This is a genomic window from Corynebacterium sp. HMSC30G07 (assembly GCF_001806945.1).
GTDB classification, from domain to species: domain Bacteria; phylum Actinomycetota; class Actinomycetes; order Mycobacteriales; family Mycobacteriaceae; genus Corynebacterium; species Corynebacterium riegelii.
Genome location: NZ_KV786454.1, coordinates 1 through 55,023, shown reverse-complemented (window position 1 = coordinate 55,023; position 55,023 = coordinate 1). Strand labels below are relative to the sequence as shown.

Below are 55,023 nucleotides of genomic sequence, written 5' to 3'. Positions count from 1 at the left end.
TTTCCGGGCGCACGTCGAACTCAGCGGTGAACTCGACAACGTCGTTGTCTTCGATCTTGGTGATCTCGATGTCCGGCTGGCCGAGCGGGTTCAGCTCGTTCTCGGACAGCGCACGGTCGTAGCGGGACGGCAGCATGTCGTTGACAACCTGCTCCAGGATTGGGCCGCGGCCAAATCGAGCGTCGATAAGCTGGCGAGGAGCCTTGCCACGACGGAAGCCCGGGATGTTGACCTGCTGTGCAATTGCCTTGTACGCCTGGTCAATCTCGCGACCCAGTTCGTCGAAGGGGACGGAGACGTCCAGCTTGACTCGGGTGTCGCTGAGCTTCTCGACGTTTGTCTTCACGAATAACTCCTGTACTAAATCGATTGAACGGTTATAAAAACCTTGTCGGGGCGACAGGATTTGAACCTGCGACCCCCTGCTCCCAAAGCAGGTGCGCTACCAAACTGCGCCACGCCCCGTGAGTCGTGAAAAACTCACGTCGGGTCATTGTAATACCCGTGCTTATAAGAGATAGCAACGGGTGGCGAAAAAACAAAAAAGCCCCGTTCAGAGGGGCTTTTTCTTGGAGGGAATGACGGGAATCGAACCCGCGTCTTCAGCTTGGAAGGCTGAGGTATTAGCCACTATACGACATTCCCATGCGCCAAAACGCTGCTCAGACGAGCTGCTCGGAACTTTAGCGCAGGTTCCCCCGTTGAACCAAACAACAACGAAGTTTAGGAGGATCCTTGCTCACCCTTTTGCTCATTGTTCTCATCATCGGCGCGCTTGTGTGGCTGCTTCCTGCAGGTGGCGGCAAGCAGTTGCAGTCGCGGCAGCAGGAGCAGATTTCGCTTGACGACGCATTGGCGGACGCCAAACGCTGGACCGACCGTTTGGGATCCCAAGTGCTCAACATTTCCGGCACTGACGCAGCATCAACGCAGGCGATGGCGGACGCATCCGAGCGTTTTAACGCAGCATCTGCTGGTCTTGCAGATGCCCGCACGCCGAAGCAGGCCATGCTCGCCCGCGAGTCTGCGCTTGAGGGCTTGCATTACGTCAACGCCGCCCGCGAAATCATGGGCATGCCTGCAGGGCCCGCATTGCCGGAGCTGGAGGGCCAACGCCAGGCAGGTCGCGTGACTGAGGAGCGCACCGTGCGCCAGGAGGACGGCACTGTGGTTACCGCTTCCCCGGTGGCTACCGCGGCTACTCCGCACTACTACCCTGGCGGCGCTGTCGCAGGTCGCCCCGTTCCTGCCGGCTGGTACTCCACCGCGTGGTGGGCGCCGGCGATGATGACGGGTATGTGGGCTGCGTCCTCAATGATGTTCTACTCCGCGATGTTTGCCGGCATGGCTGGCACCCCGTCGCCGGAGGCTTTTGAAGCTGGCGATTTCGGCGGCGATATGGCCGGTGACATGGGTGGCATGGATGGTATGTCCGACGTCGGTGGCGCGGAAGGTATGGGCGACATGGGCGGTTTCGAAGGCGGCGGCTTCGATGGCGGCGGTTTTGACTTCGGCTTCGACTTCTAAAACCATTATTTTCACTTAGGCTAGAGCGCGTGAGCACAGCTAACGAACCCCGCAAACGTCTCTCCAGTGCCGCCCGCCAGGCAGCGACCGATGCCTTGGCGGCGGCGTATGCCGACGGTCAGCTCACTACTGAGGAGTTTGACCTGCGTACTAAGCAAGCGTGGGGTGCAACCTATGCCGACGAGGTTGAACACCTCACTGCAGACTTGGATGTTCCCAGCAACGACGACTTGCTTCCCCAGAACATGCCTTACGCACCGTTGGCTCCGAAGGCGAACACCAGCCGTGCGTTGTCCATGGTCACGGGTGAGCCCGGGGGTAGTGCCATCTCTGTTTCCGTAATGAGTGGTGTTGGACGCTCCGGCGACTGGCTTGTTGCGCCAAGTCACTTCTCTCTTGCGTTGATGGGTGGAACGGATCTGAACCTGCTCAAAGCTCGTTTCACCGAGGCACATACCAGGATCAACACCCTTGCTTTGATGGGCGGGATTCGCATCATTGTTCCCGAGGATGTCCGCGTGCTCAGCGAGGGTTTCGCCCTCATGGGTGGCTTCGAGATTCACGACGACAAAAGCGTCACCATCTCCCAACACGATCTGCCTGCGAACGCCCCCACACTCACCATTGGCGGCCTTGCCTTGATGGGTGGCGTGGAGGTTGTCCGCATGGCGCGTAATGCCGACCCCAAATAACCGCTGCTACCCCCCTCATTCACGCACGTTGTTGCCGATAACGCTCGGCAGCACCAACGGTGCCTCCCCTAGCAGTGCCTTGAGGTTGCCATCGCGCTCTACTGCGCTGGTCACTGCTTGTACCTTCGCAGCCTTACGCTGCTTACCTTGCTGGCTTTGACCTGCACCAGCTATGCCCATGGGTCCACCGGCAAACGCTGTTGCACGTCCCTGTGTTCCCTGTGTTCCCTGTGTTCCTGGTGCTGCTCCTGCACCAGCGCCCATTCCCGGACCAGCAAGTGGCGCGCCGCTAGCAAAGCCACCCATGCCCAGGCCACCAGCACCGATGCCGCCGGCTAGCCCGCCAGCTATTCCACCGGCGCCGATGCCTGCAGCAAGGCCACTAGCGGCACCGCCTGCCCGGCCAGCGCTCAACGCTCCACGGTTGCTTTGTTGCCCGCGGCTGCTGCCCCCGCCGAATGACCCCGCCCCTCCCGCGACGCCACCCGCCGGAGCACCTCCGCCAGCTACGGAGGCCGAAGCAGCAGCACTACCGACGCTGCCGGGCGCCATGGTGCTCAGGCCAGCACCTGAACCAACACCACCCGATGCAAGGTTGCCCGGCGTGCCACCAGCCATCCCTGCTCCCGGGGTTAACGACGGGGGTATCGACGGCGCCGCCAACGACGCCGCCTGCGTCTGCGTCGCACCCGCTTTAATCGCCTCAACAACATCTGGGTTGACCTTGCCGTATGCGTTGATGACGTCGTTAGGCGTGGTCGCCCTGGCGAGGTCCGCATGGCCGAGCGCCCTGAATGATTCTTGGATGATCTTTGGCAGCGGGGAGCGCTCGAATGATGGGGCGTCCGGCGCGTTGACCTCCCGGATGTCGAAGGGGTTGCCCGAAAGCTGATCTAAGTCTGGCAACAGCTGGGCGAACGACGGCACCGTTGCCGCTAGCTGCGAGGTTGCCCTAGGTGCGAAGACGGCGAGGTATTGCGCCTCATACGCCGGGCGCATCGCGGGAGGAAGCGCCATGGCTGCCGTGGCGGCCACCGCCGCCATGACGGTCTCTGCCGATGCCAGACTCCCCAACGCCGTGGTGTGCGCGGACATCGCGTCTGCACGGCGAGCGTAGACGTTGCCGGCGCGTTGGATTTTGTTCACGTGCGCGTCGCCACGCTGGACCCATGCTGTCTCCATCGAGGTGGAAAACGAGTTCTTCACCTCGAACAGTGCCATCACGGACTCATCCAACGCGCGGGCTGCCATTGTCCAGTTCGCTGCCTCAGCCTCCGCGGCTGCCACGTTCGACGCCGCGAGGAGCCGCTCCAACACGCGCAGGCTCATGGGCGGCACGACCACAGGCGCCGTAGGCGCGAAACTTGGCGCCTTCGCGTTCGCCAGGCCCAGCGAGGCCTCCATCTGCCCTAACCCCGCCACCAGCGAATCAAGATTTCCAAACCTAATCGCGGAAAAGGCTCCCGAAAACGAGTCATCGGCACGCTGCATGTTCTTCAGATTCACCTCGGAAACACGCGCGGCGTCCATTAAGTGCGAGGCCAGGGCCCGAAAAGATCCCGGCGCGTTGACAGCTGAAATAGTCCCCAAGGAATGTCCAGCTTCTCGGAACCCCGACAGTTGAGAAAAGGTGGCAAGCGCGTTTCTAATAGTGCTTTTCCCAGACACTTCAGCAGTTCTCGCTTCATTCCGCAGAAGAGAAATCCCCCGCATCAGACCGTCTGTATCTAAACGAATTACTTGGCTCATTAAAATTCCCCCGAAAAATCAGTGTTTTGTTATGTTTCGCAAGACACCATCTTAGAGCCAAAAACGTCTTTTGCCAGCAGGAACCGTGTACACTTTAGTGGACATTCGGACTTCCAAACGTGCTGAATAATTGTTCCATCGCCTCGATTGCGAGGGTGCACATCTCTTCGGTAGTTACATGCAATTCGTGGCCCCCTGCTGAAGCACCGAATCCTCCACGAGCAGTATCGATCTGGACATAGCAATAGCCTGGGTAAAGATCATTCGCCGCGAAAGCAAAGAGTTCTGGGATGAGCTCTGAACGGTGCTCAGGATACAGAAGGCCTTGGGCTTCGATCATCTCCCGGTTTGTGTTTCCATTTTCAAAGGACACGGTTACTAGCTTCCTGGTCTGTTCCTCCGTGCTCGGCAGGTGGCAGGTGTTCAGCCCGTGGAATGTCCGACCCTCGTCTTTCACGATGATCTCCGGGAACCCGGCCGCTGCGAACTCGTCCGGGGTGATTTCGGTGCAGGGGTTAAAGAGGGAGTTACCAAGCGAATAGGGGTCGAAGTCACCGAACTCCAGCACACCCGATTCGAAGTAGAACGCACGCGGACTCTCCTCCGCGGCTGATTGCGAGGCAGCAACGCTGCCGATCTTCTCTGACGGCACGCATCCGCCCATCAACAACACAACCCCCGCCAACGCCATGCTGACCACGGTCATCTTTATCTGCATCGTGGATCCCCCCTCGATCGCTCTTTGATAACGCCGGAGCACCCCGCGTGAGGGATGCCCCAGCAAAGATTGCAGCTACTTACTTGCAGCTACCAGCGATAAAAACGGCAGGTAGCCGGGTGTAGGTAGCTACAAACGTGGTTTCGGGCGCCCGAGCGGCGGTGCAACACGGCCGAACCACCGCAAGGCGCCAAACGCCGCAGCGCTTAGGCGCCCGGGACATCCGGCGCTACGCCGGTCTTCTCGTACTCGGCAAGGATGTCAATGCGGCGCTGGTGGCGCTCCTCTTCGCTCCACGGCTGGGACACGAAGGCCTCCACAATAGCCAGCGCCTCTTCCTCGGTGTGCATGCGGCCGCCGATGCCGATGAGCTGGGCGTTGTTGTGCTCGCGGGCCAGCTTGGCGGTCTCCACGCTCCACGCCAGAGCGCATCGTGCGCCCTTGACCTTGTTCGCGGCGATCTGCTCGCCGTTGCCGGAACCACCAAGCACGATGCCCAAGGAACCCGGGTCAGCCACCACGGCTTCAGCCGCGGCGATGCAAAACGCCGGGTAGTCATCAGCGGCGTCGTATTCGTGTGCGCCGCAGTCGGTTACCTCGTGGCCCTGGGCCTCAAGGTGGGCTTTGATCTGGTTCTTTCGCTCGAATCCGGCGTGGTCTGCTCCAAGGTAAATACGCATGCCCACAAGCGTACCCCGGACACCCGCCGGACAAGCGCCGATCCAGCGCAAACCAAGCACAAACCTAGCGCTAGCCAGGCCAAAAACTAGCGCACCTGTGGGTTCTCCGTGCGGGAGCGCTTCATTTCAAAGAAGTACGGGAACTTCGCCAGGCCGACGGCGTGGTCGAACATTTCGCCTGCGCCTTCGCCGGTGGGTACGCGGGTGATGACGGGGCCGAAGAAGGCGGTGTCGCCAAGCTTGAGCACCGGAGTGCCCACGTCGTCCCCAACGGCGTCCATCGCTTGCTGGTGGTAGCCGCGCAGCAGGGCGTCGTCTCCGTCAACGTTGGCTGCCTCCGCAAAGTCTTCCGGCAGGCCAACCTCCGCAAGGGCTGCGCGGATGATCTCGTCATAGGCGCCGAAGCCCTGCTTGTGGTCTTGGCCTTCCACGTGAATCTTGGTACCCATCGCCGTGTACAGCGCGTCAACCATCTCGGGTTTTTCGTTCTTCACCTTGGCAAAGACACGCGCGGGACCCCAGTTCGCTTTCATCGCTTCTTTGTAGGCTTCGGGGAGGTGGTCGCGACCGTCGTTAAGAACTGCGAGCGACATGGGCACCCACTCCACCTCAACATCGCGGACCTTTTCCACTTCCTTCATCCAGCGGGAGGTCAGCCAGGCAAAAGGGCAAGAAACATCGAAATAAAAGGTAACTTTTGTAAGGCTCATGCGGCCCACTGTAGCGATGTTCAGTAGCGTGGCGCCTATGAAAACAAATCTCACGCGCGATGATGCGCAGACACGTAAGGCACTGATTGATAACGTCCACTACAACATCCACGTGGATGTGACCGGCAAGGAGCAGTTCACCTCCCGCACGGTGGTCACGTTTGACTCCAAGGCAGGTCAGACCCACTTTGACCTGGTGGCGGATGAGTTTGAGGCAACCCTTGACGGCACCCCTACCAACGGCAATGAGCTTATGCTTGTCAGCGGCGCGCACGAGCTCACCGTCAACGCCACCATCACCTACAACCGCACCGGTGAGGGCCTGCACAAGTTCACCGACCCGGTGGATGGCAAAGACTACCTGTACACCCAGTTCGAGCCGGCGATGGCGATGAAGGTGTTCGCCGGTTTTGACCAGCCGGATCTGAAGGCCACCTACGACATTGCGGTGACCGCACCTGAGGCGTACACCGTGGTGCTCAACGAGGCAGTGGAGGTCACCGACAACGGCGACGGCACCAAGACGTGGACCACCGCAATTGATTACCCGCTGTCCACCTACCTGATTGCGATTGTGGCTGGCGAGTACGAGCGCGTCACGGACACCTACACGTGCACCGGTGACAACGGTGAGGAGCGCACGATCGAGCTTGGGCTGTACGCGCGCGCCAGCCTGATCCCGCACATGGATTCGGAGCGCCTGTTCCGTCAGACGAAGGACGGCTTCGATTTCTACCACGCCAACTTCGGCCGCACCTACCCGTTTGGGGATAAGTACGACCAGATTTTCTGCCCGGAGTACAACATGGGCGCGATGGAGCACGTGGGTGCTGTGACGTACCGCGATGAGTACATCTTCACCTCGGAGCCGACGCCGTACCGCCTTGAGCGTCGTAACGACACGATCCTGCACGAGATGGCGCACATGTGGTTCGGCGATCTGGTGACCATGCAGTGGTGGGATGACCTGTGGCTCAACGAGTCTTTCGCAACCTGGTCCGCCGCCACCGCTCAGGTGGGCATCGGCGAGTACTCGGATGCGTGGACCACGTTTGCCGCTGTGGAGAAGGCATGGGCGTACCAGCAGGATCAGCTGCCCACTACCCACCCGATCGCCGCAGATGCCCCGGATATTGAGACCGCGGAGCAGAACTTCGACGGCATCACCTACGCCAAGGGCGCTTCCGTGCTGAAACAGCTGCAGGCATACGTGGGCTACGAGGAATTCTTCGCAGGTGTGCGTACGCACTTTGACAACCACGCGTTTGCTAACGCCACCTTTGATGATCTGCTTGGCGCGCTTGAGCAGGCCTCGGGCCGCGACCTGTCCGACTGGGCTGACGCGTGGCTGCGCACCACGGGTGTATCCACCCTGCGTGCGGATACGTCCGATGGGTTTGCGGTGGTGCAGGAGTCTGATGTGTTGCGCCCGCACCGCGTTCGCGTGGGGCTTTACTCGCTTGTCGACGGCACCGTGCGCCGCACCCACCAAGTAGAAACCGACATCCACGGTGAGCGCACCGAGATCCCAGAGCTGGCTGGCGTGGAGCACGACCTGGCACTGGTGAATGATGAGGATCTGACCTACTGCAAGATGCGCTTGAGCGAAGAGCACACCCGCTTCGCGCTTGAGCACCTGGGCGACATCGAGGACTCGCTGGCGCGCACCCTGGTGTGGTCGTCCCTGTGGGAGGCCACCCGCGACGGTGTCCTGCCGGCTCGTGAGTTTGTGCGCCTGGTGGCGCGCTTTGCGCCTGCGGAGACGCACCCGAGTGTGCAGGAGCGCCTGTTTGCACAGGGCACCGCTGCGGTGCGCGGGTTTGTGGACCCGTCCTGGCAGACCGAGGGCTTCGACCTGCTCAACAACGCTTTCCGTGGTGCTGAGCCGCGTGCAATTTCTGATCGTGCGCTGGCGCGCCTGCAGCCCAACGATGAGACGGTGGCCTACTTCAAGCAGTTGCTGGAAACCTCTGAGAACCAGGAGGTACGTTGGCTGGCCATCACCAACCTGGTTGCGGCTGGCCAGCTGCCGGCGTCTGCTGCTGACGAGGAGCGCGATGACTCTTCCGAGGGCGCTATCTCTCGCCTGCGCGTGCGCGCGGTCGCGGACAAGGCGTGGGCGTGGAAGAAGCTTGTTGAAGAGGACCTGACCAACCTTGAGGCGCGCTACCTCATGGATGGCCTCACCTTCACCGATGCCGGACTAGATGGCCTTGCGGATGATTACTTCCGCATCGCACCTGGCCTGTGGGACCGCCTGACCAATGAGATGGCGCAGCGCACCCTTGAGGGTATGTACCCGGGTTGGGCTGTGGATCAGGCAAGCGTGGAAAAGGCGGATGCCCTGCTCAATGATCCGCAGGTGCCTTCTGGCCTGAAGCGTGTTGTGGCCGAAGGCCAGGACCGCACGGCACGTAAGCTGCGCAACCGCACGGTAGATGCTGAAGCTAACTAACAGTTAGCCGGTGGTTACGGCGCGGAGCTTCGCGGCGTCGGGCCGGATGGCGATGAGACTGAATTCCGTCAGATCATCGCCAACAAACATGCTGCGAGTGACGCGTTGCACCACCGCGTTGGTGCCAAGGCCAAGCGCCTCGCACTCGCGGTCCGAGGCGCGCGTTGCCGTCAAAATATCCTCCCGCCACTCAGGCCCGGGCGACATATCCTCACGGGCTCGCCCCGGCAGTGTGTAGCACGTGGCAAACATCAAGGGCTGGCCTTCGGAGGAAAACACCACCTGGCGTTCAGTGACCTCAGAACCAGGTTCGACCTTGAACGCGTTGGCCACAGAATGCGGCGCCGGCACCTGGCCCAAGCTGCGGGTTGCGCTTGTTACCCCGCTGTCTTCAGCGGCAAAGTACTCTTCAAATCCCACGCCGGAGTTCAACTCCAACACTGGCGGGGTGGCGCGGATAAACGTGCCACCGTTGCGTCCGCGACGGCGCTCAATCAGCCCTTCCGCCTGAACCATGTCCAATGCGTGGCGGATTGTCATGCGCGCCACGCCAAAACGCTCTACGAGCTCGCGTTCCGACGGCAACCTGTCACCGGGGGCAAGCTCATGCGACTCGATTCTGGCCCGCAACGCATCGGCGATAACCATGTACGCGGGTTTCTTGACCACCGTCAAGCCTCCTGGGATATAAGTATTTCTGCATGCTTAAACGTAGCTACAGAATCCCCAGCAAGCAACTTAGAAGACACCCACCCAGGGGTGTCGCCTAAAGCTGAGAGAACGCCTGCTCCAGGTCCGCGATTAGGTCAGCTTCATCCTCAATGCCGACGGAGATACGCACCAGCTCACCAGGCACCTCAAGGGCGGAACCAGCCACGGATACATGCGTCATGGTCGCCGGGTGCTCAAGCAAACTCTCCACACCGCCGAGGGACTCCGCGAGACAAAAGAGCTGTGTAGACAAACAGAACTTTTTGGCCTGCTCTTCAGTTTGGAACAGCACGGAAACCATGCCACCAAAGCGACGCATCTGCCTCTTCGCCACCTCGTGGCCAGGGTGCGACTCCAGTCCCGGGTAGCACACACGGGCGACTTCCTTGCGCCCCTCAAGGTACTTGGCCACAGCCTCGGCGTTGTCGCAGTGGCGTTCCATGCGCACCGGCAACGTCTTCAAGCCACGGCCCGTGAGGTACGTATCAAACGGCGATGGGATCGCACCAACCCAGCCGAAGAAGAAGCGCAGCTGCTCCTCAAAGCCTTCGATCAGATCATCCTTGCCGCAAACCACGCCGCCGATCACGTCGGAGTGCCCACCGATGTATTTGGTAGTGGAGTGCAAAACCACGTCCGCACCGAACTCGAACGGGCGCTGCAGGTACGGCGAAGCAAACGTGTTATCCACCACCAACGCAGCGCCCCCCTTCACCTTGGCCACCGCCTCAATGTCCACGATGGACAGCAGCGGGTTCGTCGGGGTCTCCACCCAGATCACCTTGGTGTTGTCCTGAACCGCCGCACCAACCTCTTCGGCATTGGTCATGTCCACCACGGTGTTTTCCACGCCCCAGAGGGAAAACACCTGCTGGATCAGGCGGTAGGTGCCGCCGTAAGCATCGTTGGAGACCACGATGTGGTCGCCGGGTTTCAGCAGGGTACGCAAGACCACATCCACCGTGGCCATGCCGGATGCAAACGCAACGGCAAAGTCAGCACCCTCAAGTGCCGCAACGGACTTCTCCAGCGCGGTGATCGTTGGGTTTCCAACGCGGGTGTATTCATAGCCGCCGCGCAGTTCCGCTAGACCGTTCTGTGCAAATGTGGTGGAAGCGTAGATGGGCGTATTGATCGGCCCGTAGAGGCTATCGGGTTCGTAGCCTGCGTGGATCGCTGCGGTCGACGGGCCTGGATTGCTCGTGTTGGTAGACATGCCAAGCATCGTAGCCACAAACTAGACCAAGCTGTTCATTATCGACGATTTATATGCACGCCCACCTCCCCCACTCGCGTAGACTATGGGCCTGATGAACACCACCTACATATCAGCAGCCGCAGAAAACCTCGAAGAAGCAGTAGAAGGGGTCTCCACGTGGTGGAACGACCCCGCCACGCGCGAGCTAGTGCTCGAACGGCCCCTGAAAATCGCGCTCATCCTCGTCGTCGCGTTCATCCTTGACCGGGTTGCAGCGCACCTGATCCGCCGCGCCACGAACGCCAGGATGAACAACCCCGGCCTTTTGCGCACACGCGAAATTCCCGACACCCCGCAGGGCCGTGCGCAGGAAAGCCGACGCCGACAGCGCCTGAAAACCCTATCCAACGTGGCCCGTTCAGTGGCCGCCATTATTGTGTGGACGTGGGCGCTGCTGGCCGTGCTTGATCAGCTTGGCGTGAACGTAGCGCCACTGATCGCCTCTGCCGGCATCGTGGGCGTGGCCATTGGTTTCGGCGCGCAATCCCTGGTGAAGGATTTCTTCTCCGGCATGTTCATCCTGCTGGAGAACCAGTACGGGGTTGGAGACACCATCCAGGTTGATGACATTGTGGGTGATGTTGAGGAGATGACCCTTCGCGTGACCACCATCCGCGATATGGACGGCGCACTGTGGCACGTGCGCAACGGTGACATTGACCGTGTGGGCAACCACTCCATCCACTACTCCGTGGCGCGCCTGCAGATCCCGGTTTCCGTCATGGCGGACCCGGATGAGGCCTCCGCAATCATTGAACGCTCAGCACAGGCGGCCATCCAGGAACCGGAGATCCGCAACCAGGTGATGAGCCCGCCAGCCATGCTCGGCCCTTCAGAATTCAACCCCACCTATGCATCCTTCCGCGTTACGTTAAAGACGATGCCGGGACAGCAGTGGTCCGTCGCCCGCTTTATCAACCACCGCATTTTGAAAGACCTGCACGATGCTGGCGTTGTGCTGGCACCTATGGATTCTGTGCTTGTGGGTTTTGGAAAAGAAGAGAAAGGAGCTTGAGGTGGAAATCACCCCAACACCACCGCGCGATGACCAGGAGCGCACACTGTACGAGGACGTCGGCGGCACCGAATTTTTCAGCCGCCTAGTCAAAGGCTTCTACGATCAGGTCAAAACCGATGACCTGATCGGACCCATGTACCCGGAGGATGATTTCGACGGCGCCGAGGACCGCCTTCGCTGGTTCCTCGAACAGTACTGGGGCGGGCCCCGCACGTTTCAGGAAAAGCGCGGCAACCCAATGCTTCGCCGCCGCCACTTCCCCTTCAAAATCGGCATGGCTGAGGCGGAGCGCTGGCTAGCACTCATGGGGCGTTCGTTGGAGCAATTTACTGACGACGAACTGTCGCCCCACCACCGCCACCAACTCTGGAACCACATGCAACGCGTGGCGTACATGATGATCAACCAAGAGCCGGGCAACCCTGCCTAACTGCTAAAAGAGCAGGCTCAGGCCAGCGTTTTTAAACACGGAGCCGTACGGTGCGTCCAGGCGCACCCACCTGCCGGCGCTGGCGACACGCAGGTGGCGTGGGATGTGCGCTGGCGCCTCAAACCCCGGAATCAGGCCCATGGACGTGCACGTAAAAATCATGCGCATGGGTACTTCAACAGGGGTGTCGGAGGTGGCGTTGGCGGTGATCACCGTGGCGTCGAGAAGCGAGCGCGGTGGCCCTGCCGGTCCGGAGAATTGTTTGGCAAGGCGTTTGCCTTCGTCCGCGAGTTGGCGTGCGGTGCTGACCGGTACTTCGTCGCAAAGCTGAAAGCCCTCGACCGGCGGCAGCGCGCCCGGCCAGGAGGCATCCTGCGGGCGGCCGATAGTAACCGTCTGCCCGGTTTGCTTGCTGAGCGTCTCCAAGAATTCCGCCGCCGAAACGGCCGCACCGTCGCGGGAGATCTCCCCCGCCACGCGCCTGGCCACAATGCAATCAAACGGCGTGGTCACAAACACGTTGAGCGCGGCGCCCACCGTTTGGAAACGGGCAAGCGCATGCGGATCTAGGGCCACCGCGCGCTGCAGCAACGCGCGAAGGCCCCCAAGCCCTTGCTCGCCTTGCGGCGTAAAGGAAATAGGTGACACTGGTACTACGCCTGTTTCTACTCCAACTCCCCCGCACCCGGTGCCGCCGTCAGCGACAAAATGCCGATCTCCTGCTTCGTAATCGCACGCGGAGTAGCAGTCGCGTCATCCACCGTCACCTGCACACACTCCACGACACAGCAGACCCTGCCCTGCGAGTCCTTGATCTCCTGGTGGGTAGTAAATGACGTATTGCCCAAACGCGAAACGTGCGTTTCAATCACCGCGGTTGCCGTGTTCGGCAGGATCGGGCGCATGTAGTCCGCCTCCACGCGACGCACAAACACCGCAAAATCGTGGCCTTGCGAGTAGAAGTACTCACGAGCAAACGCAAGGCGCGCCTCCTGAGCAATCTCTAGGTAGGCGGAGTTAGTGACGTGCCCGTAGCGGTCAAAATCCCCCCAGCGCAGCGGCACTTCGTACACGTGGACGTTGTTTTCTTCACCCTGTTTTGCCATGCGCTAAACCCTACATGCCAAACACAACCCCGCGCCGAATTCAATCCAGCGCGGGGTAAAAAGCTGCCTAACGTGAGGCTTAGCGGGTAGGCGTTAGCGGGTGAGTTTGCGGTGCGTCACGCGGGACGGCTTCGCAGCTTCCTCACCAAGGCGCTCAACCTTGTTCTTCTCGTAGTCGCCGAAGTTGCCCTCGAACCAGAACCACTTGCCCTCTTCAATGTTGCCCTCCCAGGCAAGGATGTGGGTACAGGTGCGGTCCAGGAACCAACGGTCGTGAGAAATCACCACAGCACAGCCCGGGAACTTCTGCAGCGCGTTCTCCAGGGAACCAAGGGTTTCAACGTCCAGGTCGTTCGTCGGCTCATCGAGCAGGATCAAGTTGCCGCCCTGCTTCAGCGTCAGCGCCAGGTTCAGGCGGTTGCGCTCACCACCAGAAAGCACCTTGGACGGCTTCTGCTGGTCCGCGCCCTTGAAACCGAATGCGGACAGGTACGCGCGCGAAGGCATCTCGTTCTGGCCAACCACGATGTAGTCCAGGCCATCAGAGACCACTTCCCACACCGTCTTTTCCGGATCGATGTTCTCGCGGTTCTGGTCAACGTAGGACAGCTTCACCGTGTCACCAACGGTGACGGTGCCTGCGTCCGGCTCCTCCAGGCCCACGATGGTCTTGAACAGGGTGGACTTACCCACACCGTTCGGGCCAATCACGCCCACGATGCCGTTACGCGGCAAGGTGAACGACAGGTCCTTGATCAGGATGCGGCCGTCAAAGCCCTTGTCTAGGTGCTCAACCTCAACAACCTTGTTGCCCAGGCGCGGCGGGGTTGGAATCTGGATCTCTTCAAAATCCAGCTTCTTGTACTGCTCCGCCTCAGCGGCCATCTCCTCGTAGCGCTCCAGACGCGCCTTGTTCTTCGCTTGGCGTGCCTTCGGGGAGGAACGCACCCACTCAAGCTCATTCTTCAGGCGCTTCTGCAGCTTCTGGTCCTTCTTGCCAGCAACCTCCAGACGCTCAGCCTTCTTCTCCAGGTAGGTGGAGTAGTTGCCCTCGTACGGGTAGAGCTGGCCGCGGTCAACCTCACAGATCCACTCGGCGACGTTGTCCAGGAAGTAACGGTCGTGAGTAATGGCAAGCACGGCACCCGGGTAGGACTGCAGGTGCTTCTCCAGCCACAGCACGCTCTCGGCGTCCAGGTGGTTCGTCGGCTCATCAAGAAGCAAAAGATCCGGCTCGCTCAGCAGCAGCTTCGCAAGCGCCACGCGGCGGCGCTCACCACCAGACAGGTTGGTCACCGGCGCATCAGACGGCGGGCAGCGCAGAGCTTCCATTGCCTGCTCAATCTTGGAGTCAACCTCCCAAGCGTCAGCGGCATCCAGCTCCTCCTGGAGCTTGCCCATCTCCTCCATCAGCTCATCGGAGTAGTTGGTGGCCATCTCCTCGGCGATCTGCTCGAAGCGCTGCTTCTTCTCAAAGATCTCGCCCAAACCCTCTTCGACGTTCTCACGAACCGTCTTCTCCTCATTCAACGGCGGCTCCTGCAGCAAGATGCCAACCGTGGCACCCGGCTGCAGGAAAGCTTCACCGTTATTCGGCTGATCAATGCCAGCCATGATCTTGAGCAAGGACGACTTACCGGCGCCGTTGGGGCCGACGACGCCAATCTTGGCGCCGGGGTAGAAAGCCATGGTGACGTTGTCCAAAATGACCTTGTCACCGATGGCCCTGCGAACATTTTTCATCGTGTAGATGAACTCAGCCACGTGGTATCCCCTTGTGTTAAACAGTGCTTGAAATGCTTTCCACAGGGTACATCACGCACGCCCTTGCTAGAGCGGCAGCAACGTCAGGTTTCTAAAACGGCCTCCCGTCCTCATCAACCCCTGCCGCGGCACCGACGAGATCACCGCTTGATTCGGCGTTGGGGTCGGAGTTGGACCCAGCGCTAGATGCCGCACCAAAGCTCGATGCCATGGGTTTGCGCGGTGGCAGCTGGTCCTCCGCACTTTCACGAGGTTGACTGTTGCGTTCCAGCAGGTCTTCCAGGGACTTCACCTGCACCTCTTCAGTGCCCTCTACCGTGTGGGAGACGCTGGTGGTCTTGCGCGAGTTGATCTGGAAGTTACTCAAGTCAAACGCCACGCGGGATGCGCGCATAGTAATCCTTGAGCGATTGACGGTCTTGCCGTCTTCGCCGGTTTCTTCCCACGACTCTGTAACCAAACGTCCGGTGATAACAACCGGGCTGCCGCGAAACAGCGACGCCTTGACGTTGACAGCAAGGTCGCCCCAACAATTGACGTCAATGTAGAGCTGGTCAAAGTCCAGCCAGACGTCTTTGCCGTGCTCGTCTTTTTCGTCGGTACGGCGGCGTCGTGAAGAAGCAACGCGCAGTTTGGACAGCGCAGTGCCTTTCTCCCCTACGCAGGCGATGGTGGGTTCTGCAACAAGGTTGCCGTGGATGGTGATTTCGGTGCTCATGGAAGAGCCCCCCTTTCCGTGATGTTCCTTCTAAACAGTTGCCGGTAGCTACCGGCGGTTACAGCACGCTGTTTTGCGTACCCACGGGCAGAATGTCACGGCACAGCCTGCTTGCCAACCCCCAAAGAAAAAAGCTGTGGATAACCCGGAAGTTATCCACACTTAATGAAAACGCGCAGGTCAGAGCGTCTTACTGGCGGTTGTATTGCGCCAGCATCTCGTTGTAGCGGCGCCACTCCTCATCGTCGTCTTCCTCCGCGCGGCGATCCACCTCACGGGTTTCCTCACGGTCTTCAGCCAACCAGGCACGGAACAACACGCCGAAGACAATCACAAGCGGGAAGGAGCCAGACGCCCAACCGATGCCGCCGCCGGCCTTCTGGTCTGCCAAGAGGTCCGGCTCCCACGGCAGCGCCAGCGAGCGGTAGAAATCCTCCGCGAGCACGGCGCTCAGCTGCATGAGGTAGATGCCCATAAACAGGTGGATCGGCATAGACACCCACAGCCAGGCAAGGCGGACCTTGGCGCTGGGGCGGCCTGGGATCTCATCAGGGCCGATCAGCTCCCAGAAGTAGAAGTAGCCAGAGACCATAAACACGCCGTTCATAATCACGTGGCCTGCGTGTTCCGAGATCATCAGCTCATACAGCGACGGGAACAGGTACATCACGTAGAAGAAAGTGACAAACTGCCCCAAGCTCAGCGGCGGGAAGGTGACCACCTTCAAGAACTTGGAGTTTTGGAAACTTTCCGCCCACAGTCGCGGGTTGAATTCACCCTCCGGGTAGGCGCGGCGAATCAGGGTCAGCGGCGCGCCAAGCACCATAAATACGGGCACGACCATGGACAGGATCATGTGCACCGTCATGTGCGCGGAGTAGGACGCCGGCATGTGCAGACCCAGGCGCGAGGACAGCGTAATCACGATGGTCACGCAGCCCGCCAGCCACCACAGGGTGCGCGAAAGCTCCCAATTCTTCACGCGTCGCACCAGGTAGAGGTAGTACACCGCCAACAGCAGGGCGATTGCACTGTAGAGCAGCTCTGGGCGCCACAGCGTCAGCCAGTTGCCCACCGTCAGCGGCTCGTAGAGGTCATAGCCCATCTTCACCTGCATCACACTGATATTGAATACCTGCGGCGGAGGCGGTGGGGTGCGCCCAAGCGTTGCCGCCAAGCCCGTAATCAGGGCCATGAGCAGCACTTCCACGGCGGCAAGACGCCCAAACGCGCGCGGGTTGGTAGCAAGCGCCGGGATGGTCTTCTGCCGATGCACAAACCCCATCAGCCCCAGCACGAAAATGCCCACAAACTTGGCAATCAGCACCCACCCGTAGTGGTACTGCGTGAGCTGCTCAGGCGAAATGCGGATCAGCGCGTTGACCACGCCAGAGACCAGCATGACAATGAAGCTCACCAGCGCGATGGTGGAGTACCTGCGCACCGCCTGCTCCATGTTTGGCCCGAGCCTGCGCCCGTGCGCCACCAGCGCCATCAGCGCGCCGACCCACAGCAGCATCCCAACCAGGTGCCAGATAAAGGAGTTAGTGCCAAAGTCATGATTGCCGCCGGAGGCAGAGTGCCCGGTCAGCGCCAGCGGCATGATGGCCAGCACCGAGCCGAGAAAAAGCGCCACCTGCGGCCACCAGGTGCGCGCCATGAACCCGCCGACAGCCACAACAGCGGCGATCGCGGCAACAATGAGCCACACCTTGGCTTCTTTGACCTGGTCAATTGCGGTAGACCACGCGCCGGGGCTAAACAGGACGTCTTTCAGGGGTTGCCCCGAAACGTCGGAAAGCACCAGCGGGATCATGATCAGTCCGAGGGCCATCATGCTTATCGACGCCCACGCTCCCACCCTCGACGCCACCACCCCATCAACCGTCAACGGCGCCCCGTTGAGGTCTTTGCCCACCTGCTTCGGCGGGATCAGAAACGCGGAGAAGAGGAACGAGCCGCTGGCCAGCGCCGACAGCATCCACGCCGCACCGCGTACCGCCGGGAGCCCGAACGTGGTTGGCCAGCCTGGGTCAGGAATACCCAACACGGCAAGCGATTCACCGGAGAACAACTGCCCCAGCGTTCCCGCAAGAATGCCCGCAAGAAGCACTGAGGTGAGGTAGAACGGCCACGCCGCCTGCACAGACCGTTTTTCACGCATGCCAACAACCCTACGTTTCCAACGTTTTCACGGCCTAACCGGCTCTTGGTGTTCTTTGTGTTTTGGCCTGCGTTACAATCCCTCGTGTACTGCCTCCATAGCTCAGTGGATTAGAGCAACCGGCTTCTACCCGGTGTGTCGCGGGTTCGAGTCCTGCTGGGGGCGCTTTTTCGCCGGCCGTTCGCCGGCTGCTCGCCGCCTGTTCGCCGACAGAATCCACGTTTGCAGCTACCTACCTGCAGCTACCAGCAGAAATTTCGCTTGGTAGCCGGGTGTAGGTAGCTGCAAACAGTCCTCACGCTGGTGCGCTGCCCCTCCACGGCATACACTTTCCACCATGGAAAGCATGGAAACCGTACAAGACGCCCGCGAGGCGCTACGTGCCGCCGAAGACGTGGAATCGCGCGCAACCGAAACAACCACATCACGGCCTTGGGCGTACATCATCCCAACTGGCGTGGTCATAGGCCTTGCGTTTGGCGCGGCACTGATGGAGCAAGTGCTCATCACATTCCTCCTCATCGCGGCCACCATCATCCTTGTTTGGGTCACGGAGACGCGTAGGAAACGCACGGTGCGCATTTCCTACAAGCAGGACATACGCCCGGACGAAGACACATGGAACTCGAAAACGTTCCTGACGTATATGGTTAGCTACACCATCATCTACGTCGGCTTCCAGTTCCTGCCGCTCGGAAACCTCGCAGTGGCAGCCGCCGCCGGAATCCTCATCGCGCTCGTCTTCATCGTGGCGGCTGGACTTACCTGGGGGCGAGTTCCTAAGTGAGCCAGCTCGACCCGGCCATCCACCCCATTACGCGCCTGAAGATCTGCGCGGCACTTGCCGCAGCCGGCGCCACTGAGGAAAACATCCGCAAGGAGATGCGCTTTGCGCAGCTGCGCGACATCGTGGACACCACTGACGCAACGCTATCCAAGCAGCTCAGCGCACTTGAAGAGCACGGGTACGTCACCCGTTTCCGCGAGTACGGTTCCAGCCGCGCGAAAGACACCGTGTGGGTCACCCTGACCAACGCGGGTCTTGCCGCGTACCGCGGCCACATGGACGCGTTGCGTTCTATCGCCGGTGAAGATCACGTGAGTGGGTAGGGTTTAGGGTTATGAGTTTCCCGGAGGCGTCGAAAAGCAACTATGCCCTGATCACTGGTGCTAGCCAAGGCATCGGTGAGGCAATGGCCCGCAAGCTGGCCGCGGGTGGTTACAACCTGATTGTCGTGGCGCGGCGCGAAAACGTGCTGATGGCGCTGGCAGAGGAGCTGGCAAGCGCGCACGGCGTGCACGTGGAGGTGTTTGCGGCGGATCTGTCGAAGGAGCGCGACGTGACCGCGCTGATTGAGCACATCCAGAACCGTGAGATCGCCATTTGCGTTAATTCTGCGGGCATTGCCAGCTTCGGCCCGTTCATGCGCCAGGACTGGAACTACGAGGTAGACCAGTTCAACCTGAACGCCACGGCGGTGTTTCGCCTGACCAAGGCGGTGCTGGACCAGATGGTGCCGCGCGGTACGGGTGCTTTGTGCAACGTGGGTTCCGCGGCCGGTAACTCCCCCATTCCGAACAACTCCACCTACGTCTTCACTAAGGCGGGTGTGAATACGTTTACAGAGTCGCTGCACTATGAGCTGAAGCCCACGGGCGTGCACTGCACGTTGCTTGCCCCAGGGCCGGTGCGCGCGGCGGAGATTCCGGAGGAGGAGCAGAGCTTTATTGACAAGCTTGTGCCCGATTTCCTGTGGACCACGTATGAGTCCTGCGCTGATGACACGTTGCGTGCGATGCGTCGCAATAAGCGTCGCGTAGTGCCGGGCCCGCTGTCGAAGGCGATGGATGTTGTGTCAACCTATGCCCCGCGCGGTTCGCTCTCGCCGCTTTTGGGTTCCTTCTACGCAAAGATGGGAGAAGAGCAGGATGCCTGAGCTTTTGCTTCGCGACGATCGCGTGGTCTGGGTCGACCTCGAAATGACCGGCCTTGACCCCTCCCGCCACGTAATTGTGGAGGTTGCCGCCCTGGTCACAGATGCCAACCTGAACATTTTGGATAGCGGCATCGACTTGGTCGTCCACGCCACTGAGGCGCAGCTTTCCCAGATGGATGACTTTGTGCGCAACATGCACTCCGAAAACGGCCTGCTGGATGAGATTCAGCGCTCCACCGTCTCCATCGAGGAAGCCGAAGAGGCGGTGCTGGAGCTGATTGCGAAGCACTGCGACCCGAACCACCCGGCGCCGCTTGCGGGCAACTCCATTGCCACGGACCGCATGTTTATCCGTGAGCAAATGCCGCGGGTAGATGCCGCGTTGCACTACCGCATGATCGACGTTTCCACGATCAAGGAGCTTTCGCGCCGCTGGTACCCGAAGACCTATCAGAACCAGCCAGATAAGGGCATGAGCCACCGTGCGCTGGCGGACATCGTTGAGTCCATCCAGGAGCTTGATTACTACCGACGCTGCGTGTTCGCCCCCACCCCCGGCCCCGACGGCGACGCGGCCAAGGCCGCCGCGAATGACGCGCACGAAGCGTACAAGCCGTACCTATGACGGACTTTTCGGCCAGGGACCTTTCGGCCGCCGAGCAACGCGACCGCGATGCGCTTGACGCTGCGAAACTGTATTACCGCGCTGGCTTAAGCCAGGCGGAGGTGGCGGCGCAGATGGGCCTGTCGCGCCCGACGGTGGCGAAGCTTCTGCAGCACGCGCGTGAGCGCGGCTTTGTGGTCATTGAAATTGTGGACCCACAGGAGGCGGGCGCGCAGGTTGGCGATCGGCTGCGTGCGCTGTTTAATCTTGATGACGTTCGCGTGGTGCATCCTCCGCAGGCGCCGAGTGGGGCGGGCGATCATCCGTCGATAGTCGATGACCTTGGCATTGCCGGCGCCCGCTTCCTGGAAGAAGTGGTGGAAGACGGCATGTCTGTAGGCGTGTCTTGGGGCAAAACCATGCTGCATGTGGCCCGCAACCTGCGCCATACGCATACCCGCGCACGCCAGATTGTGCAGCTCAAAGGCGGGTCATCGCGCTCAAATTTATCTACGAACAACTTTGAGACGATGAATTTGTTCTGCGCCGCCTTCAACGCGCCGGCGCTTGCGCTGCCGCTGCCGGTGATCTTTGACCAGGTGGAAACCAAGCACATTGTGGAGCAAGATTCCCACATTGCTGACGTGCTGAACCAAGGCCGTGAGACGGACCTGGTGGCCTTTACAGTTGGCTCTGCCCGCAAGGAATCCCTGGTGATGAACCTGGGCTATCTTTCGGACGCCATGGTGGAGCAACTCGTCGGCGTGGCCGTTGGTGATGTGTGTTCGCGGTTTTACACCCACGATGGAGCCATCGCCGCACCTGACATTGACGCGCTGACCGTAGGCATCAGCGTGGAGGACCTGCGTGCGCGTCCGCGCCGCGTGCTCATCGCTGGTGGGACGTACAAGGCGGAGGCAATTGAGACTGCGCTGTGGATGGGATTGGCTACTGACCTGGTGATTGATGAGCACACCGCCCGGCGCGTGTTGGCACTGCACGACCGCCGTAAACATTTGCAAAAATGACAATTACCATATGTTCTGAGGGTTTTCTACAATAAGAGACGCAAGAACAGGTTCACTCTCAGGAAGGCGGACATCCGCACCATGGCAAACTCCAGCCAGATTCCAACCACCCAAACCGCTCACATCGTTCCCACCGGCCCGATCGCCGAAACCATCCTGATGCCCGGCGACCCGCTGCGCGCAAAATTCATCGCAGAGACCTATCTTGAGGACGCCGTCCAGTTCAACGCCGTACGCAACATGCTCGGCTACACCGGCACCTACCAGGGCCACGAGGTTTCGGTCATGGGCTCCGGCATGGGCGTGCCGTCCATCAGCCTGTACGCCTACGAACTGATCCACTTCTTCGGCGTGAAGAAGCTGGTACGCGTCGGCTCCTGCGGCGGCTTCCAGCCAGACCTGAAGCTCTTTGACATCATCGTCGCATCGTCTGCATCCACGGATTCGCGCTTCCTGGAGCAGTACAACCTGCCGGGTACCTACGCCCCGACGGCCTCCTGGAAGCTACTTTCTGCCACCGCCGAGGAGGCGAAAAAGCAGAACGTGGACATCCACGTCGGCAACATCTTGTCCTCTGACATTTTCTACAACTTCCAAGATGACGTGAATGACCGCTGGACCCGCATGGGTGTGCTCGGCGTGGAGATGGAATCCGCTGGCCTCTACGCCACTGCTGCTGAAGCCGGCGTGGACGCACTGGGCATCTTCACCGTCTCTGACGTCATCGGCTCCGGCGAGAAGGCCACCGCCGAGCAGCGCGAGAGCGCCTTCACTCAGATGATGGAGCTGGCGCTGCCGCTGGCTGCTGTCTAAGCACGCTGCCTAAGCACGCTGCCTAGCAATCCCCACCAAGAAATTCCTGACACAGAAAGTCCGAAGCGATGACAACACAGGCCGCACAGGCGGGTCCAAACTCAGGCGCTGAAACGAAACTCAGCCCGAAGCACGCCGTGCCCATCATTTTGTTCACGTTCGTTTTCTCACTGATCATTGATAACGGCTTCAAGTTCATGACTGACCCAATGGGTGAGGCGCTTGGCTTGTCGCTCAATGAGGTCAGCCTGCAAGCCTCCCTGGCCGGTGTGATCATCGGCATCGGCGCCGTGGTCTACGCGGCGCTGGCAGACGTAGTCAGCATTCGTAAGCTGCTGCTCGTGGGCATTGTGGTCACCCTGATCGGTTCTTTGATTGGTTACTTTGGCCAGAGCTCCTGGCCGCTGGTCCTAACCGGCCGCATCATCCAGACCACCGGCCTGGCGGCTGCGGAAACGCTCTACGTTATCTACGTAACCAAGCACCTCGCACCGAAGGACCAGAAGACCTACCTGGGCTTTTCCACCGCAGCGTTTCAGGCAGCAACCCTGTTCGGTGCGCTGACCTCCGGCTACATTGCCACCCAGGTGTCCTGGACCGCGATGTTCCTCGTGCCGCTGGTGCTCGTACTCGCTATCCCGGTGATTCTGAAGACCGTGCCGGAGGAGGCATCGCTGGAGTCTGGCCACGTGGACTGGATCGGCCTCGGCCTGATTGCCGTGTTGGCAACGTCTGCCATCATGTTCATGCAGGCGTTTAACTGGTGGTGGCTGCTGCCGTGCATTGCCGCTGTGGTGTTGTTTGTCATGTACGTGAAGAACGGCAAGCGTCCGCTGGTCAACCCGGAGTTCTTCCAGAACCGCCCGTACGTCACCGCCATCATCCTGGTGTTCATTGTCTACTCGGTGCAGCTTGGGTACCTGGTGCTGTTTCCGGCAATGGCAAAGCAGGTCCACGGCCTGACCGCTGATACCGCTTCGTACTTGCTTATCCCGGGCTACACCGCCGCCATTTTGGTTGGTGTGTTCTCTGGCCAGATTGGCAAGTTCCTGCCCACCCGCCCGGCGATCTTCACCGCGCTTTCCTCCATTGTTGTCGCCCTGCTTATTGTGGCGTTCTTCATGCAAGCCGGCCCGTGGGTATTCGTGGTGTCGTCCCTGCTGTTCGCCAGCGGTTTCGCACTGCTCTACGCCCCGCTGGTGGCAACCGCTATTGGCAACATCCCGCCGGCGAAGTCCGGTATCGCCATTGGTTTCTACAACCTGACCATCAACCTGGCCGTACCGCTTGGCATTGCGTACAGCGCAAAGCTGGCGGATCTGGGCCTGCCTACCCCGAGCTTCCTGCCTGATAACGCTGGCACGTACCCCATGGTCATGCTGATCCTGGCCGCCATCGCTGTTGCCGGCACGCTGCTCTACGCCGCAATGACCGCGCGTATGAAGCAGCCCGCCTAACACCCCAAACACCACTCGCACTTTGAAGGAGAACAACTCATGACTTCACTTACTCGCAAAGATGTTGCACAGATGGTGGACCACACGCTGCTGAAGCCCGAGGCCACTCACGCCGACGTGGAGAAGCTGATAGCAGACGCCTCCCGGCTGGGCACCTTCTCCGTCTGCGTGTCGCCATCCATGCTGCCGATTCAGACGCCGGAGAACCTCAAGGTGGCCGTGGTCTGCGGCTTCCCCTCGGGCGCAGTGCCCACGGAGGCCAAGGCTGCTGAGGCCGCGTGGTGTGTGAACAACGGCGCGGATGAGGTGGACATGGTAATCAACATCGGTGCTGCCAAGGAAGGCAACTGGGATGCCGTGCGCGAGGACATCGCCGCGGTGAAGAAGGCCTGCGGTGACGCGCTGCTGAAAGTGATCATTGAGTCCGCGGTGCTTACAGACGAAGAGATCGTCAAAGCCTGCGAAGCCTCCGTTGCTGCTGGCGCGGAGTTTGTGAAGACGTCTACCGGTTTCCACCCGGCGGGTGGCGCTTCGGTGCACGCGGTGGAGTTGATGCGTCGGACCGTCGGCAAGCAACTTGGCGTTAAGGCCTCCGGTGGTATCCGTGATGTCGAAACCGCCCGCGCCATGATCGAGGCCGGCGCGTCACGCCTGGGCCTTTCCGGCACTGAGGCTGTGCTGGACGGTTGGGAGTAGGCCATGCTGCGCGAAGATTTACGCGAGCAAGCACAAACCTGGCTGGCCCACGACCCTGACCCGGAGACCCGCGCGGCACTCCAAGAGGCGCTGGACACAAACGATGAGGAGGCGCTTGCACGCGCGTTCGCCGGACCGCTGGAGTTCGGCACCGCAGGGCTGCGCGGCCCGATCGGGTTCGGCGAGTCCGCCATGAACCAGGCCGTTGTCATGCGCGCCACCGCCGGGCTCATGGCCTGGCTGAACAAGCAGGTGGACACCCCGCGTGTGGTGATTGGTTGCGACGCCCGCCACGGCTCCACCAAGTTCGCCAAAGCCGCAGCCCAGGTTGTCGCCGGCGCCGGCGGCGACGCGATGCTGCTGCCGCTGGGTGAGCCGACCCCGCTGACCTCATTTAGCGTGCGCCACCTCGACGCGGACGCCGGCATCATGGTCACCGCCTCCCACAACCCGAAGTGGGACAACGGCTACAAGGTCTACCTCGGCGGCCGCGTCGCCACAGGTGATGCCGCCGGCGTGCAGATCATCGCCCCCGCGGACAAGGAGATCGCAGCCGAGATCGCGAAAGTTCCCGGGGCCACAGAGCTTTTGCTTGCCGACGCCCACGTCAGCCCCGACCCCCGCCCCACCTACATCGAAACCGCCAAGGCGCTTGGCAAACCCGCCGCGGACATCACCATCGTCGTAACCCCCATGCATGGCGTGGGCGGACAGTTGGCGAAGGACGCACTGGGGGCGGCGGGGTTTGGGGACGTGGTGGGCGTCGATAAGCAATGGGCTCCTGACCCGGAGTTTCCAACGGTGGCCTTCCCCAACCCGGAGGAAGACGGGGCGCTCGACTTGGCCGTGGCGAAGGCGAACGAGGTGGGTGCGGACCTGATCATCGCACTCGACCCGGACGCGGACCGCTGTGCGTTGGCGGTCCCGGCGCGCGACACGGCGTCTGCCGGCACCTCGATCGGCGGCGGCTGGGTGAAGCTTTCCGGCGACGAAACTGGAGCCCTGCTCGGCGAGTACAAGGCCTCGCACGCCTCTGGCGGCGCGACGGCCTGCTCGATCGTATCCGGGCGGATGCTGGGCCAGATTGCCAAAGCGCACGGCCTGAAGCACGCCACCACACTCACCGGGTTCAAGTGGATCGGACGCACGCCTGAGCTGGTCTACGGCTATGAGGAAGCCATCGGCCACTGTGTGGACCCCGCCCACGTGCGCGACAAAGACGGCATTACCGCCGCCATCGTCGCCGCAACCGTGGTTTCTGCACTGAAGGCCCGCGGCGTGAGCGTGCTTGAGCACTTCGACGAGCTCGCCCGCACCTACGGCCTCTACCGCACGCAGCCGTTGACGTTCCGCGTGGAGGACCTGTCCCTGATCAGCGAGGCCATGCAGCGACTGCGCGCTTCGCAGCCGAGCGAACTCGCCGGTGCGGCGGTGACGGAGTACGTCGATTTGCGTGACGGCTACGGCACCACCCCCGGCACCGACGGCATCCTGATCCGCACCGAGGCCGACGACCGCGTGATCATCCGCCCAAGCGGCACCGAACCGAAGCTGAAGTGCTACCTGGAGGTGGTCATGGACGTTGATGGTGCTGGTTCTGGTTCTGGCGCTGGTACCGGTGCTGGTTCTGGTGCCGGTGCTGGCGCTGTGGACTGGGCGGCTGCCGATGCGCGCCTTGCCGCGCTTTCGGACGCCACCCGCACGTTGTGTGGCATGTAACCCACTTGCGCGCGAAGACCGCGAAGACCGTGAAGACACTGCCTCTGCGTTAGTGCGACTGGCCTGCGGTTTTTGTTTCCTTGGCCAGTCGTACTAAGGTAGGCAGAGCTGTTTGCAATTAGCGTTTATTGCTAGAGCATGACAGCGATGGTGGCTGTAGTTCAGCTGGTAGAGCACCAGGTTGTGATCCTGGGTGTCGCGGGTTCGAGCCCCGTCAGCCACCCCTAGCGCCGGCGCTCACCTTCGGGTGGGCGCCGGTTTTCGTTTCGTGCAGCGGCAGCACCGGGTTAACCGAGCATCGAGGGCACCGAGTCTGGTAGCGGCTCGCCCCAAAACACGTTTGCAGCTACCTACCTGCAGCTACCAGCGGAAATTTCGCTTGGTAGCCGGGTGTAGGTAGCTGCAAACTCTCCGCCATCCACCGCCGCCCCACTAGGCGGCTGGCCAACACCCCAAACAGCGCCACAGATATACGTTAGCCTTACCTAACTCAATAGCGTGTACGCTGTCCTCGATAGACATACCCCCACAAGAACCCGAGGACAGTGATCACAATGGCCGAGCAGGCAAATACCACGGCGCCAAGGCGCAAAGTCCGCAAGGCAAACGAAGCGACCGTGACTGGCCGCCGCCAGCTTTCCCCAGACCTGGTTCGTTTAAGCATGAACTCCCCTGCCCTGGTGGGCCGTGAGTTGGAATTTACAGACCACTACATCAAGCTGCTGTTCGTGCCGGAAGGCGCCGACTATTCATGGCCGTTTGATGCCGAGAAGGTCCGTGAGGAGCAGCCTCGCAACAAGCAGCCCGTCACCCGCACGTACACCCTGATCAACCTGGATCCGGCCACCGGTAACTTCGATGTCGACTTTGTCACGCACGGCGACGCCGGCCTGGCCGGACCATGGGCGCGCATAGCTGAGGTTGGCGAGACGTTTGGCTTCTTCGGCCCAGGCGGCGCGTGGGCTCCCACGGCTGACTACGAGCACTTCATCTTCGCCGGCGACGAGTCCGCAGCACCAGCCATCGGCGCCGGCCTGAAGCACCTGCCGGAAGGCGCGACGGCATCCGCCTACATCGAGATCGAAGCCGATGACCGCACGTTCGAACTGCCCACCCGCGAAGGTGTGAACATCCACTGGGTGACCCGCAACGGCGCGACCCACGGCACGGAGCTCTCCCGCGTTGTTCGCCAAGCCGGTGTGCCCGAAGGAAAGAAAACCGGGTGGTTTATCCACGGTGTCGCGGAAATGATTAAGGAGATGCGCCGTTTCCTTTTCGTCGAGTCAGAAATTCCACGCCAAGACGTGTCCATCTCCGGCTACTGGCGTATCGGCATGACGGAAGACCAGTGGCAGGCCTCCAAGCGCGAGTTCAACGCGCAGATCGAGGCCGAAGAGGAAAGCGCCAAGGCCTAAGCCAAGGCCCAACCCACGGCCTAAGCATTGGGGTCTTCCGAGCCGCCGGAGCGCTGTTCCCAGCGGAAGTTCCAGTACCCGAGGCCGTCGTAAGGCGAAAGGTCCCCTCCCAGCGCATTCTTCACAATGACAGGATCGCCGCGGCGGACAGTCTCCTGGAACCAGCGGGCGTTCTCCGGCGACGCGTTGATGCAGCCGTGGGACACGTTGGTGTTGCCCCACGCCCAGGCCGCCCACGGCGCGGAGTGGACGTAGATGCCGGAATAGGACATCTGGGTCGCCCAGTCCACCGGCGTAACGTAGCCGCCTTGGTCCAGGCCGAGGCCGTAGGTGCGGGAGTCCATGACGAGGCTCTCGTGCTCGTCGCCAATCACGTAGGTGCCGTTGGGGGTATCGTAGGCGCCGTCGCGACCAAGCGCGATGGGAAATGACTTCAGCACCTCACCATTGCGGGTGACAGTCAGGGTCTTCGTGGCGTTGTCAATGACGGTCTCCACTGCGTCACCGATGGTGAAGCTGATATTGATGTCGCTGGAGCCCCAGGTGCCGCCGCCGAAATCGCGACCGTAGAACTCCGCCGCAACATCCACTTCGGTGCCGGGCCCCCAGTACTCTTTCGGCCGCCAGCGCAGCTCATACGGGTCCAGCCAGAAGAAACCACCCTCGGTGTCGTTGGAGGTTGTGACGGTAATGGCGTCTTCAACCGCCTTGGTGTCCGTAATCGGCACGCTAAAGCGGAAGGTCACGGCCTGCGCCACACCAACGGTTGATCCGTCGAGGGGCCCCACAGCTGCCGTGGCTTGCCTGTCCGGGACGATGGTGCTGAACGTGGCGGTTGACGTCTTGCCGTCCACGTTTTTCGCGGTCAACGTGTATGTGCGCCCGTAGCCCATCGGCTCATCGGTGGTCCATTCGGTCTTGTCCGCATTGAATTTGGAGTCAATTTCCCGGCCCTGTTCGTTGGTCATGCTGACCTCGAGCAGTTTGCTTGCCGACGCCACCGTTACCCCATCCCACGGCTCCACCCCCGTCGCACCGTCTTTGACGGAAATGCGTGGCGGTTTAGCTGCTGCAGTGGTGGTGGCTGCGGCTCCGGTGGTCAGCGAAGTATCTGCGTCGGCGCCTTGGCTTGTGCCGGGTTCCCCAATGGTGCAAGCAGTGAGTGTGATTCCACACAGCATTAGGCCTGCTAGCCTCGCCGCAATTGCCCTGCTTCGCATTTCGCCGCCCTTCAAGCCCTTCAAACCCAAGCACCATTTGTTGTACCCATGACACGATAGCGTCAAACAGACAAAAAGTTTAAACTCGCAACACCAACACAAAAACCGTCTCTGACCAGGCGATTTCACACATAATAAACACGCTGCTATAGTCATATCCCGTTGCGCCATTAGCTCAATTGGCAGAGCAACTGACTCTTAATCAGTGGGTTCGGGGTTCGATTCCCTGATGGCGCACAAGGGCAAAGCCCCTAGCTTTTGCACAAAGGCTAGGGGCTTTTCGCTACGCTGTCCACATGACTCGTGCATTAGTAATTGTGGACGTTCAAAATGACTTCTGCCCCGGCGGCTCGCTTGCCACCGAGAAGGGCGACCAGGTAGCTGCGGGGATCGCGGAGCTTGTAGCGAACGCGAACAACGATGAGTATTCCCACATCCTTGCCACCCAGGATTGGCACATTGATCCGGGCTCACACTTTTCCGAGAACCCGGACTTTGTAGATACCTGGCCGATCCACTGCGTCGCAGATTCAGAAGGGGCCGCGCTTCGTGCGCCGCTGGACGCGCACAGCAACAAGATTGATGCCTTCTTCCGCAAGGGGGCGTTTACGGCCGCCTATTCGGGCTTTGAGGGCCGTGTAGGCGATGTTGAGGCTGGTGCCCTACTCGCGGACTATTTGCGCGCTGAGGGCATTGACACCATCGACGTGGTTGGCATCGCCACCGATCACTGCGTTCGCGCCACGGTCCTGGACGGGCTGAAGGAAGGTTTCACCGTGCGGGTGCTGCCGGAGCTTTGCTCGCCTGTCGACGCCGCACGTGGCCAAGCCGCACTCACCGAGATGCAAGTGGCCGGCGCGGAAATCGTGGACTAACCGGCAGCTTGCAGCTGCTCCATCTCGCGCATCTCAGCGGTTTGCACCGCAATCATCTCTTTCGCCATCTTCTTCAGGGGGGCGTATCCGCCGTTGTCCACTTCGCCCTGCGTCATCGCGATGACCTCGGCATGGTGGTGGTGCATCATCTCGAGAAACGCTGCTCGAAGCTCATCGCCGGAAAGGTTGCGGAACGATTCAAGCTGCGAGGGGATGAACATGCCGTTGGCAATGTGGTGGGAGTGAAGCTCCATGTCGTCTTCGATCCCCCACTCGTCGGCCCACGCGAGCATCTGCTCGTTCTCCCGCTCCTGGCCTTCCTTAATACGCTGCGCGAGGTCACGAACAGCCGGGTCTTCCACATCGGAGGCGAGCAACACATCGGACATTTCGATGGCCTGATCGTGGTGCGGGACCATCATGCCAATAAAGTGCACGTCAACGTCGTTCGGCGCGCCGTCGCTGCCAGCGCCGCCGCGGAATCGGGGAGCAACAAACAACGCCGCCAGTACAAGCAGTGCGATTGCCAGGATGGCGATGACTGCGGTGTACGGGCGGCGCGGAGAATGGTTTTTGGTCATACCTGTTGATCTTAGCGTTGAGCCAACAGGCGCTGCAGCTCCTTGAGCTCGTGCTTGCGCTTGCGGCTGTTGAAGAACTTAATGCTCAGCAACGCGGCAACACCCACTGCGATGCCACCGATAACCTTCTGCACAGTCTCATCCTGCAGAAGGTTCTTCGCCTGGCCCTTTGCGTTGTCTGCAAGCGCAGAGGGGTTTGCGCGATCTGCCAACTCATCCAAAGTGCTGGCGAGCTGGGTGCGAGTACGAGCAAGCTCGCGCTCAATGTCGTTGATGTCACGTGCCACGGGTAAAACTCCAATCAAAACTTCTCAGTACTGCGAACCACACTAATAGAAAAACGTGTAAAACGGAGAGGCATGACTGAGCAGATTCGACTTGAAGCAGGCGACACCGCCCCAGCATTCACCCTGACCAATGACCGCGGCGAGGAAGTCTCGCTGTCTGACTACGCAGGAAAGCGCGTCATTATCTACTTCTACCCCCGCGCGAACACTCCCGGCTGCACCACCGAAGCCTGCGACTTCACCAATGAGTGGTCCGCCTTTGCGGATGCTGACGTGGCAGTTGTAGGCATCTCCCCCGACAAACCAGAGGCGCTTGCAAAGTTCCGTTCTGACCACGACCTGAAGGTCGAGCTCCTCTCCGACCCGTCGAAGGACGTGCTGCGCGCATGGGGTGCGTTTGGTGAGAAGAACAACTACGGCAAAATCGTCGAAGGCGTCATTCGCTCCACATTCCTGGTAAACGACGGCAAAATCGAACAGTCCCAGTACAACGTCCGCGCCTCCGGCCACGTTGGCCGCATCCTGCGCGACTGGGGTATCTAGCCATAAGTGGTGCGCCCGGAGAGACTTGAACTCTCACGCCCTAAGGCACTGGAACCTAAATCCAGCGCGTCTGCCAATTCCGCCACGGGCGCATGCGTTAGACACTCTACACTGCTTGACCATTTTGCCCCGCACCGCACGGGGGTAAGGTGTGGGATATGAATGAACAACCAGAGCAACCGCGTCAACGTGTGCGCGTACGCGCCTGGCACATTCTCCTCCTGATCGCCGCGGTGATCACCACAATCCTGCTGGCGAACTGGCAGTGGCAGCGCTACCAATCCGGCACTGGCACCTTCCAGAACTTGGGATACGCCTTGCAGTGGCCGTTCTTCGGCGCGTTTTTTGTCTACGCGTATCGCACCGGAATCCGGATGGAGAACGAAAAGATCGACGCCATCAACGCTGGCAAAGCAATGGAAGACATGTATGAGGCCGATGTTGCCAAATACGGCGCAGACTCCTCCGCCGCCGGCCCAAAGGCGATTGATGAGTCGTTCTTGCCCGAACGCCCACACCTCGACGTTGACGAGTACAACGAGTTGTTAACGCCGCAACGCCGGCACCAACCAGACCCCGAGAAAGGTAATTCATGACGGAGTCCATTCAGGAACCCACCCAGGAGTCTCTCCAGCAGCCAGCACAGCCCCGTATCCACCCGGAGCGCCAACGCCGTGTGCGCACTGCACTGAACCTGTTCTCAGCAGCGGCTTGGCTCACCGGTGTGCTGCTGATCCTGCTGGTGATCCGCATGATCCTGGAGTACGGCTTCCACATGGATGTTGCAGCCCTGGCGTGGGTGGCACGCGTGCACGGTCTTGCGTACGTGCTGTTTTTGATGACGTCGCTAAACCTGGGCACCACCGCCCGCTGGCCAGCGGCAACCTGGGTGGTTACCGCCATTTCTGGCGTGGTGCCGTTCTTGTCGTTTGTGGTGGAAGCGAAGCGTCGTAAAGAAGTGAAGCAGACCTTCCAGCTTTAAGACGCAATACCGCAACGCCCGCCCCCGCGAAACTGTGGGAGCGGGCGTTTTTCACTTCCGCATTCAGTCTTACGTCCGGCCAGTCTTACGTCCGGCCAGCCTTACGTCCTGCCAGTCTTACGTCCTGCGTGGCTTCCCCCCCAGCGCCGCTTCCCCATCGCCGGAATGACCGGCCGGCGGACAGCGTCCAAACGCAGATATGCAGGGGAAGATATGCAGGAGCAATGGTCAGAGCGTTTTTTCAATAAGCACCCCGTTAATGAAAAAAGCCCGTGACCTGCAGACCTGCATATCTTCCCCTGCATATTTGTTGAAAGCGGCCAGCCGGGCGCGGCGGGCACAGTAAAAGCGGCTAGACGGGCGCAGCGCCGGGGACCAGCTCGCGCTAGAGCAACGCCGCAATATGCGGTGCAAGCAACCGCAACGCCTGCCCCCTGTGGGAGCGGGCATTTTTCTCTTCTGCAGTCAGCTCTGCAGACGAACGCCCACCGGCATCAGCGGGTGCAAACAGCGGGTCGTAGCCAAAGCCGTTCTCTCCACGCGGGGTGTACAGCAGCTGGCCCTCCCAGCGCCCCTCAGCCGTAAACTCCCGCAAAGCGCCCGACCCCACTTCCAAGCCTGGCACCACCAGCGCACAGCAGGACACAAACGCCGCGCCACGTTGCTCGATGTCCTCCATCTGGGCGAGCAGGAGGCGGTTGTTCGCTTCATCATCGCCATGCGCACCTGACCAGCGCGCAGACAACACCCCCGGCATGCCACCCAGAGCATCCACGCTCAGACCGGAATCGTCCGCCACGCACGCATACCCTGTGGCACGTGCGCCCGCCCGGGCCTTGATCAAGGCATTCTCCGCGAAGCTAAGGCCGGTTTCGCGTGGTTCGGGGTACGCGTCAACGTCGCTAAGCGAAAGAAGCTCCACACCCCGAATATCCAGATCTTGAAGCACCTGGTCTAACTCGCGAAGCTTTTTCGCATTCCCGGAGGCTACAAGCAGCTTCACAGACCAAGCGCCTCTCGCTGCGCACGAATCAGCTCGTTGCAGCCCTTCTGCGCCACATCCAGCATCTGGTTGAGCTCATCGCGGCCGAACAGGCCGTGCTCACCGGTGCCCTGGATCTCCACGAAGTTGCCACCCTCCTGCATCACCACATTCAGGTCCACCTCCGCGCGGGAATCCTCCTCGTAGGGAAGGTCGAGGCACACGTGGCCGTCGATAATCCCGGCGCTTACCGCCGCAATCGGGGCCAGCAACGGCTCACCCGGAACCACCCCACGCTCTTTCAGCACGTTGATCGCATCCGCCAGCGCCACGTACGCGCCGGTAATGGATGCGGTGCGGGTACCACCGTCAGCCTGCAGCACGTCACAGTCAATCTGGATGGTGTTCTCCCCCAGCTGGCTCAGATCCACCGCAGCGCGCAGCGAACGTCCCACCAGGCGCGAAATCTCGTGCGTGCGGCCCTTGACCTTGCCACGCATGGACTCACGCGGCATACGCTCATGCGTCGCGGCCGGCAGCATGGAGTACTCCGCAGTCAGCCACCCCTCGCCAGAATCCTTCTTAAAACGCGGCACGCCCTCTTCCACAGAAGCCGTACACATCACGCGAGTGTTACCAAACTCCACGAGCACGCTGCCCGCCGGGTTGGAGGTAAAACCGCGGGTGATGCGAACCGGACGCATTTCATCAAACGCGCGGCCATCCGCGCGCGTAAACAAAGCTGGATCAGTCATGCGACCCAGCCTAACTCACACGGTGAATTCCGCTCCCGCCTCACCAAGCACAATCGGGCCATCAAACTGCGTGCGAGCAGCCTCCAGGGTGGCCTGCTTATCACTCCACGGCTGGATGTGCACCAACACCAGCTTCTTCACCCCAGCCTCACGCGCAATGCGGCCGGCTTCCTCACCGGACAAGTGCATGCCCTCCGGCTGTCCCTCAGCCGAAGGCCCCCAGGCAGCCTCACACAAAAACAGGTCCGCACCCTGAGCTGCTTTGACTAGGGACGCCGTATAGCCGCTATCGCCCGAATACGTCAGCACTGCACCCGTGGCGTTGTCTTGGACACGCAACGCATGCGACTCCTCAGCGGGGTGTTCCACAGCAAACGGCGTAATAGTCACGCCTTCGAAGGCGACGGCCTGATCTTCCTGCCACACGCCGACATCAAACGTATCCGTGATGTCGGTCGGTTGGTCCGGCCCGTCAGAACCCAGCTGGCCAATAAAGTCCGCGGTAAAACTCGGCCCATACATCCGGTTCTTCCCCACCGCCGGGCGCTCCGGGTGGTAACGACGCCACACCAACAACGACGCCGTGTCCGAGCAATGATCCGCATGCAAGTGAGAAAACGTCACGTGCGCTGCCGACGGATCAAAGCCCAGGTTACGAAGCCCAGCAAGCGCACCCGGCCCCAAATCCATCACGACGTCCGGGTTGCCCTCAGTGGACACCACGTACGAAGATCCGGGATTGCCCGGCGCGCCCAAGCTTCCAGAGCAACCGATGATGGTCAACTTCATGGATGACACTGTACTAGGTGGCGTGACCGTTAGCGCTGCACGGCATGAATACGCGGGCCCAAAATACGTTCCGCAAGTTGGTCGAATTTCTCCGGATCGCCGGTGGACTCAAACACGCGAGTCGGTGCGGCAGCGCGGCCTGCTCCCGTGCCGGCTTCGGCGAGCATGTCTTGCTCCGTGAGCACGCGTAGCACGTCCTTGGAGGTTTCCTCGGCGGAGTTGACTAGCGCTACGCCGTCGCCAATAGCCAGCTGGATCACGCCAGAGAGCAGCGGGTAGTGCGTACATCCCAGCACGAGCGTGTCCACGCCAGCGGCCTGCAGCGGCTCAAGGTAGCCCTGCGCCACCCCAAGGATCTGGCGGCCGGAGGTAATGCCGCGCTCCACAAACTCCACAAACGCCGGGCATGCCGCGGCCGTGACCTCTACCGACGGGTTGAGTGCGAACAGGTCCTGGTACACCCCGGAGGTAATCGTGGCCTGGGTGCCAATCACGCCGACCTTGCCGTTGCGGGTCGTGGCCATGGCGCGGCGCACCGCCGGCTGGATGACTTCGACGACGGGAACGTTGTAGCGCTCCCGTGCGTCATGAAGAAAGGCGGCCGTGGCCGTGTTGCAGGCGATCACCAGCATCTTGCAGCCGCGTTCTACAAGCTCGTCGCTGATGCGCTGGGCGTGGGCACGCACGTCTGCAAGCGGCTGCGGGCCGTACGGGGCGTGCGCGGTATCGCCGATGTAAATCATGGACTCATGCGGCAACTGATCCATCACCGCGCGCGCAACGGTGAGTCCGCCAACGCCGGAGTCAAAAATCCCGATCGGGGCTTGCGCATCCACAGTGCCCACAGTGTCCACAGCTTCTACCACCGGATTCACCTAACGCCTTTGGTTACCAAACGGGTTCTGCTGAGACAACTGCTTCTCCAGCTGCTTGCGCTGGCGCTTCATCACCAGTGCTGGCGGGTCATCAGAGGTAATGATCATGGCGGCAACCGCGCCACCGATTGCGCCGAAGAGGTGCGCCTGCCAGCTCACTCCCGGGTTGCCTGGGAACATGCCCCACACCAAACCGGAGTACAGGAAACCAAGGATGACACCCAACGCAATCTGCTGGCCGGAACGGTTAAAGAAGCCGCGCACAATCAGGTACGCCAGCCAGCCGTACACAAGACCGGACGCGCCCACGTGGTTGGTGCCAATGCCGCCGAACAGCCAGGTACCAAGCCCGCCGATCACCACCACGAAAGCGGTGACCTCCCAGAACACGCGCTTGCCGGAGTAGCCCACCAGAAACGCGAAGATCGCGCCCGGCACCGTGTTGCCCAAAATGTGGTCCAGACTGCCGTGCAGCAGCGGGGAGGTGAAGATAAACGGCAGTGACGGCACGTCCAGCGGGTGAATGCCCATGTAGAGCAAGTTTCCGCCGAAGACGATCGAGTTGATGATAAACACCACCCAGATGGACAGCACGTATAGCGCCGCAAAGCGCAGGCCTGTGCGGCGTTGCGCCTTGCGTTTGCTCTTCGGCTGGCCGAACTGTGGCCCAGGCTGGCCAGGCTGGCCGGGCTGCCCAGGCAGTCCAGGTTGGCCCTGGTAGAAGGCAGGCATCTGAGTTTCTGGGTGGCTAAACGGCCGCTGGAACGGTTTGCCGTAGCCGGGCTGGCCGGTGGGTCCGTAGCCCCAGCCGGGCGGGGTGTGGTGCTGGTTGTGATTCATCGTGGGCCAGCTTAGCTGGCTACCTCACGCCACGCCCGCACCCCATAGGCAGGCTCCGCGTGCATCACCGCGTTCACAATTGCGGTTTCCACACACGTCGCGGCAGCTTCACCAAGAGCCATATGCTTCTCGACGTCCAATGCAGCGCCCACTCCAGCCCCCACACCATCGCCACCCACGGACACCGCAAACAACGTGTCTCCGTCTAGGGGTGAATGCGCCGGTCGCACGGCACGCGCGATGCCGTCATGGCCGGTCATGGCCAGCCGCTTCAGGTGCGCTTTGTCCAACGGCGCATCGGTGGCAATCACGCCGATGGTGGTGTTCAGCTTCGGCATCGGGCGTTTGAGTTGAGCAAACGCTTCGGTGTCCACGGCTGGTTTGGACGGGTCGCCGTAGAACAACCCGGTGTTCGGATCAATCACGGAGCCAACCGGGTTGGCCACGATGAACGCGGCCACGGTGTACTCCCCAACTTTTTGCTGCGCAACGCCGAAGCCGCCGCGCAGCACACCTGCGGTTGCGCCGCAGCCCGCACCCACGCTGCCGGAAATCCAGCCACGGGCCAGGTCGCCCTGCTGGCTCTCCAGGGCAGCGCGCACAGCCGCCGCACCATCAGCAGCCACGGGGCGGTGCGCGGGATCGCCCACCACCAGATCAAAAATCACCGCCGCCGGCACGATAGGCACCACAGGTCCGTTGGGTACCTCATCACCAAACACCCGGAAACCCCGCCCGTGCTTTTCTAACTCCCCCATCGCACCGTCTGCAGCCGCCAGACCAAACGCAGAGCCGCCGCACAATAAAATCGCGCCGACCTTCTCCACCGTGTTGTACGGCTCCAGCAGGTCAGTCTCACGCGTCCCCGGGCCACCGCCCCGGACGTCTACAGCCGCGCGCATGCCCTCTGGGTCCACGGGGACAATCGCTGTCACACCCGTGTCGCCTAATGATTGGTGGCCGATGGAAAGGGGCAACGGAACGCTCATAAGCAACAAGCCCTACCTAGTCCAACATGGCTTCCAGCAAGGAGTCCTGGCACACCGCCAACCAGTCCATCAGCAACTGGCGGTTCTCCTGGGCGCGCTCCGTGCCCGACGTATCCTCAGACACGTACAAGCGCAGATCATTAAGCGCCGCAACGAAACGTGGGGCGTCCTCCTGATCAATGGTCACCTCAACCCCACCAGTGGGGCCAAGTACCTCATTGACCACCTGCAGGTTCTCAAGCTTCGACTTAATAATGTCGTTCTCGTGCAGGCTGCGAAGCAGGCCGTTATCCCCGTCGAACTCCTGGTCCGCCTCCAGCTCAAAGTCCGGCAGCAAACGCGCCAAACGTGGATCCTCCGGTGCCTCCGTATGGCCTGTGGAGACACCCATCATCTCCGCAAACTCATCCTTCGGCGCGGACTGGGCGCGCCCAATTAACGCCTCAGCAACTGTAGCCGTCAGGTTGCCTATCAACTCACGCTCAAGCGGATCAAAACGGGTGGTGAACTTCACGCCGGAGCGCAACAACCCCTTCTTCCTACGCCATGCCTCCATGATCTACCCCGCCTGCTGCATGGTTGCCCACAAACCGTGCGTGTGCAGCTTCTTCACGTCGGTTTCTACCTTGTCCTTCTCACCGGATGACACCACGGCCTTGCCCTCGGTGTGTACCTGCATCATCAACTCGGTGGCACGCTTGCGGTCATAGCCCAACACGGTTTGGAACACGTAGGCCACGTAACTCATCAAATTCACCGGGTCATCCCAGACGATGCACATCCACGGCAGGTTCTCGCTCGTGGTCACCTCAACCTCAATCGCCTCATCAAGCTCGGGCGAAGCGAGCGGGGAGGATGCACGCACCGACTTCGGGTTCGTCGCATTGGAGTGTGTCATGGGTTTCATGGCTCCACAGCGTACCCGAGCGGTCACACAAACAGCGCCGCATGACCACTGCAAGGCCACCGGATGACCACCGTATGACCACCGCATGACCGCCGTGTGCTCGCTGTGTGCCTGCCGAGGGTAGCCTTGAATACCATGACCGAACAGACGCCGCAGCGTGTAAGCGATTACCGTAGCTCCACGTGCAATGAATCCACTGCGTTTCTGACAGACATGTATGAACTGACCATGCTCGACGCCGCGCTGCAGGACGGCACCGCCTTCCGCCAGTGTGCGTTTGAGGTGTTCACCAGGCGCCTGCCAGCGGAGCGTCGCTACGGAGTGGTCGCTGGCACCGCGCGTGTGATCGACGCGATCACAAGCTTCCGTTTCACAGAAGAGCAGATCGCCTCTGCACCTTTCCTTTCGGACGAAGCGAAGCAGTACCTGCGCGATTACACCTTCACCGGCGATATTGATGGCTACCGCGAGGGCGATCTGTACTTCCCCTACTCCCCCATCCTGACGGTGCGCGGCACGTTCGCCGAGTGCGTCATTTTGGAAACCGTCATCTTGTCCATCTTCAACTCGGACTCTGCGGTGGCCTCTGCAGCTTCACGCATGGTGTCTGCGGCAGACGGCAAGCCGATTATTGAGATGGGTTCGCGCCGCACCCACGAGCTGGCTGCGGTCAGCGCGGCACGTGCAACCTACATCGCGGGCTTTGACGCGACGTCCAACATGGAGGCGTCCCACCGTTACGGAATCCCGGCATCCGGTACCGCCGCGCACGCGTGGACACTGCTGCACGTGGATAAAAACGGCCAGCCGGACGAAAAGGCCGCGTTCAAGGCACAAATTGACGCCGCCGGTGTGGATACCACGCTGCTGGTGGACACCTTCGACATCACCAAGGGTGTGGAGAACGCCCTTGAGGTTGCCGGTACCGACCTGGGTGCGGTGCGTATTGACTCGGGCGATCTGGGCATCGTGTCACGCCGCGTACGCAAGCAGCTGGATGAGGCAGGCGCGTTTAACACCCGCATCATCGTCTCATCTGATCTGGATGAGTTCACCATTGCTGGGCTTCGTAGTGACCCGGTTGATGGCTTTGGCGTTGGCACGTCTGTAGTCACCGGCTCCGGCGCACCGACTGCTGGCCTGGTGTACAAGCTGGTGGAGGTTGAAGGTCACGCTGTGGCAAAGCGCTCCTCCGGCAAACGCACCTACGGTGGCGCGAAGACTGCGCTGCGTGCCTACCGTGCGTCTGGCGTTGCTGTCAGCGAGGTGATTCTACCTTTGGGTTCAGATATTGAGCGCAAGCCCAACCTGGACTACCAGGAGCTGACTGTGCCGATGATTCGCGGCGGCAAGGTTGTAGACGCAGACTTTGATCTGGAATCCGCGCGCTGCCTGCACGCTCAGGCGCGTACGACCCTGCCGTGGGAAGGCCTGGCCCTTTCGCGCGGTGAGGCCGCGATTCCGACCAAGTTTGTCGGTTTCCCGGAGCCGGCCGAGTAAGCGTGGCTTCAGGCGAGAAGACGAGCGACCAGCCGCTGAGCCAAACCACCGAGGACCTGCTTGCCGCAGCGGTGGAAGCCATCGGCGGCGCTACACGCGAGGGCCAGCTGGCCATGGCGCAGGCGGTGACCCGTGCGTTTGATACCCAGCGACACCTAGCCGTGCAGGCTGGCACCGGCACCGGTAAGTCTCTGGCGTACCTGGTGCCCGCGTTTTTGCACGCCCAGCGCACCGGCAGCACCGTGGTGGTCTCCACCGCGACGATTGCGCTGCAGCGCCAGTTGGTGGAGCGCGACCTGCCCCGGCTTGCCGACGCTTTGGAGCCACTCATGGAGCGCCGCCCCACCTTTGCCATCCTCAAAGGCCGAAACAACTACGCCTGCCTGCATAAACTTGCGCTTGATAGCGATGCACCGGAGGCGCTGATTGAAGAGGATAACCTCTCACGCATTGGTAAAGAGGTCAAGCGTGTGGCCGAGTGGGCGCAGGAAACCGAAACCGGTGACCGCGATGACTTAAGCCCCGGCGTGAGCGATCTTGTGTGGCGCCAGGTATCTGTCACCTCTGCCGAATGCCTGGGCGCAGTCCGCTGCCCACACGGCGAATCCTGCTTTGCGCAGCTTGCCCGCGAACAAGCCGGCAAGGTGGACGTGGTGGTGACCAACCACGCGATGCTGGCCATTGACGCTTTGTCTGATGTCAACATCCTTCCCGAGCACTCGGCGGTGGTGATCGATGAGGCCCACGAGCTCGACGGGCGTATCACTTCCGTTGCTACCAACGTGATCTCTGGTCGAGCCCTGACCTTAGCGGCGCGTCGCGCCGGCAAGCTCGGTGCGGACAAAGCTGTCCTCGAGGACGTGGTGGATGACGTCAACGCCGCTTTAGCCATTGAGGAGCCCGGGCGTTGGGAAACATCACCCCACCGGCCCGCGCCGCGTTTGAGGGCCTTTCACGCGCCCTGTCGCGCACGCGCATGGCCATCGGGGATGCCCCACCCGGCGAGTCCGAGAATGACCCTGAGAAGTTCGCTGAGCGAGGCAACCTGAGAAACCACCTTGGGGAGCTCGAGGACGCTGTGGATCGCATCCTGTCCGTGTTTGATGAGGATGACCCCGCCAAGCACCGCGACGTGGTGTGGCTAACCCGCAACGAGCGCGACGATGATGCTGTGTCGGTCGCGCCGCTGTCAGTGGCTCCTTTGTTGAGCACCTCGCTTTTTAGCGCCACGCCTGTCGTCCTCACCTCCGCCACCTTGACCGTTGGCGGCAACTTCAACGCCATGGCGGCAGCGTGGGGGCTTCCCGAGGGCTCCTGGGACCACCTGGACGCTGGTACGCCGTTTAATCCGCGGAAGTCTGGCATCTTGTACACCGCCAAGCACTTGCCAACGCCTGGCCGCGAGGGGCTTTCACCACAGACGTTGGATGAGATAGCTGAGCTGATCACCGCCGCTGGCGGGCGCACACTCGCACTGTTTTCCTCCCGCAAGGCCGCCGAGCAAGCCGCCAAAGAGACGCGCAAGCGTTTACCCTTCGACATTTTCTTGCAAGGCGAGGACACCACCGGCGCGTTGGTGGATAAGTTTGCCAAGTCCGAAAATGCCTGCCTCTTTGGCACCTTGACGCTGTGGCAGGGCGTGGATGTGCCCGGCTCGTCGTGCTCCTTGGTCATCATTGACCGCATCCCATTCCCCCGCCCCGACGACCCGCTGCTGCAGGCACGTGCGGCCGCCGCGGATGCCGCTGGCCGCAGCGGGTTCATGGAGGTTTCCGCCACGCACGCAGCGCTGCTGCTCGCCCAAGGCACAGGCCGGCTATTGCGTTCCGTGCATGACAAGGGCGTTATCGCCGTGCTGGATAATCGCCTGGTGACGAAGCGCTACGGCTCGTTCCTACGCAGGTCTCTACTGCCTTACTGGGAGACCACAGACCCGGATGTGGTGCGCGCTGCGTTACGACGCCTCGTTGCCAACTAGCTTGCCCGCTAGCCCTGCCCGCTAGCCCTGCCCGCGTACCTACCCAGCCGGCGGCACAGCCACCACCGTGGTGGAACCCGGTGCGACTTCCGTAAAGCCCGCGTCTTGCACCGGCACCGCGCCCGGCGTGTTGCACGCTTGCGAAAACTCGACGCCGTCCACTTCACGCACGTTGAGCGCGAACCCTTGCTCGGCCCACGCGTGTGCGCTGTTTAGCGGCAGCGCCGCTGCGTAGAGCATGGCGGCGTGCCCCACCTGGGCAGCGGCCTTGCCCAAGGACATGTGCAGGGTGGAGTTGATGTGGATGGTGGGCACGTTGGCGTCGACAAGCAAAAGCTCCGACTGCTCTACATCGGTGCCCTTGATCTGCAGCTTAGAAATGGCATGGGGCACCTCCGCGACGCTGGAGGGCACGAACGCGCGCACCGACCCCACCGTCACGCCAGGTAGCGCCTGTACGTCATCCCAGGCCTTACCGCGGGCGCGGCGGGCAACTTTCCGGATGCGATGCCCGTACCAGCGCCCAAGGCCTTCCTGCCAAAAGCCCGGCTCACCCGCCCTGGTGTCCAAACAGACGGCAACAGTTGCTTTCGCCGCGTCCACCAGCACCTGGTTACGCGTTGGCGGATCCACCTTCGGCAGGTGAATCACCAACTGCATCGCCTGGACGGTCGAAGGATCATCCGGGTCCTCGGTGCGCTGCCTGTAGTCCGTCCTGGTTTCCGCCAGCAGGCGATGCGCCGCGGCAAACGCCTCACTCGGCTGCGTCACAGCTGCGGCGGCTGGGAATCAACGCCGCTGGCCTCGTTGAAGGTGTCAATTTCTTCGCGCGGGATACCCAGCATGTAAAGCACCTCATCCAAGAAGGGGTGGTTAACCGAAGCGTCCGCAACTTCCTTGAGCGCTGGCTTCGCATTAAACGCAATGCCAAGGCCCGCGCGCGAAAGCATGTCGATGTCATTGGCACCATCGCCCACGGCAACCGTCTGTGCCATGGTCAGCCCGGAATCCGCGGCGAAAACCTCAAGGAAATTCGCCTTCGCCTCACGGTCCACAACATCACCGATGACGCGGCCGGTCAGCTTGCCGTCCACAATCTCCAAGGTGTTGGCCCGAACGTAATCAAGCTCCAGCTCCTCGGCCAGATCCTCCAGCACCTGGATAAAGCCGCCGGAGACCACCGCAGTGCGATACCCCATCGAGTTCAACGTGCGAATGGTGGTGCGCGCACCCGGCGTCAGCTGGATCTCTGCAGCAACCTCATCGATCACGGAAGCGTCCAAGCCCGCCAAGGTCTTCACACGCTCACGCAGCGACTCTTCGAAATCAAGCTCGCCCCGCATCGCACGCTCCGTCACGGCAGCAACCTCTGCTTCACGGCCGGCGTGCGCCGCGAGCATCTCAATGACCTCGCCGGTGATCAACGTGGAATCACAGTCAAAGCACACAAGACGCTTCGCCCGGCGGTGTAGCCCCGCGTGCTCCATAGCCAAGTCGATCCCCTGCTTAGCGGACAGCTCCGCCAGAGCCCTGCGGATCTTCTTTCCGTCGCCCGGAGTGTAATCCGGCACCGTAATGCGGAACTCCAGGCCGGTCAGCGGGTACTGCGCAATGCCGCGGATGACGTTGATGTTGGCGCCGAAAGATGCCAGGGCCGCACCCAAGCGTGAGACGTTCTCCGCCGTTAGCGGGTTACCCAAGGCAACAACAACGTGAGTGGATTTTTCGCGTGAGCCCTTCGCTACAGCCTCGCCGGTTTCGATCGCGACGACCTGGCCGAAGTCAAACAGTGCACTGCGCAGATCACGCTCAAGGTCCGAAAGCACGTCTGGGTTCATGCCCACAAGGGCTGCAAGGTGGAGGCGTCCGCGGAAGTTGGTCTGCTCCACATCCAGCAGCTGCACCTCATGGCTGGCGAGTGCCGCGAAGAACTCTGCGGACACGCCCGGCTTGTCCGGACCAGAGGTGCTAATGACGGCCCTTTTCAGACCTGTCTGTAGGGCAATTTCAAGAGGCTTCATAGCGCGGACACTAACACAATGAAGCCCCCCATCTGTCGATGAGGGGCTCTGTTGTTGTAATCAGTCAGGTCGCGCGACGTATAGCGCAGCAGGCCTACTTCTCAGCGCCAACCGTGGCAGCTTGGCTTTCGCCCTTCCAGGTAGCCGGCGTGTCAGTGGAGTGGCCGGTGTGTGCCTCGCGGCGCAGGGTCTCCACCATGTGCGGGTAGTGCAGCTCGAAGGCCGGGCGCTCGGAGCGGATACGCGGCAGGGAGGTGAAGTTGTGGCGCGGCGGCGGGCAGGAGGTAGCCCACTCGAGGGAGTTGCCGTAGCCCCACGGATCGTCCACAGTGACGATCTCACCGTAGCGCCAGGACTTGAACACGTTCCAGATGAACGGCAGCATACCGATACCCAGGATCAGGGAGCCGACCGTGGAGATCTGGTTCAGCAGCGTGAAGCCGTCGGTGTCCAGGTAGTCAGCGTAGCGGCGCGGCATACCCATGTTGCCCAGCCAGTGCTGAACAAGGAAGGTTGCGTTGAAGCCGATGAAGACCAGCCAGAAGGAGATCTTGCCCAGGCGCTCATCCAGCATGCGGCCCGTCATCTTCGGGAACCAGAAGTGGACACCAGCGATGGTGGAGAACACCACGGTGCCGAAGAGGGTGTAGTGGAAGTGAGCAACCACGAAGTAGGAGTCATGCAGCTGGAAGTCCAGCGGCGGGGAAGCCAGCATAATACCGGTCAGACCACCGAAGAGGAAGGTGAACAGGAAGCCCATCGCCCACAGCATCGGGGAATCGAACGTGATGCGGCCGTTCCACATGGTGCCAACCCAGTTGAAGAACTTCACACCGGTCGGAACCGAGATCAGGAACGTCATGAACGAGAAGAACGGCAGCAGAACCGCACCGGTTGCGAACATGTGGTGTGCCCACACAGCCATGGACAGACCCGCAATAGCCAGGGTTGCGAAGACCAGGCCGATGTAGCCGAAGATCGGCTTACGGGAGAAGACCGGGATGACCTCAGAGATCACACCGAAGAACGGCAACGCCAGGACGTACACCTCAGGGTGGCCGAAGAACCAGAACAGGTGCTGCCACAGAATCGCACCACCGTTAGCGGTGTCGTAGATGTGGCCGCCCAGCAGACGGTCATACAGAACACCCAGAGCAGCAGCAAGCAGCAGCGGGAAGATCATCAGAGCGATGATCGAGGTGATGAACACCGTCCAAGTGAAGATCGGCATACGGAACATGGTCATGCCCGGAGCACGCATGGTCAGCACCGTGGTCAGCATGTTGATAGCGGAAGCAACGGTACCGATACCGGTTGCACCCACACCAACGATCCACAGGTTCGCGGACACAGACGGCGTGTGCGTTGCGTCAGCCAGCGGCATGTACATGGTCCAACCGAAGTCAGCAGCACCACCCGGGGTGAGGAAGCCAGCGAGGAACGCGACGATACCCACCTGGGTGATCCAGAAACCGAAGGAGTTCAGACGCGGGAACGCCACGTCCGGAGCACCAATCTGCAGCGGCAGAACGTAGTTAGCAAAACCCCAAACGATCGGGGTACCGAACGCCAACAGCATCACTGTGCCGTGCATGGTGAACAGCTGGTTGAACTGCTCGTTGGACAGGAACTGCAGGCCCGGGCTAAACAGCTCAAGGCGCAGCAGCAAGGCCATCAGACCACCGAGGAAGAACCAGATGAAGGACATAATGATGTAGATAATGCCCAGTTCTTTGTGGTCCGTCGTGGTCATCATTTTGTAAAGCTTGGAACCACGACGGGCATTACCCGTTGGTTCCGGACGAGTCGGCGGGACATAGTTGTCCAGCCTTGGCGCCACAGCGGTCATACGATCCTCCTGACTCGGGCTTTATGCAAAAAGCCACTTAAGGTACCGAATCATCCTAACGATTAGCACATGAAATTGCCAGCCATCACAGGCAAGCTATGCGGCAGAGTCTAGTCCTTCCCCGCCCCCGGCGGGCCGAATTGAACGTGACCCCGGCCATACCCCCAGCTCACCTTGAAACGAAAGACGCCGCGCGCAACCCTCCACAGCAATGCTCGGGGTTCACCCGATTGGGGGTTACACGCGACGTCGATAAGCAAAAGCTCTTTAAAAATCCCAGTCGTCGTCCTGGGTATCCTCCGCCTTACCAATGACATACGACGAGCCAGAGCCCGAGAAGAAGTCATGGTTCTCATCCGCATTCGGAGCAAGCGAAGCCAAAATAGCCGGCGACACCCGGGTCTCATCTGCCGGGAACAGACCCTCATACCCCAAGTTGTTCAGCGCTTTATTCGCGTTATAACGCAGGAAACGCTTCACATCCTCCGTCCAGCCCAGCGGATCATACAGATCCTCCGTGTACTGCGACTCATTCTCATACAGGTCATACAACAGGTCGAAGGCGTGCTCCTTGAGCTCATCCTTACGCGCCTGAGACTCCTCACGCAGCGCAACCTGGTACTTGTAGCCAATGTAGTAACCGTGCACCGCCTCATCACGAATGATCAGGCGAATAATGTCCGCAGTATTGGTCAGCTTCGAGTGCACTGACCAGTTCAACGGCAGGTAGAAACCAGAGTAGAAGAGGAACGACTCCAACATCACCGAGGCAATCTTCTTCTTCAGCGGGTCATCACCCACATAGAAGCTCTCAACAATCTTGGCCTTGCGCTGCACCTCGGGGTTTTCCTCGGTCCAACGGAACGCGTCATTAATCTGCGGAGTGCTCGCCAACGTCATATAGATGTTGGAGTAGGACTTCGCGTGCACCGACTCCATGAACGCAATATTGGTCAGCACCGCTTCCTCATGCAGCGTCCTCGCATCCGGCAACAGTGACACCGCGCCAACCGTGCCCTGCAACGTATCCAGCAACGTCAAGTTTGCAAACACACGCATCGTGGAAAGCTGCTCGTCATCATTGAGCGTGTTCCAGCTCGGAATGTCATTGGACACGGGAATCTTCTCCGGCAACCAGAAGTTACCGGTCAGGCGATCCCACACCTCCTGATCCTTCTCATCCGGAATGCTATTCCAGTTAACCGCCTTCATCGGCTCCGGGTGGGCCGCGACATACGCGTCATAATCACCGTCTTGGACAACAGACTGCAGGTTTTCCTCTTGGCTCATGCGACTCATCCTAGCCCAGACAGCACATGCAGATCGCATCGCGCTTGCAGAGATGAAACCCCCACTATTTGGGCGAAGAGAGATGATCATTAAACTATCAGGTAATCAACATCACCCTTACGCGATGGAGGTTTGTCCCCATGTCGGTTGCACGAGAGACGACCGCAGAGCCGCTTCTTTCCGCAGTACTTGACACGCTCGGCGGAGAAATCGTCTCCGGCGCCAAGTCGGAGGGCGAAACTTTTACCCTCCAAGACATCTCCACCCGCTTCGGGATTTCCCGCACAGTGGCCCGCGAAGCGATGCGTGCGCTGGAGCAGCTTGGGCTCGTTTCCTCTTCACGACGTGTAGGTATCCGCGTCCTGCCCGCCTCCCGCTGGGCAGTGTTCGACCGCTCCGTCATCGCATGGCGCCTAGCCAGCGACACGCAACGCGCCGGACAGATCACCTCGCTGGACGCAGTACGCACCGCAGTAGAGCCAATCGCCGCCAACCTGGCAGCAGGCAATGCCTCCCCCGAGCAGGCAGCCCGCCTCCACGAACTGGCCGTGAAACTCGTCGACCTCACCGAAGCCGGCCAGGGCAACTCCGACGAGTTCCTTGCAGCGGACAAGGAATTCCACACGCTTTTACTCCAGGCCTCCGGCAACGAAATGTTTGCCGCCCTGGCTGAGCCGATCATGAACGTGCTCGAAGGCCGCACCCGCTACGGCATCATGCCAGACGAGCCAGAGCTAGAAACGATGCGCGTGCACGTGGACCTGGCTGAAAGCGTGGCCAAGCGAGATGCCCAAGGTGCCGAAGATGCGTCCCGCCGCCTGCTTACCGGCGTCAGCGGTTTCATGGAGATCTAGCCACTGTTCGTTGGGGTTGGTACCCCTGCCGCTGGTTCTGCGCGGCGCATGCGTCGGCCGCGGCGCCTGCGTCGGTCGCGGCGCCTGCGTCGGCCGCTTCACATGCGTCGGCCGCGGCGCCTGGATCGCCGAAACACGCTTGCAGCTACCTACACCCGGCTACCTGCAGTTTTTTCGCTTGGTAGCCGGGTGTAGGTAGCTGCAAACTCGTCCGGAGCATCGTGTCGTGCAGTTACACGCTAGAGCATGCAGGACACGCAGCCCTCAACCTCCGTGCCTTCCAACGCCATCTGGCGCAGGCGGATGTAGTACAGAGTCTTAATGCCCTTGCGCCATGCGTAGATCTGCGCACGGTTGATGTCACGGGTGGTCACCGTGTCCTTGAAGAACAAGGTCAGCGACAAGCCCTGGTCCACGTATTTCGTGGCTTCGGCGTAGGTGTCAATGATCTTTTCGTAGCCAATCTCATACGCATCCTTGAAGCACTCCAAGTTCTCGTTGTCCATGTGCGGCGCCGGGTAGTAGACGCGGCCGATCTTGCCTTCCTTGCGGATCTCAATCTTGGAGGCAATCGGGTGGATCGAAGAGGTGGAGTTGTTGATGTAGGAGATCGAGCCGGTCGGCGGGATCGCCTGCAGGTAGCGGTTATAAATACCGTCACGTGCAACGTCAGCCTTGAGCTGTGCCCACTCTTCCGCGGTCGGGACGGCGATGTCGGAAGCTTCAAACAGTGCCTTCACCTTGTCGGTCTTCGGCTGGAAGTTCTCCGGGTTGTAGCGGTCGAAGAATTCACCGCTGGCATAATCGGACTTCTCAAAGTCCTTGAACGTCTCGCCCTTCTCCACGGCGATCTTGTGGGAGGCCTTGATGCACTCGTACATCACTGCCGCGAAGTACGCGTTGGTGAAGTCGAGGCCTTCTTCAGAGCCGTACTCGATGTGCTCGCGGCCCAGGTAGCCGTGTAGGTTCATCTGGCCAAGGCCGATAGCGTGCGAGGCATCGTTGCCCTCACGCACGCTCGGCACCGAGTCGATGGAGGTGAAGTCTGCCACCGCAGTCAGGCCACGGATCGCGGTTTCGATCGTGCGGGAGAAGTTGTCCGAATCCATGGTCATCGCAATGTTCAGCGAGCCCAGGTTGCACGAAATGTCATGGCCGATCGTGTCGTAGGTCAGGTCATCGTTTAGCACCGACGCCGAGTTGACCTGCAGAATCTCCGAGCACAGGTTGGACATGTTGATGCGGCCGGTCTTCACTGGGTTCGCCTTGTTCGCCGTGTCCTCGAACAGGATGTACGGGTAGCCAGACTCGAACTGGATCTCCGCGATGGTTTGGAAGAACTGGCGGGCCTTGATCTTGGACTTGCGGATGCGTGGGTCCTCCACCATCTCCTCGTATTTCTCCGTAATGGAGATATCCGCGAACGGCACGCCGTAGACACGCTCAACGTCGTACGGGGAGAACAAGTACATGTCATCGTTGCGCTTCGCCAGCTCAAACGTCACGTCCGGGATAACAACGCCGAGCGACAGCGTCTTAATGCGGATCTTCTCATCTGCGTTTTCACGCTTGGTGTCCAAGAAGCGCATAATGTCCGGGTGGTGTGCATTCAAGTACACCGCACCCGCACCCTGGCGGGCACCCAGCTGGTTGGCGTAGGAGAAGGAGTCCTCCAGAAGCTTCATCACCGGGATAACACCGGAGGACTGGTTTTCAATGTGCTTGATCGGTGCACCGGACTCACGGATATTGGAAAGCAGCAGTGCCACGCCGCCGCCGCGCTTAGACAGCTGTAGGGAGGAGTTGATGGCGCGGCCAATGGACTCCATGTTGTCCTCAATACGCAGCAGGAAGCAGGAGACCAGCTCACCGCGCTGCGCCTTACCGGCGTTCAGGAAGGTCGGGGTTGCCGGTTGGAAACGGCCGGTCATAATCTCGTCCACCAAGGCGGTGGCCAGTTCCTCATTGCCAGCGGCAAGGAACAGCGCGGTCATAGACACACGGTCCTCAAAACGCTCCAGGTAACGGCGCCCATCAAACGTCTTCAGCGTGTAGGACGTGTAGTACTTGTACGCACCCAGGAAGGACTTGAAGCGGAACTTGTAGGAGTACGCACGCTTGAACGTGTCCTTGACAAACTCCCACTCGTACTGATCAATAACGTGCGGCTCGTAGTACTTGTTGTCCACCAAGTACTTCATCTTCTCTTCCAGATCATGGAAGTACACCGTGTTCTGGTTTACGTGCTGCAGGAAGAACTGGTTCGCCGCTTCGCGGTCCTTGTCAAACTGGATCTGCCCGTTCTCGTCGTAAAGATTGAGCAGCGCGTTCAACGCGTGGTAATCAAGCTGATCAGCCTGAGATGCCGGCTCTGGGACGCTCTTGCCAAGTGCGCCGGAGGTTTCAGTGGTGGAGGTGGACACGGGCGTTGCCTTCCTTATTTAAATGAGTACGTGACTACTACGCGTGGGCGACGCGCTTCGCATATTTACGAGCATATTTTTCCCGCAAACGCGCGAGGCGCTCAGCATTTTCATCCTGCCTGCTTTCTTCAACAGGCGCATCTACTGGGCCAAGACCCAGACGCTCAGCGTGTTTCACCAGCTGGCTTCGCACGCGAGTGACATCTTCAGGTGCCCCCATCAGCTCAAAGCGATAAAGAAACGGCACCTTACATTTAGCGGAAATGACCTCTCCGGCTCGGCAAAAATCCTTGCCAAAGTTCGAGTTTCCGCCAGCGATAACCCCTCGGATGAATGAGCGGTTGTGCTGGTTGTTCAAGAAGCGAATGACTTGCGGCGGAACCGGGCGTGAATTCTCATGTGTGAGGGAAACCCCTCCCCCGTAGGTGGGACACACAAGAATGTAGGGTTCGTTGACCACAAGCGGTTCATCATTGCGATGCAGTGGGATCCGTTTTGCCGGTAGACCCACCTTCTCCACAAACCGTTTGGTGTTTTCGGTTGTGGATGAGAAGTAGACAAGAAGCATGCCTCTTCCCTGGCCTCCCTTATGCCGCTGCTGCTGCGAGGCCGCGGATACGCTCCGGGCGGAAGCCGGACCAGTGGTCTCCATCCACCTCTACAACCGGAGCCTGCAGGTGACCAAGTGCCATCACGTAGTCACGGGCCTCAACATCCAGGGAGATGTCAACCAAGTTGTACTCCAACCCAGCCTTATCCAGGGCACGAGTGGTTGCGCGGCACTGCTGGCAAGCTGGCTTGGTGTAAACGGTGATAGACATTGGCCTTCTTCCTCTTTCCGTGCGGGTTTCCGCTGTCTTCGCGGACATGTTCCGCAACTGGCTAGAAGGCCCTGCGACAGTGCCTTCCCCGATTCTTTTTATGTTTCGCCGATCCCCTCGGCGGCACACCAGAGACACTATACCTTGGGGGAAAATTAGGCAAACGCTACTACATGTAGTAGTTACACTCGTGGTATTCGCAGGATGGGGCATGGAAATTACCTACATGTAGTCCTTGGCATGGTGTTTTTGCTTACATCGATGGGATTAATTTTCCCTAAGACTTTTTGGCGGACCGATAACGCTGCCAAAAACGACAAATCCCGCCGCGACAAACGTCAGCAGCGGGATAAAGTCGAGGCGCGTAGCGCTTAGCCCTGGCGGGCCTTGAAGCGCGGGTCCTTCTTGTTAATGACATAGACCTTGCCGTGGCGGCGCACAACCTGGGCGCCCGGCTTGTTCTTCAGCGACCGAAGCGACTTGCGGACCTTCATCGGGCGCTCCTTTCTGCTCAGATTCCTGCAATTAGCGACGCTCGGCGTGTTGCCGGGTCGCACAACGTCGTTAAATGTTACACGCGCGAGCCCCCGAAGCAAAACCTCTCCGTTTCCTCTTCATTACGATGAGGCTCATGCAATCCGAAATTATCGCCGCATTAGGCGTTGCCCCCACCATCGATCCGGCCGCAGAAATCGACCGTCGCGTGCAATTTCTCGCCGACTATCTCGAGGTCACCGGCGCTAACGGCTTCGTCCTTGGCATCTCAGGGGGTCAGGATTCCACCCTTGCTGGCAGGCTTGCTCAGCTTGCAGTGCGCATGCGTATCGACGCCGGCGCCAACGCCACCTTCATCGCCGTCCGTCTCCCCCACGGCATCCAAGCCGACGAGGACGACGCACAGCTGGCGCTGGATTTCATCCAGCCCGAAGAAACCGTGACTGTAAACATCAAGGATGCGACCACCGCCATGTCCGAAGCCGTTGCCAACGCGCTAGGCATTGAGCAGCTGGGCGACTTTAACAAGGGCAACGTCAAGGCGCGGATGCGCATGATCGCCCAGTACGCAATCGCCGGCGAGCGCGGCCTGTTGGTCATTGGTAGCGACCACGCCGCAGAAAACGTCACCGGCTTCTTTACCAAGCATGGCGACGGTGCCGCCGACCTCATCCCGCTTGCCGGCCTGACCAAACGCCAGGGCGCGGCAATACTCAAGCACATGGGCGCCGATCCCCGCCTGTGGGAGAAGGTCCCCACCGCCGACCTAGAGGAAGACCGCCCCGCACTTCCGGACGAGGAAGCACTGGGCATTACCTACGCCCACATCGACGACTATCTCGAAGGCAAGCAGATTCCCCACGACGCCCAGAAGCGCCTTGAGCACCTCTGGCGCATTGGCCAACACAAGCGCCACCTTCCCCCAGGCCCGAACGACACCTGGTGGCGCTAACGCAGCTCTCCGTAGGGGTGAATCACCGTCGCACCCATGGACGCTGCAGCCAGCGCCTGTTTGCGATCCGCCGTAACAAACGGACAGGTCACCCCCAATGACTGCAACCTCGCCCAGGTCCCCACATGCAGAGAATCCAATGTTTTAACCTCACCACTAATAGCAACAGCTGCTGCGATAACCGCATCATCCACGTTGACAAGCGAGACCCTGGATTCCAATTCACGGACATATCCCAAGCCGTAATTCATTCGATGTGCAAAACGGGCAAGTTCCACACGCAGGATGGCCGAACTCACCATTGCACGTCGACGCAGCGTAGTCAGTGCCCACCGGCTATGCGCCTCCTCACCCGTCATCGCAACGAGCACGGAAGTATCCACATATACGAGAGCTTCCGTCTTACCCATCGGATGCATCCCGCAGATTCACCATTACTCGCTCCAGACGTTCCTCACCGCGCTCATCTTCGAGCCATTCCTCCAGAGAAAACTCAAACTGTCTGGGCTTCCAGCCCTCTTCGAAGGGGCGACCCCTCTGAGCGAGGAGTCCGAGTTCTTCAAGTCGGTCCAAACCTGCCTTCTGACTCACCGGGTGTATTTCCGCGATCGGCACTCCCCTATCTGTCACAGTCAACGTCGATCCCTCCTTCATCACACGGTCAATCACCGCACGCGTTTTCTGGTTCAGCTCCCGCATGGAGACGGTCGTGGTGCCTGCCCGTTCAGTCAGCAGCTCCTGCAGACGAACCTCAATTCCCATGCGACACCTCCCTTATGTAATACATGTATTACATTGCAGGGTAGCTGCCGTTCAGACCTCAGTCAACCCCCTAACCAACCACGCGTAGGGTCTCTTCCGCCGCCCGTACCAGCGTAGATCCGTAAGACGGCCCGTGCGTCCACGCGTGTACCGCAAGTGGGTGCAGTTGGTGCACGGCTATGCGACGCCGCCAGTCACACCCAAGCTCTCCGCCTGCGGCGAGGTAGCCGTCCACGATGGCGTCGAAAAGCGGGGCTCCAAAGAGCTCCAACATGGCGATGTCTGTCAGCGGATGCCCGCCGTGCGCCGCCGGATCAATAAAGCGCGGCCCGGTTGAGGACCACAGCAGGTTGCCCGACCACAGATCACCGTGGATGCGCGCAAGGGGCGCGTCCTCATCCTCTGCAAGGAGCGCGTCGCACGCCTGCCGCACAACGTCCAAACCACTCGACGGGAGGTGCCCCACCCGGTGTGCGTGCTCCGCAAACGGCAGCACGCGCTGCTCCACATAGAACTTCGCCCACCGCGTCGTGGGCACACACGACTGCTCACGGGTGCCAATGAAGTTCGGCCCGTCCCAGCCATCTGCCGGCGCACCGAATGCGGCTGCACCCATGACGTGAATCGCTGCAAGTTCTCGGCCAGCGGCCCGGGCTGCTTCCACTGTTGGGCGGGCGGAATCGACTTTTTCGATGATGAGGGTGTTCGCGGCGTCGTTAAGCAGAAGCACCCTGACCACCGCTTGGGAGCCCTCCCGCAACCAGCGAAGATACGCAGCCTCAGCCGCCGCAGCCCCAGGTGCGCTGCCGTGCTTGATAAACGTGTCAGACATTGATCCCCTCCAAAGCCAGTAGGAAACGTTTCGCGCGTTCACCGCCGCGGTAGCCGCCGAGGGAACCATCAGCGCGCAGCACCCGGTGGCACGGGATGAACAGCGGCAGCGGGTTCGTCGCGCACGCACTGCCGGCGGCGCGCACCGCCTTCGGGCTACCTGCGGCGTGGGCAAGCTCCGCATAGGTCACCGTCTCCCCGTAGGGCACCTGTGACAACGTGTGCAGCGCCCGCGCACGAAACGGCGTGAGGCCACCCAAGTCCAATCGCACGGTGAACTCACGGCGCGTGCCTGCGAAGTACTCCTCAAGCTGCCGGGCCGCGGGAGTGTGGTCCTCCTGGGTGCGCACAGGGTGCTCACATGTATCACCAGGCAGCAATACCTTGGTTACACCCCGCGCAGATTCCACCAGGCCAAGACGGCCGATTGGCGAATCAAACTCGTACAGCCGCAACTCATACATGCGACCCAAGGTACTGGCCCGGAGGAGGCTAAAGCGACCACTGGAGCATTCACTGGAGCATTTTCACTAGCAGACATTGAAAAACGCCCTCCGTTCCCCCAGGTCACATGTCGCTACATTTGGCCATTTTTGCATTGTCTGCTAGTGTGTGGGCTTTGCAGCGTCAGCTTGCGCAGCAACGTCCACCCCACAGGCCTCCACTGTGTCCGCCATACCTATTGCTTCCTGCCTGCGATAAGTCACCAGCAGGTGGGCATGAAAAATGCCCACCACGGAACCGTGATGGGCAGAAGACATCGAGGCGATTAAAACAAGTCAAAGTCCAGCTTTTGCCCGTCAGGTGGGGACAGTTCAGGACGATCAGTGCACACCAAAAACCCTAGTCCGGCGTGGGTCAAAGTGGTTTCTTCTGCTTGTGACCTACTCATTCTGTATTCCCGTTGGAACGCAGATACATGTTCTTCCCACGTCGATGCCGTGGGTTGGGATGTAACTATCATCCTCAGTGCCTGCCTTTAGTAGATAATTGAAATGAAACGTATCTAGTGCATCATCTGCATGTTGTTTATGCATAGCAACTCTCTTTGTCTTCACAGTTTCACTCCTGCGTGCGATTTCTGCCAAACTTCCGCAACAAACACGTTGAGCGTCGGCTGACCTGGGGCGCTGCCATGCCCGGTGCCGGTAGGGTCGCCAGCGTCAGCCTGCGCGGCAAACATGCGTACCCACGGGCGTACACGGTTCTTCATATTGTTGGGTTAAGCGACAAAATGTGTGCTTTTTTGGATA

Annotated in this window: 59 protein-coding genes, 6 tRNA genes and 1 pseudogene (1 of these 66 only partly in view); 26 read left to right on the top strand and 40 right to left on the bottom strand. The window is 60.6% G+C overall.

Going from position 1 to position 55,023, the window contains the following annotated elements; all coding sequences use genetic code 11:
• From tig to HMPREF3104_RS03485, 3 genes are all read right to left on the bottom strand, one after another.
• Positions 1-346, bottom strand: partial view of a trigger factor gene (gene tig / locus HMPREF3104_RS03495; RefSeq protein ID WP_070494318.1) — the 5' end (the start) only. The gene continues 1,010 nt to the left of window position 1, outside the view; 346 of the gene's 1,356 nt are visible here — the first part of the coding sequence; it begins with the start codon at positions 344-346; its stop codon lies beyond the left edge, outside the window.
• A gap of 45 nt (positions 347-391) precedes the next feature.
• Positions 392-465: transfer RNA gene (locus tag HMPREF3104_RS03490), tRNA-Pro, on the bottom strand.
• Positions 466-570: 105 nt separating this feature from the next.
• Positions 571-645: transfer RNA gene (locus tag HMPREF3104_RS03485), tRNA-Gly, on the bottom strand.
• Between the two features lie 90 nt (positions 646-735).
• On the opposite strand from HMPREF3104_RS03485, the gene HMPREF3104_RS03480 reads away from it, so the two are divergent.
• Together HMPREF3104_RS03480 and HMPREF3104_RS03475 are read left to right on the top strand one after the other, a co-directional pair.
• Positions 736-1,527: a hypothetical protein gene (locus HMPREF3104_RS03480; RefSeq protein WP_070494316.1), complete on the top strand. Its 792-nt coding sequence runs from the start codon at positions 736-738 to the stop codon at positions 1,525-1,527.
• Positions 1,528-1,556: 29 nt separating this feature from the next.
• Positions 1,557-2,219 carry a DUF1707 SHOCT-like domain-containing protein gene (locus tag HMPREF3104_RS03475; RefSeq protein ID WP_052203261.1) on the top strand — a complete coding sequence of 221 codons (663 nt, stop codon included), beginning with the start codon at positions 1,557-1,559 and terminating at the stop codon, positions 2,217-2,219.
• Between the two features lie 15 nt (positions 2,220-2,234).
• Here HMPREF3104_RS03475 and HMPREF3104_RS03470 read toward each other — a convergent pair whose 3' ends face one another.
• The 4 genes from HMPREF3104_RS03470 to HMPREF3104_RS03455 form a co-directional block, all read right to left on the bottom strand.
• Entirely contained in the window at positions 2,235-3,749 is a 1,515-nt protein-coding gene (locus HMPREF3104_RS03470; RefSeq protein ID WP_070494314.1) for a hypothetical protein, read from the bottom strand.
• Between the two features lie 313 nt (positions 3,750-4,062).
• Entirely contained in the window at positions 4,063-4,686 is a 624-nt protein-coding gene (locus HMPREF3104_RS03465; RefSeq protein WP_070494312.1) for a DUF3558 family protein, read from the bottom strand.
• Positions 4,687-4,892: 206 nt separating this feature from the next.
• Entirely contained in the window at positions 4,893-5,366 is a 474-nt protein-coding gene (locus HMPREF3104_RS03460; RefSeq protein ID WP_070494468.1) for a ribose-5-phosphate isomerase, read from the bottom strand.
• Positions 5,367-5,452: 86 nt separating this feature from the next.
• Positions 5,453-6,076, bottom strand: coding sequence for a mycothiol-dependent nitroreductase Rv2466c family protein (locus HMPREF3104_RS03455; protein ID WP_070494466.1), 624 nt, complete (start codon positions 6,074-6,076; stop codon positions 5,453-5,455).
• Between the two features lie 37 nt (positions 6,077-6,113).
• Here HMPREF3104_RS03455 and pepN point away from each other — a divergent pair, with 37 nt between their 5' ends.
• A complete protein-coding gene (gene pepN / locus HMPREF3104_RS03450; RefSeq protein ID WP_070494307.1) occupies positions 6,114-8,531 on the top strand; it encodes an aminopeptidase N in 2,418 nt (805 codons plus the stop codon).
• Between the two features lie 3 nt (positions 8,532-8,534).
• Here pepN and HMPREF3104_RS03445 read toward each other — a convergent pair whose 3' ends face one another.
• Together HMPREF3104_RS03445 and HMPREF3104_RS03440 are read right to left on the bottom strand one after the other, a co-directional pair.
• Complete coding sequence (locus HMPREF3104_RS03445) at positions 8,535-9,200, bottom strand: GntR family transcriptional regulator (protein ID WP_070494464.1); 666 nt, start codon at positions 9,198-9,200, stop codon at positions 8,535-8,537.
• A 97-nt stretch (positions 9,201-9,297) separates the two neighbouring features.
• Positions 9,298-10,458 (bottom strand): cystathionine gamma-synthase, encoded by a 1,161-nt coding sequence (locus HMPREF3104_RS03440; protein ID WP_070494462.1) that lies wholly within the window; start codon positions 10,456-10,458, stop codon positions 9,298-9,300.
• A 94-nt stretch (positions 10,459-10,552) separates the two neighbouring features.
• Between HMPREF3104_RS03440 and HMPREF3104_RS03435 the strand changes: the two genes are divergently transcribed.
• Complete coding sequence (locus tag HMPREF3104_RS03435) at positions 10,553-11,515, top strand: mechanosensitive ion channel family protein (RefSeq protein WP_052206270.1); 963 nt, start codon at positions 10,553-10,555, stop codon at positions 11,513-11,515.
• A 1-nt stretch (position 11,516) separates the two neighbouring features.
• The gene (locus HMPREF3104_RS03430) at positions 11,517-11,948 is read left to right on the top strand and encodes a globin (RefSeq protein WP_246816341.1); all 432 of its coding nucleotides are present in this window, start codon (positions 11,517-11,519) and stop codon (positions 11,946-11,948) included.
• A 3-nt stretch (positions 11,949-11,951) separates the two neighbouring features.
• Here the strand turns inward: HMPREF3104_RS03430 and HMPREF3104_RS03425 are convergent, their stop codons facing one another.
• From HMPREF3104_RS03425 to HMPREF3104_RS03405, 5 genes are all read right to left on the bottom strand, one after another.
• Complete coding sequence (locus HMPREF3104_RS03425; protein ID WP_070494305.1) at positions 11,952-12,596, bottom strand: DUF8185 domain-containing protein; 645 nt, start codon at positions 12,594-12,596, stop codon at positions 11,952-11,954.
• Between the two features lie 17 nt (positions 12,597-12,613).
• Positions 12,614-13,054: an acyl-CoA thioesterase gene (locus HMPREF3104_RS03420; protein ID WP_070494303.1), complete on the bottom strand. Its 441-nt coding sequence runs from the start codon at positions 13,052-13,054 to the stop codon at positions 12,614-12,616.
• Between the two features lie 93 nt (positions 13,055-13,147).
• Positions 13,148-14,818: an energy-dependent translational throttle protein EttA gene (gene ettA / locus HMPREF3104_RS03415; RefSeq protein ID WP_052203243.1), complete on the bottom strand. Its 1,671-nt coding sequence runs from the start codon at positions 14,816-14,818 to the stop codon at positions 13,148-13,150.
• Between the two features lie 91 nt (positions 14,819-14,909).
• The gene (locus tag HMPREF3104_RS03410) at positions 14,910-15,536 is read right to left on the bottom strand and encodes a single-stranded DNA-binding protein (RefSeq protein WP_070494301.1); all 627 of its coding nucleotides are present in this window, start codon (positions 15,534-15,536) and stop codon (positions 14,910-14,912) included.
• Between the two features lie 190 nt (positions 15,537-15,726).
• Positions 15,727-17,700, bottom strand: coding sequence for a bifunctional copper resistance protein CopD/cytochrome c oxidase assembly protein (locus HMPREF3104_RS03405; protein ID WP_070494299.1), 1,974 nt, complete (start codon positions 17,698-17,700; stop codon positions 15,727-15,729).
• A gap of 91 nt (positions 17,701-17,791) precedes the next feature.
• Here HMPREF3104_RS03405 and HMPREF3104_RS03400 point away from each other — a divergent pair.
• The 12 genes from HMPREF3104_RS03400 to HMPREF3104_RS03345 all read left to right on the top strand — a co-directional run bounded on the left by HMPREF3104_RS03400 (position 17,792) and on the right by HMPREF3104_RS03345 (position 27,369).
• Positions 17,792-17,865, top strand: a tRNA-Arg gene (locus tag HMPREF3104_RS03400).
• A gap of 172 nt (positions 17,866-18,037) precedes the next feature.
• Positions 18,038-18,487 (top strand): hypothetical protein, encoded by a 450-nt coding sequence (locus tag HMPREF3104_RS03395; RefSeq protein WP_141738111.1) that lies wholly within the window; start codon positions 18,038-18,040, stop codon positions 18,485-18,487.
• Positions 18,484-18,810 carry a transcriptional regulator gene (locus tag HMPREF3104_RS03390; RefSeq protein WP_052203239.1) on the top strand — a complete coding sequence of 109 codons (327 nt, stop codon included), beginning with the start codon at positions 18,484-18,486 and terminating at the stop codon, positions 18,808-18,810. Before HMPREF3104_RS03395 ends, HMPREF3104_RS03390 begins: the two co-directional genes overlap by 4 nt.
• 11 nt (positions 18,811-18,821) lie before the next feature.
• Positions 18,822-19,637 (top strand): mycolate reductase, encoded by an 816-nt coding sequence (cmrA, locus tag HMPREF3104_RS03385; RefSeq protein ID WP_070494295.1) that lies wholly within the window; start codon positions 18,822-18,824, stop codon positions 19,635-19,637.
• Entirely contained in the window at positions 19,630-20,262 is a 633-nt protein-coding gene (orn, locus tag HMPREF3104_RS03380; protein ID WP_070494293.1) for an oligoribonuclease, read from the top strand. Before cmrA ends, orn begins: the two co-directional genes overlap by 8 nt.
• Complete coding sequence (locus HMPREF3104_RS03375) at positions 20,259-21,269, top strand: sugar-binding transcriptional regulator (protein WP_070494291.1); 1,011 nt, start codon at positions 20,259-20,261, stop codon at positions 21,267-21,269. Before orn ends, HMPREF3104_RS03375 begins: the two co-directional genes overlap by 4 nt.
• 81 nt (positions 21,270-21,350) lie before the next feature.
• Positions 21,351-22,082, top strand: a complete 732-nt coding sequence (deoD, locus tag HMPREF3104_RS03370) for a purine-nucleoside phosphorylase (protein ID WP_070494289.1) — start codon at positions 21,351-21,353, stop codon at positions 22,080-22,082.
• A gap of 68 nt (positions 22,083-22,150) precedes the next feature.
• The gene (locus HMPREF3104_RS03365; protein ID WP_070494287.1) at positions 22,151-23,539 is read left to right on the top strand and encodes an MFS transporter; all 1,389 of its coding nucleotides are present in this window, start codon (positions 22,151-22,153) and stop codon (positions 23,537-23,539) included.
• A gap of 39 nt (positions 23,540-23,578) precedes the next feature.
• Complete coding sequence (gene deoC, locus HMPREF3104_RS03360; RefSeq protein WP_070494285.1) at positions 23,579-24,235, top strand: deoxyribose-phosphate aldolase; 657 nt, start codon at positions 23,579-23,581, stop codon at positions 24,233-24,235.
• A gap of 3 nt (positions 24,236-24,238) precedes the next feature.
• The gene (locus HMPREF3104_RS03355) at positions 24,239-25,954 is read left to right on the top strand and encodes a phospho-sugar mutase (protein ID WP_070494283.1); all 1,716 of its coding nucleotides are present in this window, start codon (positions 24,239-24,241) and stop codon (positions 25,952-25,954) included.
• Between the two features lie 150 nt (positions 25,955-26,104).
• Positions 26,105-26,177 (top strand) — tRNA-His (locus HMPREF3104_RS03350).
• A gap of 331 nt (positions 26,178-26,508) precedes the next feature.
• Positions 26,509-27,369, top strand: a complete 861-nt coding sequence (locus HMPREF3104_RS03345) for a siderophore-interacting protein (RefSeq protein ID WP_070494281.1) — start codon at positions 26,509-26,511, stop codon at positions 27,367-27,369.
• 20 nt (positions 27,370-27,389) lie between these two features.
• On the opposite strand, the gene HMPREF3104_RS03340 is transcribed toward HMPREF3104_RS03345, so the two are convergent.
• A complete protein-coding gene (locus HMPREF3104_RS03340) occupies positions 27,390-28,550 on the bottom strand; it encodes a L,D-transpeptidase (protein WP_246816339.1) in 1,161 nt (386 codons plus the stop codon).
• Between the two features lie 203 nt (positions 28,551-28,753).
• Between HMPREF3104_RS03340 and HMPREF3104_RS03335 the strand changes: the two genes are divergently transcribed.
• A tRNA-Lys gene (locus HMPREF3104_RS03335) sits at positions 28,754-28,826 on the top strand.
• A gap of 59 nt (positions 28,827-28,885) precedes the next feature.
• Entirely contained in the window at positions 28,886-29,464 is a 579-nt protein-coding gene (locus HMPREF3104_RS03330; RefSeq protein WP_070494279.1) for an isochorismatase family protein, read from the top strand.
• On the opposite strand, the gene HMPREF3104_RS03325 is transcribed toward HMPREF3104_RS03330, so the two are convergent.
• Positions 29,461-30,045 carry a DUF305 domain-containing protein gene (locus tag HMPREF3104_RS03325; protein WP_083278904.1) on the bottom strand — a complete coding sequence of 195 codons (585 nt, stop codon included), beginning with the start codon at positions 30,043-30,045 and terminating at the stop codon, positions 29,461-29,463. The two genes, HMPREF3104_RS03330 and HMPREF3104_RS03325, sit on opposite strands and share 4 nt — an antisense overlap.
• Before the next feature lie 11 nt (positions 30,046-30,056).
• Positions 30,057-30,332 carry a DUF3618 domain-containing protein gene (locus HMPREF3104_RS03320; protein ID WP_070494278.1) on the bottom strand — a complete coding sequence of 92 codons (276 nt, stop codon included), beginning with the start codon at positions 30,330-30,332 and terminating at the stop codon, positions 30,057-30,059.
• A 72-nt stretch (positions 30,333-30,404) separates the two neighbouring features.
• Between HMPREF3104_RS03320 and bcp the strand changes: the two genes are divergently transcribed.
• Positions 30,405-30,875, top strand: a complete 471-nt coding sequence (gene bcp, locus HMPREF3104_RS03315) for a thioredoxin-dependent thiol peroxidase (protein WP_070494276.1) — start codon at positions 30,405-30,407, stop codon at positions 30,873-30,875.
• A gap of 7 nt (positions 30,876-30,882) precedes the next feature.
• Here bcp and HMPREF3104_RS03310 read toward each other — a convergent pair.
• Positions 30,883-30,967: transfer RNA gene (locus HMPREF3104_RS03310), tRNA-Leu, on the bottom strand.
• A gap of 66 nt (positions 30,968-31,033) precedes the next feature.
• On the opposite strand from HMPREF3104_RS03310, the gene HMPREF3104_RS03305 reads away from it, so the two are divergent.
• Both HMPREF3104_RS03305 and HMPREF3104_RS03300 read left to right on the top strand, forming a co-directional pair.
• Positions 31,034-31,471, top strand: a complete 438-nt coding sequence (locus HMPREF3104_RS03305) for a hypothetical protein (RefSeq protein WP_070494274.1) — start codon at positions 31,034-31,036, stop codon at positions 31,469-31,471.
• A complete protein-coding gene (locus HMPREF3104_RS03300; protein WP_070494273.1) occupies positions 31,468-31,857 on the top strand; it encodes a DUF3817 domain-containing protein in 390 nt (129 codons plus the stop codon). The genes HMPREF3104_RS03305 and HMPREF3104_RS03300 overlap by 4 nt, the downstream gene beginning before the upstream one ends.
• Before the next feature lie 385 nt (positions 31,858-32,242).
• On the opposite strand, the gene rdgB is transcribed toward HMPREF3104_RS03300, so the two are convergent.
• The 8 genes from rdgB to clpS are packed head-to-tail and all read right to left on the bottom strand — an operon-like array spanning position 32,243 to position 37,985.
• On the bottom strand, positions 32,243-32,860 hold the full coding sequence (gene rdgB, locus HMPREF3104_RS03295; protein ID WP_070494271.1) for an RdgB/HAM1 family non-canonical purine NTP pyrophosphatase: 618 nt from the start codon (positions 32,858-32,860) through the stop codon (positions 32,243-32,245).
• Complete coding sequence (gene rph, locus HMPREF3104_RS03290) at positions 32,857-33,594, bottom strand: ribonuclease PH (protein WP_070494269.1); 738 nt, start codon at positions 33,592-33,594, stop codon at positions 32,857-32,859. The genes rdgB and rph overlap by 4 nt, the downstream gene beginning before the upstream one ends.
• 15 nt (positions 33,595-33,609) lie before the next feature.
• Positions 33,610-34,383, bottom strand: a complete 774-nt coding sequence (locus HMPREF3104_RS03285; RefSeq protein WP_070494267.1) for an MBL fold metallo-hydrolase — start codon at positions 34,381-34,383, stop codon at positions 33,610-33,612.
• Positions 34,384-34,412: 29 nt separating this feature from the next.
• Positions 34,413-35,258, bottom strand: coding sequence for a glutamate racemase (gene murI / locus HMPREF3104_RS03280; protein ID WP_246816337.1), 846 nt, complete (start codon positions 35,256-35,258; stop codon positions 34,413-34,415).
• Positions 35,259-36,098: a rhomboid family intramembrane serine protease gene (locus tag HMPREF3104_RS03275; RefSeq protein ID WP_083278903.1), complete on the bottom strand. Its 840-nt coding sequence runs from the start codon at positions 36,096-36,098 to the stop codon at positions 35,259-35,261.
• Positions 36,099-36,109: 11 nt separating this feature from the next.
• On the bottom strand, positions 36,110-37,087 hold the full coding sequence (locus HMPREF3104_RS03270) for a P1 family peptidase (protein ID WP_070494265.1): 978 nt from the start codon (positions 37,085-37,087) through the stop codon (positions 36,110-36,112).
• 16 nt (positions 37,088-37,103) lie between these two features.
• Positions 37,104-37,643, bottom strand: coding sequence for a DUF2017 domain-containing protein (locus tag HMPREF3104_RS03265; protein WP_052203212.1), 540 nt, complete (start codon positions 37,641-37,643; stop codon positions 37,104-37,106).
• Positions 37,644-37,646: 3 nt separating this feature from the next.
• The gene (gene clpS, locus HMPREF3104_RS03260; RefSeq protein WP_101734831.1) at positions 37,647-37,985 is read right to left on the bottom strand and encodes an ATP-dependent Clp protease adapter ClpS; all 339 of its coding nucleotides are present in this window, start codon (positions 37,983-37,985) and stop codon (positions 37,647-37,649) included.
• Between the two features lie 144 nt (positions 37,986-38,129).
• On the opposite strand from clpS, the gene HMPREF3104_RS03255 reads away from it, so the two are divergent.
• Positions 38,130-39,494, top strand: coding sequence for a nicotinate phosphoribosyltransferase (locus HMPREF3104_RS03255; protein WP_070494263.1), 1,365 nt, complete (start codon positions 38,130-38,132; stop codon positions 39,492-39,494).
• Between the two features lie 113 nt (positions 39,495-39,607).
• Positions 39,608-41,472: pseudogene (locus HMPREF3104_RS12720) on the top strand (ATP-dependent DNA helicase).
• A gap of 39 nt (positions 41,473-41,511) precedes the next feature.
• Here HMPREF3104_RS12720 and HMPREF3104_RS03245 read toward each other — a convergent pair.
• The 4 genes from HMPREF3104_RS03245 to nrdF form a co-directional block, all read right to left on the bottom strand.
• Entirely contained in the window at positions 41,512-42,243 is a 732-nt protein-coding gene (locus HMPREF3104_RS03245; protein WP_246816336.1) for an aminoacyl-tRNA hydrolase, read from the bottom strand.
• Positions 42,240-43,493, bottom strand: a complete 1,254-nt coding sequence (serB, locus tag HMPREF3104_RS03240) for a phosphoserine phosphatase SerB (protein WP_052203207.1) — start codon at positions 43,491-43,493, stop codon at positions 42,240-42,242. The genes HMPREF3104_RS03245 and serB overlap by 4 nt, the downstream gene beginning before the upstream one ends.
• Before the next feature lie 94 nt (positions 43,494-43,587).
• Positions 43,588-45,342 carry an aa3-type cytochrome oxidase subunit I gene (ctaD, locus tag HMPREF3104_RS03235; RefSeq protein ID WP_052203206.1) on the bottom strand — a complete coding sequence of 585 codons (1,755 nt, stop codon included), beginning with the start codon at positions 45,340-45,342 and terminating at the stop codon, positions 43,588-43,590.
• Positions 45,343-45,609: 267 nt separating this feature from the next.
• Positions 45,610-46,632 carry a class 1b ribonucleoside-diphosphate reductase subunit beta gene (gene nrdF / locus HMPREF3104_RS03230; RefSeq protein ID WP_070494261.1) on the bottom strand — a complete coding sequence of 341 codons (1,023 nt, stop codon included), beginning with the start codon at positions 46,630-46,632 and terminating at the stop codon, positions 45,610-45,612.
• A 140-nt stretch (positions 46,633-46,772) separates the two neighbouring features.
• On the opposite strand from nrdF, the gene HMPREF3104_RS03225 reads away from it, so the two are divergent.
• Complete coding sequence (locus HMPREF3104_RS03225; protein WP_070494259.1) at positions 46,773-47,486, top strand: FadR/GntR family transcriptional regulator; 714 nt, start codon at positions 46,773-46,775, stop codon at positions 47,484-47,486.
• A gap of 239 nt (positions 47,487-47,725) precedes the next feature.
• Here HMPREF3104_RS03225 and nrdE read toward each other — a convergent pair whose 3' ends face one another.
• The 4 genes from nrdE to ykgO form a co-directional block, all read right to left on the bottom strand.
• Complete coding sequence (gene nrdE, locus HMPREF3104_RS03220) at positions 47,726-49,909, bottom strand: class 1b ribonucleoside-diphosphate reductase subunit alpha (RefSeq protein WP_070494256.1); 2,184 nt, start codon at positions 49,907-49,909, stop codon at positions 47,726-47,728.
• A 37-nt stretch (positions 49,910-49,946) separates the two neighbouring features.
• Entirely contained in the window at positions 49,947-50,477 is a 531-nt protein-coding gene (gene nrdI, locus HMPREF3104_RS03215) for a class Ib ribonucleoside-diphosphate reductase assembly flavoprotein NrdI (RefSeq protein ID WP_083278902.1), read from the bottom strand.
• Between the two features lie 19 nt (positions 50,478-50,496).
• Entirely contained in the window at positions 50,497-50,730 is a 234-nt protein-coding gene (gene nrdH / locus HMPREF3104_RS03210) for a glutaredoxin-like protein NrdH (RefSeq protein ID WP_070494254.1), read from the bottom strand.
• Positions 50,731-51,101: 371 nt separating this feature from the next.
• The gene (ykgO, locus tag HMPREF3104_RS03205; protein WP_005288826.1) at positions 51,102-51,224 is read right to left on the bottom strand and encodes a type B 50S ribosomal protein L36; all 123 of its coding nucleotides are present in this window, start codon (positions 51,222-51,224) and stop codon (positions 51,102-51,104) included.
• A gap of 122 nt (positions 51,225-51,346) precedes the next feature.
• Between ykgO and nadE the strand changes: the two genes are divergently transcribed.
• On the top strand, positions 51,347-52,177 hold the full coding sequence (nadE, locus tag HMPREF3104_RS03200) for an ammonia-dependent NAD(+) synthetase (RefSeq protein ID WP_305763973.1): 831 nt from the start codon (positions 51,347-51,349) through the stop codon (positions 52,175-52,177).
• On the opposite strand, the gene HMPREF3104_RS03195 is transcribed toward nadE, so the two are convergent.
• From HMPREF3104_RS03195 to HMPREF3104_RS12420, 6 genes are all read right to left on the bottom strand, one after another.
• Entirely contained in the window at positions 52,174-52,587 is a 414-nt protein-coding gene (locus HMPREF3104_RS03195) for a PIN domain-containing protein (protein ID WP_070494249.1), read from the bottom strand. The two genes, nadE and HMPREF3104_RS03195, sit on opposite strands and share 4 nt — an antisense overlap.
• On the bottom strand, positions 52,580-52,939 hold the full coding sequence (locus HMPREF3104_RS03190; protein WP_052203192.1) for a type II toxin-antitoxin system Phd/YefM family antitoxin: 360 nt from the start codon (positions 52,937-52,939) through the stop codon (positions 52,580-52,582). The genes HMPREF3104_RS03195 and HMPREF3104_RS03190 overlap by 8 nt, the downstream gene beginning before the upstream one ends.
• Positions 52,940-53,009: 70 nt before the next feature.
• The gene (locus tag HMPREF3104_RS03185; RefSeq protein WP_070494247.1) at positions 53,010-53,771 is read right to left on the bottom strand and encodes a fructosamine kinase family protein; all 762 of its coding nucleotides are present in this window, start codon (positions 53,769-53,771) and stop codon (positions 53,010-53,012) included.
• Complete coding sequence (locus tag HMPREF3104_RS03180; RefSeq protein ID WP_083278900.1) at positions 53,764-54,234, bottom strand: methylated-DNA--[protein]-cysteine S-methyltransferase; 471 nt, start codon at positions 54,232-54,234, stop codon at positions 53,764-53,766. Before HMPREF3104_RS03180 ends, HMPREF3104_RS03185 begins: the two co-directional genes overlap by 8 nt.
• A gap of 141 nt (positions 54,235-54,375) precedes the next feature.
• Positions 54,376-54,531, bottom strand: coding sequence for a hypothetical protein (locus HMPREF3104_RS12425; protein WP_168156352.1), 156 nt, complete (start codon positions 54,529-54,531; stop codon positions 54,376-54,378).
• 293 nt (positions 54,532-54,824) lie between these two features.
• Positions 54,825-54,983, bottom strand: a complete 159-nt coding sequence (locus tag HMPREF3104_RS12420; protein WP_168156351.1) for a hypothetical protein — start codon at positions 54,981-54,983, stop codon at positions 54,825-54,827.
• Positions 54,984-55,023 lie beyond the last annotated feature (40 nt).

Excerpts from the sequence above, each read along its gene's own strand:
- HMPREF3104_RS03470 (WP_070494314.1), bottom strand. The coding sequence starts at position 3,749 with ATGGACGCCGCGCGTGTTTCCGAGGTGAATCTGAAGAACATGCAGCGT.
- HMPREF3104_RS03465 (WP_070494312.1), bottom strand. The coding sequence starts at position 4,686 with ATGCAGATAAAGATGACCGTGGTCAGCATGGCGTTGGCGGGGGTTGTG.
- HMPREF3104_RS03460 (WP_070494468.1), bottom strand. The coding sequence starts at position 5,366 with ATGCGTATTTACCTTGGAGCAGACCACGCCGGATTCGAGCGAAAGAAC.
- HMPREF3104_RS03455 (WP_070494466.1), bottom strand. The coding sequence starts at position 6,076 with ATGAGCCTTACAAAAGTTACCTTTTATTTCGATGTTTCTTGCCCTTTT.
- pepN (WP_070494307.1), top strand. The coding sequence starts at position 6,114 with ATGAAAACAAATCTCACGCGCGATGATGCGCAGACACGTAAGGCACTG.
- HMPREF3104_RS03440 (WP_070494462.1), bottom strand. The coding sequence starts at position 10,458 with ATGTCTACCAACACGAGCAATCCAGGCCCGTCGACCGCAGCGATCCAC.
- HMPREF3104_RS03435 (WP_052206270.1), top strand. The coding sequence starts at position 10,553 with ATGAACACCACCTACATATCAGCAGCCGCAGAAAACCTCGAAGAAGCA.
- HMPREF3104_RS03420 (WP_070494303.1), bottom strand. The coding sequence starts at position 13,054 with ATGGCAAAACAGGGTGAAGAAAACAACGTCCACGTGTACGAAGTGCCG.
- HMPREF3104_RS03410 (WP_070494301.1), bottom strand. The coding sequence starts at position 15,536 with ATGAGCACCGAAATCACCATCCACGGCAACCTTGTTGCAGAACCCACC.
- HMPREF3104_RS03405 (WP_070494299.1), bottom strand. The coding sequence starts at position 17,700 with ATGCGTGAAAAACGGTCTGTGCAGGCGGCGTGGCCGTTCTACCTCACC.
- HMPREF3104_RS03395 (WP_141738111.1), top strand. The coding sequence starts at position 18,038 with ATGGAAAGCATGGAAACCGTACAAGACGCCCGCGAGGCGCTACGTGCC.
- cmrA (WP_070494295.1), top strand. The coding sequence starts at position 18,822 with ATGAGTTTCCCGGAGGCGTCGAAAAGCAACTATGCCCTGATCACTGGT.
- orn (WP_070494293.1), top strand. The coding sequence starts at position 19,630 with ATGCCTGAGCTTTTGCTTCGCGACGATCGCGTGGTCTGGGTCGACCTC.
- HMPREF3104_RS03375 (WP_070494291.1), top strand. The coding sequence starts at position 20,259 with ATGACGGACTTTTCGGCCAGGGACCTTTCGGCCGCCGAGCAACGCGAC.
- deoD (WP_070494289.1), top strand. The coding sequence starts at position 21,351 with ATGGCAAACTCCAGCCAGATTCCAACCACCCAAACCGCTCACATCGTT.
- HMPREF3104_RS03365 (WP_070494287.1), top strand. The coding sequence starts at position 22,151 with ATGACAACACAGGCCGCACAGGCGGGTCCAAACTCAGGCGCTGAAACG.
- deoC (WP_070494285.1), top strand. The coding sequence starts at position 23,579 with ATGACTTCACTTACTCGCAAAGATGTTGCACAGATGGTGGACCACACG.
- HMPREF3104_RS03355 (WP_070494283.1), top strand. The coding sequence starts at position 24,239 with ATGCTGCGCGAAGATTTACGCGAGCAAGCACAAACCTGGCTGGCCCAC.
- HMPREF3104_RS03345 (WP_070494281.1), top strand. The coding sequence starts at position 26,509 with ATGGCCGAGCAGGCAAATACCACGGCGCCAAGGCGCAAAGTCCGCAAG.
- HMPREF3104_RS03340 (WP_246816339.1), bottom strand. The coding sequence starts at position 28,550 with ATGCTGTGTGGAATCACACTCACTGCTTGCACCATTGGGGAACCCGGC.
- HMPREF3104_RS03330 (WP_070494279.1), top strand. The coding sequence starts at position 28,886 with ATGACTCGTGCATTAGTAATTGTGGACGTTCAAAATGACTTCTGCCCC.
- HMPREF3104_RS03325 (WP_083278904.1), bottom strand. The coding sequence starts at position 30,045 with ATGACCAAAAACCATTCTCCGCGCCGCCCGTACACCGCAGTCATCGCC.
- bcp (WP_070494276.1), top strand. The coding sequence starts at position 30,405 with ATGACTGAGCAGATTCGACTTGAAGCAGGCGACACCGCCCCAGCATTC.
- HMPREF3104_RS03305 (WP_070494274.1), top strand. The coding sequence starts at position 31,034 with ATGAATGAACAACCAGAGCAACCGCGTCAACGTGTGCGCGTACGCGCC.
- HMPREF3104_RS03300 (WP_070494273.1), top strand. The coding sequence starts at position 31,468 with ATGACGGAGTCCATTCAGGAACCCACCCAGGAGTCTCTCCAGCAGCCA.
- rph (WP_070494269.1), bottom strand. The coding sequence starts at position 33,594 with ATGACTGATCCAGCTTTGTTTACGCGCGCGGATGGCCGCGCGTTTGAT.
- HMPREF3104_RS03285 (WP_070494267.1), bottom strand. The coding sequence starts at position 34,383 with ATGAAGTTGACCATCATCGGTTGCTCTGGAAGCTTGGGCGCGCCGGGC.
- HMPREF3104_RS03275 (WP_083278903.1), bottom strand. The coding sequence starts at position 36,098 with ATGAATCACAACCAGCACCACACCCCGCCCGGCTGGGGCTACGGACCC.
- HMPREF3104_RS03270 (WP_070494265.1), bottom strand. The coding sequence starts at position 37,087 with ATGAGCGTTCCGTTGCCCCTTTCCATCGGCCACCAATCATTAGGCGAC.
- HMPREF3104_RS03265 (WP_052203212.1), bottom strand. The coding sequence starts at position 37,643 with ATGGAGGCATGGCGTAGGAAGAAGGGGTTGTTGCGCTCCGGCGTGAAG.
- clpS (WP_101734831.1), bottom strand. The coding sequence starts at position 37,985 with ATGACACACTCCAATGCGACGAACCCGAAGTCGGTGCGTGCATCCTCC.
- HMPREF3104_RS03255 (WP_070494263.1), top strand. The coding sequence starts at position 38,130 with ATGACCGAACAGACGCCGCAGCGTGTAAGCGATTACCGTAGCTCCACG.
- serB (WP_052203207.1), bottom strand. The coding sequence starts at position 43,493 with ATGAAGCCTCTTGAAATTGCCCTACAGACAGGTCTGAAAAGGGCCGTC.
- ctaD (WP_052203206.1), bottom strand. The coding sequence starts at position 45,342 with ATGACCGCTGTGGCGCCAAGGCTGGACAACTATGTCCCGCCGACTCGT.
- nrdF (WP_070494261.1), bottom strand. The coding sequence starts at position 46,632 with ATGAGCCAAGAGGAAAACCTGCAGTCTGTTGTCCAAGACGGTGATTAT.
- HMPREF3104_RS03225 (WP_070494259.1), top strand. The coding sequence starts at position 46,773 with ATGTCGGTTGCACGAGAGACGACCGCAGAGCCGCTTCTTTCCGCAGTA.
- nrdI (WP_083278902.1), bottom strand. The coding sequence starts at position 50,477 with ATGCTTCTTGTCTACTTCTCATCCACAACCGAAAACACCAAACGGTTT.
- nrdH (WP_070494254.1), bottom strand. The coding sequence starts at position 50,730 with ATGTCTATCACCGTTTACACCAAGCCAGCTTGCCAGCAGTGCCGCGCA.
- ykgO (WP_005288826.1), bottom strand. The coding sequence starts at position 51,224 with ATGAAGGTCCGCAAGTCGCTTCGGTCGCTGAAGAACAAGCCGGGCGCC.
- HMPREF3104_RS03195 (WP_070494249.1), bottom strand. The coding sequence starts at position 52,587 with ATGGGTAAGACGGAAGCTCTCGTATATGTGGATACTTCCGTGCTCGTT.
- HMPREF3104_RS03190 (WP_052203192.1), bottom strand. The coding sequence starts at position 52,939 with ATGGGAATTGAGGTTCGTCTGCAGGAGCTGCTGACTGAACGGGCAGGC.
- HMPREF3104_RS03185 (WP_070494247.1), bottom strand. The coding sequence starts at position 53,771 with ATGTCTGACACGTTTATCAAGCACGGCAGCGCACCTGGGGCTGCGGCG.
- HMPREF3104_RS03180 (WP_083278900.1), bottom strand. The coding sequence starts at position 54,234 with ATGTATGAGTTGCGGCTGTACGAGTTTGATTCGCCAATCGGCCGTCTT.
- HMPREF3104_RS12425 (WP_168156352.1), bottom strand. The coding sequence starts at position 54,531 with ATGTCTTCTGCCCATCACGGTTCCGTGGTGGGCATTTTTCATGCCCAC.
- HMPREF3104_RS12420 (WP_168156351.1), bottom strand. The coding sequence starts at position 54,983 with ATGAAGAACCGTGTACGCCCGTGGGTACGCATGTTTGCCGCGCAGGCT.